This window comes from Amycolatopsis sp. WAC 01375 (assembly GCF_003947325.1).
In the GTDB taxonomy this organism is placed as follows: Bacteria; Actinomycetota; Actinomycetes; order Mycobacteriales; family Pseudonocardiaceae; genus Amycolatopsis.
The window spans coordinates 171,291-221,446 of record NZ_QHHW01000014.1 but is presented as its reverse complement, the minus strand read 5'-3'; the positions used below and the strand labels follow the sequence as shown (position 1 = coordinate 221,446).

Below are 50,156 nucleotides of genomic sequence, written 5' to 3'. Positions count from 1 at the left end.
ACCTCCATCTCGGCGTACTTCTTCTGGTTGTGCTCCTTGGACAGCACGGTGCCGAGCCAGCCGAGGAAGAACGCCACGGGGATCGAGACGATGCCCGGGTTGTCCAGCGGGAACCAGTGGAAGTCGACGCCCTGGATCATCGAAGCGCTCTTCCCGGTTTTCGCATCGACGGGCTTACCCGAAACCGCCGGCGAGAAGACGATCAGGATGACGCACACGCTCAACCCGCCGTAGATGCTCCACACTGCGCCCTGGGTGTTGAATCGCTTCCAGAACAGCGAGTACAGGATCGTCGGCAGGTTCGCCGACGCCGCCACCGCGAACGCGAGCGCCACCAGGAACGCCACGTTCTGGTTCTTCGCGAGGATCCCGCCGACGATCGCGACCGCCCCGATCACCAGCGCGGTGATCCGCGCGACGCGGACTTCGCTGTCCGGGGCGGTCTTGCCCTTCTTGATCACGTTGGCGTAGACGTCGTGCGCGAACGACGCCGACGCCGTGATCGTCAGGCCCGCGACCACCGCCAGGATCGTCGCGAACGCCACCGCCGCGATGAACCCGAGCAGGATCGGGCCGCCCAGTTCGAGTGCCAGCAGCGGGGCCGCCGAGTTGGTCGTGCCCGGCGCCTTCGCGATCACGTCGGGGCCGACGAGCGCGCCCGCACCGTAGCCGAGCACCAGCGTGAACAGGTAGAAGATGCCGATCAGCGCGATCGCCCAGACCACCGAACGGCGCGCGTCCTTCGCCGTCGGCACCGTGTAGAAGCGCATGAGCACGTGCGGCAGGCCCGCGGTGCCGAGGACGAGCGCGATGCCCAGCGACAGGAAGTCGAGCTTCGTCGTGCCGGTCTTCCCGTACTGCTTGCCCGGGCCGAGCAGCGCTTCCCCGGTCTGGCCGCCCTTGTCGACGGCGGCCTGGAACAGGCTGGACAGGTTGAAGCCGTACTTCCCGAGCACCCACAACGTCATCGCGAACGTGCCCGCGATGAGCAGGACGGCCTTGATGATCTGGACCCAGGTGGTGCCCTTCATCCCGCCGATCAGCACGTACAGGATCATGATCACGCCGACGACGGCGATCACCAGGTCCTGGCCGAGGTTCCCTTCGATGCCGAGCAGCAGGTTCACCAGGCCGCCCGCCCCCGCCATCTGCGCGAGCAGGTAGAAGAACGAGACGGCGAGGGTGGAGATCGCGGCCGCGGCGCGGACCGGACGCTGTTTCATCCGGAACGCCAGCACGTCGCCCATGGTGAACTTGCCGGTGTTGCGCAGCAGTTCCGCGACCAGCAGCAACGCCACCAGCCAGGCGACGAGGAAACCGATCGAGTAGAGGAATCCGTCGTAGCCGTTGATCGCGATCGCACCGGCGATACCCAGGAACGACGCCGCGGAAAGATAGTCGCCCGAGATCGCGATCCCGTTCTGCGGTCCGGTGAACGCGCGCCCCGCGGCGTAGTAGTCGGAGGCGGTCTTCGTATTCCGGCTCGCCCGGAAAACGATCACGAGTGTGATCGCGACGAAGATCGCGAAAATGGTGATGTTAAGCGCCGGATTGCTTCCCTGTACGCCCGCTGCCAGCGTATTCACCGATCGGTCCCTTCGACCTCATGCCGGATCTTGTCGGCGAGCGGATCGAGCTTGCGGTTCGCGTAGCGGACGTACAACCCGGTGATCACGAAGGTGGACACGAACTGCAAGAGGCCGAAGACCAGGCCGACGTTGATGTTGCCGAAGAGCTTGGTGCTCATGAACCCGGTCGCGTAGTCGGCGAGGAGCACGTAGAGCAGATACCAGAGAAGGAACAGGGCCGATACCGGGAAAACGAATACCCGGAGCCGTCGTCGCAGCTCGGTGAATTCCGGGCTCGCCTGCACCTTTTCCCAGTCGGATTCCGGATCGGACCCGAGGCCTTGATCGGTATCGCTCACGTCGGACCTCCCACGTGCCGCAACCATTCGGTGATTTCGTTGTCACGGAAGATCATGCCCCTCATAGGGCGCGAGAGGGGCAATCCATTTGAGTGAACGGTACGACTCTGCGTAGAGGTTCGCGACTCGAAAGAGTGAATCTACTTCCGGTGACGGCCTTTACCGGTCTTCTGCGTCTTCGCTGTGTCCTCCCCGGCCTGGCCGAACCGGGCGACCGCGCGATCGCGCATGAAGCCGAGCGGATCGGGCGCGTGCAGCCGCAGCATCACGCCGTGGACGTCGTCCGGCCGCCCGTATCCGGTCGCGCGGCTCACCACATAGGTGGTCAGGAACGCCGCGGGCACGGTGATCAGCGCGGGCTGGTTCGAGAACCACGGCGCCCAGCCGCCGGTGTACTTGCTGACGATGTTGACCACCAGCGCGGTCAGCACCAGTCCGCCGCCGACGAGCATCCCGGCCAGCGCGCCGGGCCAGCTGAGCTTCCGCCACCAGACCCCGAGCAGCAGCAACGGACTGAACGTCGACGCGGCCAGCGCGAACGACATCCCGACCGAAAGCGACAGGTCCTCCGACGGCAGCAGCACCGCCAGCGCGAACGGGATCAGCGCCACGATCGCCGTCGCCACCCGGAAATCGCGGACGCGGCCGGGCAGGACGTCGGTGGACACGACCCCGGCCACGCTCACCAGCAGCCCGGACGAACTCGACAGGAACGCTGCGAACGCGCCGGCCGCGGTCACCGCGCCCAGGATCTGCCCCCAGAGTCCGGGGAGGACCGCGGACGGCAGCAGCAGGACGGCGGCGTCGGTCTTCCCGGTCACCAGCAGTTCCGGGACGTACATCCGGGACAGCGCGCCCAGCAGCGTCGGGAACAGGTAGAACAGCCCGAGCAGCAGCAGAACGTGCACTGTGGTGCGGCGCGCGGCCTTCCCGTCGGGGTTGGTGTAGAAGCGGACCAGGACGTGCGGCAGGCCCATGGTGCCGAGGAAGGTCGCGAGGATCAGCGAATAGACCTGCAGCAGATCGGTGAGACTGCCCGAACCCGGCCGCAGCCAGTCGCCGTTCGACGCGGGCGCGTCGCTGACCACCGGGACCGGCGTGCCCGCGGTGAACTTCAGCGTCGTGCCCTTCGCGACCTTGTGTCCGGCCTCCGGCGTCCATACCGCGAAACCGTTGGCGCGCGCGCCTTCCACCTGCCCGTACGCTTCGAGCACGGTCACCGAGGTGACCTTCAGCGTGACGTCGGCCTGCACCGAGACCGTGGTGTTCTCGAGGAACGTCGGCGGGGCGGGCTGCCCGAGCGGACGCGCGCTGCCCGGCGCGCCCGCGCCGAGGAACACGATGCACAGGATGAACGTCGGCACCGCGATGGCGAACAGTTTCAGCCAGTACTGGAAGGCCTGGACGACGGTGATGGCACGCATCCCGCCCGCGATCACGTTGAAGCCGACCACGCAGGTCACGAGGATCGCGCCCGCCCACGCGGGCACGGGCAGGATCGTCGCCAGCGTCAGCCCGGCACCCTGCAACTGCGGGACCATGTAAAGGATCCCGATGAACACCACGAACGCCGTCGAGACCCGGCGCAGCATCGTCGAACCCAGCCGCATCTCGACGAAGTCCGGCAGCGTGTAGGCGCCGGACCGCCGCAGCGGCGCGGCGACGAACAGCATCAGCGCGAGATAGCCCGCGGTGAACCCGATCGGGAACCACAGCGCGTCGGCGCCGTCCTTGAGCACGATGCCGGCGACACCCATGAACGACGCGGCGGACAGGTACTCGCCGGAGATCGCGGCGGCGTTGCGCCGGGACCGCACGGTGCGCCGCGCGACAAGGAAGTCGTGTGTGCTGACGGCCGACCTCGAGGAGCGATGCCCCAGGTAGAAGGTCAGGACCGCGACCAGCACGATGCCGGCTATGGCCCACGAATTCAGCTGCACGCCAAGGATCCTCGCATGTGCAGCTCCGCAATCAGTTTTCGATCATGTCGACGAAGTCGCGTTCATGTCGTTCGGCGAGCCGGTTGTACCAGAGGCCGATGCCGAACAGGAACGGGAACGGCGCCACCCCGAGGATCAGCCAGGGCAACGGAATGCCCACGACGACCACTCGCCCGAAGGACGGGATCAGGTAGAACAGCACCGGAAGTGAACACAGCGTGACCATTACCAGCAGCGCCAGCAGGGACGCCGTCCGCAGCTGGATCTTCACCAGATCCTTGATCAGGAGCTTGCCCCAGCTGGTCTGTTCTTCGAGTTCGACCCTGGCCCGCAGGGTGCTGGTTGCCTGTCGCGGATCGGCGAGGATCACCCGCTGCCGCTTGGGTTTCGCGTGATGTTCGGGTTTGGCCTGCTCGTGCTTCGCGCCGGAAGGCGCACCCGGCACGGGCTCGACGGCGGCGCCCTCCGGCACCGCCGGTTTCCTGCTCTTGCCCAGCGTCGGGTCCGGCTCGCGGACGCCGTTGACGCGGCGGTAGAAGTCGTCGGTCACGTCGACCGGTTGGCGCCGACCAGCCTGTCCTTGAGCGCGCGTGTGTGACGGCGGCTCACCGGCAGCACCTTCTCCTCGTTACCGATCACGACCTGGTAGCCGCCCTGGCCCATGCGCAGTTCGGTGATCAGCGGCAGGGAGACCAGGAACGACCGGTGGATCCGGACGAAACCCGCCTTCTCCCAGCGTTCCTCGAGCTGCGCGAGCGGGATGCGGACCAGGTGGCTGCCGTCGTTGGTGAACAACCGGGCGTAGTCACCCTGCGCCTCGACCCAGCGGACCGAAGACCGAGGGATCAGCTTCGTGGTGCCCGCGAGCTCGACCGGGATGACCTCGTCGTCGTTCTTGACCTGCCCCGGCCCGCCTTCCTGGCCGAACTTCGGCGCGGCGTTGGCGGCGAGTTTGTCGATCACGCGGGTGATCGCGCGGTCGAGACGATCCTGCTGGTACGGCTTCAGCACGTAGTCGAGCGCGCCGAGGTCGAAGGCGTTGACCGCCTCTTCGGCGTGCCCTGTCACGAACACCAGCGCGGGTGACGGGCGCAGCGCGGCGAACACGCGGGACATCTCCATCCCGGACAGCCCGGGCATGTCGATGTCGGCGAACACCGCGTCCACGATCGGCAGACCCCGCGACTTGCGGTCGGCCAGCCTCGGATCGTCCGCGGACAGCAGGCGCAGCGCCTCCGAAGCGTCGATCGCCGGATAGACCAAGGCGACGTGCGGGCTGTTCCGGAGACAGTGGACGAGTTCGTCTAGCCCTTTGGGCTCATCGTCCACCGCCAGGACAATGAGCTTCCGGGTGTCATCGTGAGCACTCACAGTGAGACGCATCCTGCCCATTGCCGCGTTCCTTGTCCAGCCCGCCGGACAAAAGTCGAACGAAAAGGACGGCACCGGCACCCCCGCGCCTGGGGTGGCCGGTGCCGTCATCTTTTCCGGTGACACGAACCGCCTCGCCGTGCCACACCTATCCCTTCACGGAGTGAAGGTGAACCAGTTGACGCTCACGAAGTCGGCGGGCTGGCCGCTGGTGAAGGTCAGGTAGACGTCGTGCTTCCCGGTGATCCCGCTGATGTTCGCGGGAACGGTCCGCCAGCTCTGCCAGCCGCCGGTGTTCGCGACGGCGAAGCTGCCGACAGGCGGGTTGGACCGGCTGTCGAGCCGGACTTCGACGAGGCCGCTCACCCCGCCCGCCGCCCCGGACGCGACGCGCGCCTGGAACTGTCTGCCCGTCTGCGTCCCGAAATCGATGCCCGGGTACAGCGCCCAGTCCCCGTTGCCCGCGGGGCCGATGTTCTGGCCACCACCGGAATCGGACGTGGCCTGTTTGGCGATCCCGGCCGCCTGGCCGTAGGACTCCGCCTGGATCGTGCCGTAAGCGCTGCCACCGCCGGGACTTCCCGTGGTCGTCGTCGGCGTGGTGGTCGTGGGTGTCGTGCCGCCGCCGCGGGTCAGGACGGTGACGTAGTCGACGAGCATCGGATGCCCCGGCACGATCCCCGGCCCCGGCGTGGTGGTGCCGGAGTTGTTGTTCGGGAACGCGCCGCCGATGGCGACGTTCAGCAGCACGAAGTAGCCCGCGTGGTTCGTCATGTTGGCCCACGTCGTGGCGTCGACCTGGTTCTGGCTGACGGAGTGGAACTGCTGGCCGTCCACCAGCCAGCGGAACACGTTGGGGCTGACGCCGGTGTCCCATTCGAAGGTGTAGGTGTGGAACGCGCTCTGGCAGCTCGCGCCGGGGCAAGTGCGGCTGCCGACGAGGCCGGTCGTCTCGTTGCACGGGCCGCCGGGGTTGACGCCGCAGTGCAGCACGCCCCAGACCGTGTTGATCCCGTTGACGTTCTCCATGATGTCGAACTCGCCGACGGCGGGCCAGTTCCAGTAGTTGCCGCGATACGGCGAGCCCAGCGCCCAGAACGCGGGCCAGTAGCCGAGCGCGGCGGCGCCGGTGACGTTCGGCATCTGGATGCGGCCTTCGATCCGCAGCGCGCCGCCCGCGGGCGGTTTGAAGTTCGTGCGCTGTGTCTCGATCCGCGCCGAGGTCCAGTTGCCCGCGCCGTCACGCTGCGGCGTGATCCGCAGGTTGCCGGAGCCGTCCTGGGCGAGGTTCGCGGGGTTCGCGGTGTAGTTCTGGATCTCGCCGGTGCCCCAATTGCCAGGGCCGCCGGGATAGCCGTGGCCGGTGTCGATGATCCAGTTCGCGCTCGACGGGAGCGAACCGGCGGCGCCGGTGAAGTCGTCGGTGAACACGGTGGTCCAGCCGGACGGCGGGGGCGGGACCGCGGCGGAAGCGGGCAAGGTCAGGGGGACCGTGATCAAAGCCGCGCCGGCTGTCGCGGCGAGCGCGATCTTCCAGCGGCTCGTTCGGGGAGAAGTAACGGACATCGGACCTCCTCGTCAACGCTGTCGAGGTTTGTTGCCGTTCACAACAAAGCGGTATGTCCGATATGAGACCTGGTCTGAACCACTTACGCCTACCACCGTTCGGGTGAATCGCTCCCTACCGCGGACGCAATGAAGGGACCTTTCATCGCAAAATTTGCAATGAAAGGTCCCTTTATTGCACGTGGTCAGAGGCCGAAGCGGCTCCAGGCGGCCTTGGACTGCACTGCGTCCAGCAGCGCGCTCGCCGCGGCGGGAGCGCCGATGCCGAGCCGCGCCAGCAGCGGCTTCTTCGGTTCGGCGATCGCGATCTCGGCGTCCGGGTACCGCTCGGTGATCACCTGGCGGAGGCTGCCGACGCCGTCGATGAGACCGAGTTCGACCGCGCGGGCGCCCAGCCAGACATCCCCGGTGAACAGGTCCTCGGAGCCGGACAGCCGGTCGCCACGGCGTTCGGTGACCCAGTCGACGAACAGTTCGTGGAGCTGGCCGTGCATCTTCTTCAGCCACTCGACGTCTTCCGGCTTCTCCGGGCTGAACGGGTCGAGCCGGGACTTGTTCGCGCCCGCGGTGTGCAGCCGCCGCTCGATGCCGAACCGTTCCAGCAGACCGGTGAACCCGAACCCGCCGCTGATCACGCCGATGGAGCCGACCATCGACGTCCGGTGCGCGTAGATCTCGTCGGCCGCGCAGGCCAGCCAGTACCCGCCGGACGCGGCGACGTCCTCGGCGAAGGCCAGCACAGGCACGTTCTTCTCGTCGGCGAGCTGACGGATCCGCTCGGCGACCAAGCCCGACTGCGTCGGCGCGCCACCCGGCGAGTTGATCTGCAGCGCGACGGCCTTCAACCGCTCGTGCCCGAACGCGCGCGTCAGCGCCGATTCGATGGCGGCGAGGTTGATCGCACCCCTGGCCAGCGGCGACGGGGTCGGCGTGATCACCCCGTGCAGCTTCACCACGGCGACGATGTCCTTGCGTTCACCCCGATCGCCGATCATGGGAAGACGGGAGGTCAGCTTGTCCGCAACGCTCATACAGCCAGGTTACCGACGTTCACGACGGCAGCACGCCGCTGCGGGAACCGCTCACCCCGCTGGACTCGTTCGGGCCGCCCTGGGGCGGGACGGTGGCGCTGTCGGCGGAGAAGTCCGGCAGATTCGGCCGCACCCCGGGCATGAACTTCGGCACCCGCAGGGTCACCTTCATGCCGGCGCCGGGCGCCGTCTCGACCATGAGCGCGTAGTCGCGGCCGAACACCTGCTGCATCCGCTGGTTGATGTTGCCGAGGCCGACGTGCGCACCCGTGCGGTGCTGGCTGCGGAGGTCCGCGAGCTTGGCGGGCTCCATGCCGATGCCGTCGTCCTCGACACTGATCAGCGCCTCGGCGCCGTAGTCCTCGGCGATCACGGTGACGCAGCCGCCGGACGGCTTCGACGCGAGACCGTGTTTGACGGCGTTCTCCACCAGTGGCTGAATGATCAGGAACGGGACGACCACCGAAAGCACCTCGGGCGCGATCTTCATCCGCACTTCGAGCCGTCCGCCGAAACGGGCGTTCTCGATGGTCAGGTACCGGTCGATGTTCCGCAGTTCCTCGGCGAGCGAGGTGAACATGCCCGACGTCCGAAACGAGTAGCGCGTGAAGTCCGCGAAGTCTTGAAGCAGCTCTCGCGCTTCCTCAGGATCCGTCCGGATCAGCGACGAGATGGTGTTGAGCGCGTTGTAGACGAAGTGCGGCGAGATCTGCGCGCGCAGCGCCTTGATCTCCGCCTGCTGGAGCTGGTTCTTCGATTCGTCGAGGCGGGCCAGCTCGAACTGGGTGCAGACGAACTGCGCGACCGCGTCGGCCATCTGCACCAGCCGCCCGCGGGTGCGCCCGACGACCAGCAACGCGGCCTCGGTCTCCCCCTCGACGATCAGCGGCACGATCACCGCGGTCCGCATCCGGCAGGTGCCGCGGTGGTTGCACGGCATCTTGTCGTGCGCGACGACCTCGCGGCGGTGCTTGCGGATCGCGTTGCCGATGGCGTCGACGAGGTCGACGTAGTGATCGTTGGCCTCGCCGTCCCAGGACAGCAGGGTGCCTTCGCTGTCGGTGATGCCGACGGCGACGCAGTCGAGCATCTCCAGCAGCTGGCTGGTGATCTTGTCGGCGACCTGCTCGTCGAGCCCCTCGCGGAGGTCCGGTGTCGCCTTCGACATCCGGTGGACGGCCTGCAGGACGGCGTTCTCCACGATGCTCGCGGGACGCCGCAGCTTGATCAGCAGGACGACGACGAGGATCCCGAGCAGCAGCGCCACGCCCCAAGGGATGATCTGCGCGATTTCGAGCCCGGACACGGCGTCCATGCTCTGCGCTCGACCAACCGGGTGCAAGGCCTGCTCCCCACTTTCCGTTGAGTTGTGACAACCGAGGGTGGGGCCGACCCTACCCAAGACCCGGGCGCGGGCCCCATGGTCACTCCCCGTGGCACGGGAAAGACTGTCCGCAGGCAATCGCTTCCGGGAGAGGAACACAATGCGCGGATCGGGGAAGGTCGCGGCGGGCGTGCTGGCGGGGGTACTGCTGGCGAGCGGGACAGCGGCCGCGGCCGGGGACCCGGTGCGCGTGGCCGTCGGCGATCTGGTCGGCGAAGGGGGTTTCCCGGGCGCGGTCGCCCAGGTCCGGAACGGTGAGGCGGTCTCGCGCTTCGGCGCCGGGTACGCGAACCCGGCCACACGCGAAGCCGCGGGGCCGCACCACCTGTTCCGGATCGCCAGCAACACCAAGTCGTTCGTCGCCGCGGTGGTGCTGCGACTGGCGGGCGAAGGCGTGCTGTCGCTCGACGACCCGGTGGAGCGACGACTGCCCGGTGTCGTACGGGGACCGGACTACGAGCCCGAAAAGATCACGCTGCGCATGCTGCTGAACCACACGAGCGGCGTGCACGACCCGCTCGACCCGCACTTCTTCGACCCGTACCTCGTCCAGGGGAACCGGGCGCACATCATCACGCCGTCGGAGGTGATCCGGCGCTCCCTCGTCGATCGGCCCGCGTTCGCGCCGGGCACGGACGTGAAGTACTCGAACACCGCATATCTGTTGCTGGGCAAGGTGATCGAGGCGGTCACCCACAACGACGTCCGGGAGGAGATCCAGCGGCGGATCCTCGATCCGCTCGGCCTCGGCCACACGTACTTCCCGCTGTGGTCGCCGTTCCTGCGTGGTCCGCATCTGCACGGGTACGACATGAGCGGCGAGGACATGACCGTGTTCAGCCCTTCGTACGACTGGACCGCGGGCGCGATGGTGTCGACTGTCGACGACCTCGCGACGTTCCACCGCGCGTTGCTGGCAGGACGGCTTTTGGAACCCGCCCAACAGGCCGAACTCAAGCGGCTCGTGCCGAACGACGAAGGCGGCGCGTACGGCGCGGGCGTCGAGACGCTCGACCTGCCGTGCGACGGGGGCACGAAGACGGTTTGGGGCAACACCGGTGCCGGGCCGGGGTTCTTCAGCGTCTCGATGAGCACCGCGGACGGCTCGAAGCAGATCGTGCTGGCGCTGAACGTGTACGACCTCGCCGCCGAACTGAACGGCGGGCAGCGGGTGCCGAAGCCCCCGATGCCCGCGGTGATGGCCGCCCTCTGCTGACCTCGTGAGTGGCGATTCGGGTTAGAACCCGAATCGCCACTCACGAGTCACTTGAGCAGGCGCGACATCCGCCGGTCCGCGAGGGGCTTCCCGCCGGTCTGGCAGGTCGGGCAGTACTGGAACGACTTGTCCGCGAACGAGATCTCGCGGATCGTGTCGCCGCAGACCGGACACGGCAGCCCGGTCCGCGCGTGCACCCGCAGCCCGGACCGCTTCTCCCCCTTGAGCCGGGCCGCGGACTGGCCGACCGAACGCGTCACCGCGCTGGTCAGCACTTCACGGATCGCCTCCGAGAGCCCGTCGAGCGCTCCTTCGGACAGCTTTCCGGTTGTGGCGTAAGGCGAAAGCTTCGCCATGTGCATGATCTCGTCGGAGTAGGCGTTGCCGATCCCGGCAATCAGCGACTGATCGGTCAGCGCCGTCTTCAGCCGTTCGGTGCGCCCGGCGAACAACTTCTCGAGCCCCGTGCGGTCCAGCGAAAGCGCGTCCGGCCCGAGCCGCACGATGCTGGCGACCTCTTTCTCCGGATCGCGCACGATCCAGACCGCCAACCCCTTCTTCGTCCCGGCCTCGGTGAGGTCGAATCCCGGCCCAGCGGCCGCGTCGAGGTGGACGCGCAGCGAGATCGGCCCCTTGCCGGGTTTGAGCGGCGTCGGCGACAGCGCGTCGGACCAGCGCAGCCAGCCCGCTCGCGCCAGATGGACGACCAGATGGAGATCCCCGGCGACGAGATCCAGATGCTTGCCGAAGCGGCAGGCCCCGGTGACCTCCCGTCCGTGCAGCTCCGTCCACGGCGGTGTCGCCGTCTTCAGCACACTGAGGGACGACACGTCGACGCGGAAGACCGTCTTGCCCACCGCGTGTTCACGCAGGTGGTGAGCGAGCGCTTCGACCTCGGGTAACTCGGGCATGGCCCCAGTCTCGCGCGTTCAGGCCGCCGCGACTACTCCACCGGGTGCAGCGGGCCGTCGAAGTCCGGCAGCGAATGCTTCTGGATCGTCTTGCTGATCTTCGAAACCTCGCCGCGCACGGTGAACATGCCGCGAATGGTGCCCACCCAGCGCTCGGACGGCCTGTCACCCGCGAGATCGCCCTCGGTCTCGGCGACCACGGTCCACGGGCGGCGCAGGATCCACCGCAGTGGGAAGAACAACGCGACCAGCAGGAGCGCCAGCGGAACCCAGGACGGGATTCTCACGTCGGCGGGTGTCCACATGATGAGCACGATCGCGAGCAGCGCCGTCACGACGACCATCGCGATACCCGGGCCGTAGCTGCCCGCCACATCGTGCTCGAAATCGTCCGCTGTCGCGGGAGCACGCCATTCCATCTGGGCTCGGACCACCCAGTCACGGCCGTCCTCGCCGTGCACCAGCCGGTTCATTCAGTCGCCTCCCGCGCGGCCGCTCGCTCGTCGTGAGCGAGCTCCACCGTACCGTGACGGCGGCCGGATTCGCGAGAGTTCGAAGGCGATAGCCCCGCTCGGGCGTTATGGGCAGGTCGGGTAGTCGACGCCCGGTTCCGGATAGTGGGAAGTCGGTTTCACCGGGCTCTGCTCGTCTTCCGACGGCGTCTCGGTCGCGCTGTCGGGGGTGCCGGTCGTCGGCGAAGAGGACCCTTCCGGGTCGGTCGTCGACTCCGGCGTGTTCGACTCCGAAGGCTGTGGCGGCTCGGTCGTCGAGTCCCGCGGCGTCGTCGTCGTGGTCGGGCTCAGCGACTCCTCGGTCGGATTCGATTCACCCGGCGGGAGGTCGTCCCGCTTCGAAGTGGTCTGGTTCGAGCCGGTTCCCGGGCCCTCGTTCAGCGGCGTGGTCTCCTCCTGCGACGGAGTCTGCCCGGCCGGAGGCCGTACGACGTCACCGCCGCCGAGCTCCTTCCGCGACGTGCCGACGCCGGGCAGGCTCGGCATGTCGGCCACGCCGAGTTCGGCGTTCCGGCCGTTCGGGCCCAACCCGGTCTTGACCGGCTGGGCGCCCTTGCCGTGCATCTGGTCCTGGGCGATCCGCTGCGGCGGGAGCTCCACCGGCTGACCCTGCGCGGGCGGCGCGACCTGTGCGGGCAGCAGCGCCAGCTCGGGCGAGCCGCCTCCGGACAGGCCGACGGTGTGCGTCACGTCCGTGCCGAGAATGGCCGGACCGGCGACGATCCCGACCGCGCCAGCGGCGGCCGTCGACGCCACCGCCAGGCCGACCTTCACCTTCGACCCGAGCAGTAGTCCCTTGACCGACGCGGCGAGCCCGGACAACGCCCCGCTCGCGTGGGCCCCCGCGGCCGCCGGCACCAGCAGGGCCACCACGCCGGCGTGCGCCCGCAGCGACGAACAGACGTCACGCAGCTCGTCGTGTGTCGCCCGGCAGGACTGGCACCCGATCAGGTGGGCCTTGATCCGGCGGGCCTCGGCCCCGGTGACGCTGCCCGCGGTGAACCCGCCCAGCTTCTCCACCACCGACCGGCACGAATCGGGCCCGCGGTTCACCGACAGATGCGCCTGCAGGTACGCGGCCCGCAACCCCTGCCGCGCTCGCCTGGCCAACGCCGCCGTCGCGTTCGCGCTCAACCCGAAATGCGGCGCGACCATGGCAGGCTGCTCGCCCTCGACCTCGGTCTGCCACAGCACCGAACGCCACCGCTCGGGCAAACTCGTGAAAGCCGTCGTGATCAGCGAATGCTCGGCCGTACGGGCGTTCGTGTCCGCCCCCGCCCCGGCCCGGAAACTCAGTTCGTCGTCGCTCACCGGCACGTCACGACGCGCGCCGTGCCATTCCCACGACACCCGGCGAGCCACCGTCAGCAGATAGGCCCGCACGTAGTCCCGCGGCCCGGCACCCCGGCGCAACGCCTGAAGCACCCGGAAGAAGGTCTCGGCCGTGATGTCCTCCGCCTCCGACCGATCGGAGGCAAGACTGCGTGCCAGCCGCCGCACCGCGGCGGCATGACGTTCGAAAAGCTCCCCGAAGGCGGCGTCCTCCCCATCACGGAGACGCTGGAGCAATGCCTGCTCGTCGGATTCCGAGGCCGCCTGAAGCGGCACCGTGCCCTGCTCGGTCATCCGGCCAGGCACCTCCTCCCCGAAGGACTCACCATTCGGTCGAATGGGGACACCATACGGAGGTATGCAGCCGTCGTCACCCCTTGTACGCCAGGTGTGACGCCGAAGCACGTCTAGGGGTGGGTCGAAACAGCTACAGACGGTCGGTGTATGGTTGTTCCACTGCTTCAAACGAGTGTTGAAGCGGTGAGAGACATGCGGATGTAGCGCAGCTGGTAGCGCATCACCTTGCCAAGGTGAGGGTCGCGGGTTCGAATCCCGTCATCCGCTCGCATGCGGGCACCGCGTGCGCAGGTAAAGCCTGCGCCGCAGCGTACTCGCCATAATTCCCCGGGGCTCGAGCCCCCGGACCCCCACGGTTCGTTCACCTCACCTTCCCGGGTGGGTATGGGGCATTTCGATCTTCTTTGTTGGGCTTTTCGGTTACTAAGTGCTACAGGTTCGGTGAGCGGGGTCACACGACCGTAGTAATTCGGATTTGCGCATACGTTCGCCTGCTGACGATGGCCGTCACCTGCGAGTTCGGTACTTTGTGGACCGGATCTTCAAGGGTGGGGAAACACGGATGAGCGAGAACGCGCGCGACGGCGGCCCCGTCGCGACCATGGAAGCCGAGCAGGAGACACCTGGACCCGGCAAGTCCGTGAAGCGAGGTCTGCTCGACAGGCTTCCCTACTGGGCCCTCTGGGCACTGACCGCGGTGCCCATCCTGCTGTCGATCATCGAGGTCGTCCGCGCCCCCAAGATCAACCACGCGGACTACTGGGTCGTCCTCGGCCTGATCGCCGACAAGAACGGCGACCTCGACGTCGCCCAGCTGTTCCACCTCTACCACGAGCACCCGATCGTGCTGGTCGGTCTTGTCTTCTGGCTCGACGCGAAGCTGTTCGCCGGGACCCAGCCCCCGCTCGGCTTCCTCAGCGTCATCCTCGCGGCAGGCATGTTCGCCGCGCTGTGGAGCATGCTGCCCCGCACCCTCACCGGCCTGCGCCGCGCGGGCGTCGTCGCCGGACTCTCCGGCCTGGTGTTCTCCGCGGGCACGGTCGAATACTTCGGCGACGGCATGATGGGCGTCCAGTGGCTCCTCGGGCTCGCTCCCGCCGTCATCGCGATCGCCTTCGCACACCACGGCAAGCTTGTCTCGGCCTTCCTCTTCGCCTTCATCGGCAGCCTCGGACACGGTGTGGCGTTCCCGGTCTGGATCGTTCTCGCGCTCGTTCTCTGGCTCCGCGGCGAGAGCCGGATCAAGGCCGCGCTGCCGCTCGGCCTCGGCTTCGTCGTCTTCGTCCTCTGGCGCGTCGCGCCGTGGCCGCCGAGCTACCAGAAGCCGAACGTCGTCGGCGCCGACACCTACCTCGGCGCGATGACGAGCACGATCGGCCAGTCCTGGTCCACCAAATCCCCCGATCTCGCGTTCCTCGCCGGCGCGCTGACCGTCGGCCTTTTCGGCGTCCTCGCCGCGACAGCCGTGAAGCAGCGGCTCGCGTCCGAGAACTTCACCGGAACGCTCGACGGCCCCGCACCGGTCGCGGCCGTCGCGGGCTGGTTCGGGCTCGCCGCCCAGGTGACGCTGAACGGTGTGATGATCGGCGTGAGCCGTGGTGGTTACAACGCCACCGAAGGCATGTCGTCCCGCTACGTCGGCATCGGGCTCCTCGGTGTCTGCGCAGTACTCGTGCTGCTGGTGACCCGAGGCCCACGCGCGGTGCGTCTCAAGGCGATCCCGCTGGCGCTGGTCATGGCGCTGTGCGTCTACGCGATCGGGAACACCGCCGCGGGCGCGACCCGCTGGCGGTACGCGTATCAGCCCGTCCTCGCGGTGGCGATGCAGGTCGACGCCAAAACGGTGATGAGCAAGATGTACGCCTACCCCGACTTACTCGAGCAGCAACGGGCGATGGGCATCTACCCGTTCACCCCTGACTTCACCCTGGGCTGCGGCGCGGGCGGGCCGGAGCTCGGAACGACCGTCGACCTCGCCAAGGCCGTCGAGCTCAAGGGCCCCGGCTACGGTCCCAAGGACACCGCCGGCGCCGTCGACGCCGTAACCGTGACCGGCGACAAGCAGATCGACGGCTGGGCGCTCATCGGCGGACAGCAGGCCCAGTGCATCCTCGTCACGGACGGCGCGGGCAAGGTCGTCGGCGGCGGCACGGTCGGCCTTCCCCGCGACGACATCACGCAGTTCCTGAAGGGCACCGGCCGCTCCGGCTGGCAGGCCGTCGCGGCCCCCGAGGTCAAGGACGCGGTCGTCCTCGCCTATCGCGACGGCACCTACCACCGCATCACCACGATGAAGGACGCCGGGAAGGGCTAGAGCGCGGGCGTTTTGAAGGGGTCGTGCTCGGCGAGGAGTTTGTCGACGCGGGCCTGGTCGACTCTGCTGACGACGGTGTTCTCGTCCTGCCGGTCACGGATGCACTTGGCGAGGGTGAACGCCGAAGTGGTCAGGAAGAGCATGCCGAGGGCGAGGAAGCCGCGGACCCAGCCGTCGACCGGCAGGTACCAGATGCCGACGACGACCGCGAGCAGCGCCAGGCCGAAGGAGAGGGCGGCCTGGACGAAGAACGCGACGGTGGTGGGAGGCGCTGCGGAGGTTTTCGTCATGCGTACCACGGTCGCGCCGACGGCCCCCGGTGTCTTGAGTACGGCTACTCAAGAAGTGTTGCGATTCGATTCGACAAACGCCGCCATGTCGTCAAAAGCATCTTCGACTTGCCCGCCGAGCACGGGATCTTCCGCCAATTCACGCAACTTCGAAATCAGCTCATCCGACTCATTGAGAGTCGGCAACCTTCGGCTCCCGCCACTGCGACAAATGAGACCACCTATCGATACGGGCCGGGTAACCAGCCGAACAGCCTAATTCGATCATCCACGAAAAGCGTGGGCGGACGGCTCAGATCTCGTAGCCGTCCAGCACGGTCGGCGCGACCGGGGACAGGTGCTCGTCGCCGTGTTCGGTGACCAGGCCGCGGGCCATCCGATACACCTTGAATTCGTTGTCGTGCTCGGGATCCTGGTCGTCCCAGACGTGCAGGAGGCCGTAGGAGCCGGGGGCGAGGTCGCCGACGCGGGTGAACAGGTCCACCAGTTCGGGCGCGATCGCCGTGCCGTGCTTGTCCATCCCGCCCAGATGCAGCACCGGCACCCCGGCGGCCCAGCGCAGGTCGAGCAGATCGGCGTCGCCGAAGTCGCGGACGGCGCGGTGCACCCGCTCGACGATCCGCTCGAGCAGCGCCGCGTCGTCATCGCCGGAAGGGCTCGCTTGGATGGTCACCCACCCGTGGTATTCGAACACCCGCCTGAGTTTAGGCAGGTCCGCCCGCCGGACGGTGGTCAGCCCGCCATCACGGCCGGTGCCCCGTTGCGCCGGAGCTCGTTCTTGAAGACGCGTTCGCCGTGCTTCTCGAAGGCGGGCACCAGCTTCTCGCCGTAGACGCACAACGTCCGTTCCCACGGATGCCCGAGCGTGCCGAAGCGGAAGTCGTTCGCCAGGAAGAGGTGATAGTCCGTGCGCGGGAACACCGGGACCGGCCACGGGTCGAGCGCGGCGTGCCGATGCGGGTAGAAGCGGTACGACTGGTGCTGCCAGTGCAGCACCCATACCCACTCGTCCTCGGCGACGCAGTCCTTCAGCGCCGAGAGGGCGACACGGGCGACGTCGTTCTGCTCGACGGCGTACGGGCCCAGCCGGAATTCGGCCGACGAGCGGTCGAGTCCCCCTGGCGCGAGATCCCACGCGACGGATGGAGCGGGTTCACGGAAACCGGGCCAGGCGTGCGCGTAGGTGCTCGGCCAGAACGCGAGCTTGTCGTAGATCCAGTACCAGGCGGGCTCATCTGCGACCCTGGAGATGGCTTCCCAAGCGTTGTTCACGAGCGACCCTCGGTGGTTCGGCCGATTAAGACTGGGAAAGCTTCGTGTTCAGGGCCCAAGTTGTCCAGCTCGTGGGCGTACTCCGCGAAACTGTCACCTGATCAGGTGTCTTGCGCCGCCGCCGGAACCGTGAGAATGACGGTGCGTGAACGGCGGACCCACGGAAGGCGGGCCCGCCGTCGTTCGCTCACGCGGCGGCCTCCCAAAGGCTCATGAAGGCCGAGGCCTCACTCCGTACCCACGGCCGCACCTTGTCGCGATCGCGCGGCGACAACGCGAACTCCTTCGAACGCCGGACGTCGACCACGAGCGGCCGTCCGCCTGGGCGCAGCTCGTCCATGGTCTGTTCGAGCAGCCACAGCACCATCTGCGCCGCGTCCCGGCTCAACGGCTCCTCCTTGAAGTAGAGCCAGGTGACGTAGACGGGGCCGTCGCCCTTGCGCAGGCCGAGATGCGGGTTGATGCCCACCTCGAGCGACCCGAGCCGCCATCGTGACCGGCCGACCTCGGCCAGCCGCAGGTCACGCCGCCCGACATAGCGCAGCCAGCCGTTGGCGATCTCGCTGTAGTGCGGCCGCGTGCGCTCGTCCGCGTTCTCGACCAGCGCCCGCAGTACCTCGCGATCCCGCCCGGAGATCCGTCCGGCACGGATCGCGTTCGCGGCACGGAGGTAGAAGTTGAACCCGCCCCTGGCCGGGTCCTCGTACTGACGGCGCCAGCGCCGGACGAACGAGGAACGCGAAGGACCCGAGCTCGTGCTGTACCCCACGAAGGTGGGCAGGGTGATGTAGGCCATCCGTGTCTGCCTTTCGCCGCTGTTCCTGCTGTACAACACCCATTTTAGAACACATGTACGACAGAAACCGGGGCTTTACGGGTGACGCGGGGAAGGAGGCCAGGGACCTTCGAGCAGCTCGGCTGATTCCTCGAGGATCGGCACCTCGCAGACGTCCCTCGGGGTGAGGTCGGTCGGGATCCAGTTCTCGAGCATCGCCGACCAGCGCGTGATCCCCCGCAGCGACGGCGGGGACCCGAGCAGCTCGCCGACCTCGCTGATCAGCGCGCCACCGGCCGCGGGAGAGAGGCGGCCGTCGACCATCGCGGTGAGCCAGCCGTGGATCAGCGACCAGCGGGCGGCCGTCGGATCGGCGGGCAGTTCGAGCCCCAGTTCGTCGACGACCTGGCCGAACACCTTGTCGACGGTGGCTTCGGCGGAGGACTCCAGCCCGGCGAGCAAGGCGAGGGACGGGGTGTCGAGTCCGGCGACGATCGCGTCCAGACCGGCCTCGACCAGGTGGGACGTGCGGACGTCACGGCCGGCGAGCCTGCCGATGGCCAGCTCGCGCAGCGCGCCGCGACAGGCGTCGATTTCCGTCATCCGGCACTTCCCACGTCCGCCACCGTACCGGCGGAACCGGCCATCCGCGCCTGACCAGCCGAAAGAGCATCACACCGTGGAAAGACGCGGAGTGATGCGAACGTCGAGATCGGCTTCGAGGGCATGCGCCAGCCGTTCCAGCACCGGAATGGTCGGAACCGTTCCTCCCGCCTCGAATCGCGCGACAGCGGACTGCGTCATCCCCGCCTCGGCGGCGAGCCTCGTCTGGGACCAGCCACGTGCCTCGCGCATTTCACGCACGGTCTTGCCCAGGTCGTAAGCCAGCTTCGCGGCCTCGTACGCGTCAACGGCGCCCGGCTCGGCCATCCGCCGCTCGCGAAGCCGCCGCCAGTCGGTCCGCTCGGCCATCGTTCTCACTCCCCTTCGTGCTCATCGGTCGTATGCCGTCGAGCAACACATCGCCACATCGCCTTCCGCGCCCGCCGCACCTCACGCTCGTCGCGCATGCGGGTTTTCCGAAACTCGGTCAGCAACACGACTCGCCTGCCGGATGCGATCCAGTAAGTGATCCGCACGGCCTCTCCGTCCAGATGGAACCGCAACTCCCGCAGCTTGCCATCGAGCTGTCGCGTGTACGGCTCACCCAACAGCGGGCCTCGCTCCGCGAGCAGATCCACGTAGAAGGCCACTGTCGCGAAGCGCGCCGCGGACAAACTCTCCAGCCAGTCGCGAACCTCCGGTTCCAGTTCCACGGTACCCCATGTCATAGCTTTGATGCTATATATGCAGGTCTAATCACTATCGGACGATACGTTTGCGCTTCTGCAATCGAGATCATCGCCGCGGCACCTTGATCAAGGTTGAGGCTTGATGGTGAACGCGGTCCAGAGATCCACTGCTTGCTCAAGATCAAGAGCAGTGACCTTCTCGGGCGAGACACCCGCCGTACGAATGAGGCGATTCGCGAGCCAGTCAGGCACCGGCTCACCTTGCGGCTCGGCCTCGACGACCACATCGCCTGCCAACCGACCGAGCTTGGCGATCACATCCGCGAGACGCTGAACCTCAGGACTTTCGTCAGCCGCAGCCGCCACTCGCGAGGTTGCCTCCGCATAGACCTCAGCATCAGATCGAGCCCCTGCACGCCAAATCTCGCAGATCTCCACTGAACCGTTCTCGTCCAGGCGATACCCGATCCGCCAGTGATCGCGGCCGACGACCAACTTGCGAAAGCCCGTGAGGTTCCCACCCAATGGGTAGCCTGCCTTCGGGTCATCGAGAAGGAACATGATCTTTTTCAGGACCTCGGGGACGACATCCGGCCCAAGCCGACGCAGATCGTCGAGGGCTGCCTCGGTGAAAGCGACTTGGACCATCGAGCTACTCGTCGTCCTCGATGTCGGCAAGCGATTCCCGGGTGTGACCGAAGGCGGCCATGACCTCGTCCAGCGACGTGCGCCGCCCCTTGTCGGCGACCGGCCGAGGATGACGGGTGACTACCAGCGCGTCACCCTTTCGGCGTCGGCGACCAGTCCGGCAACTCCCCGTTTGGTCGCCTCGGTGACCGTCAGCTCGTGGGCGTCCTTCAAAACCGTGCTGGACCAGGTCGTGAGTGGACGCAAGAATGGGGAAAGACCACATCAACCACCCATAAGGGTGCATGCAACACTGGCTGCCCACACCCGGCGGCAGGGGGCTAAATGAGCTGGCAAGACGAGCTTCGACAGCTGGACGTCGAGCTGGCCGCGGGTCGCATCGGACACGCCGAACACCGACGTAAGCGCGATGAGCTCCTGGCAGAGGCCTCCGGCGGGACGATGCCGTCCCCGGTCCCCTCGCCACTGCGACGTCCGGGCGGAGCGTGGCACAGCACCAATCCCGCCGCGCGGCCCGTCGAGCCGCCCGCCGTCACCGTCCAGCAGACCCAGCCGTACCAGCAGACCCAGCCGGTGTACACGCCTGTCGAGCAGCCGGAGAAGAAGGCGGGCATCCCCCGGATCGCGGACCACAAGACCACCGCGCCCTCACCCGCCGACATCAATCCGACGGTCTATCTGCGTGCCACCCCGCCGCCCGCCAGGAACCAGCCGTCGATTCGCGAGCCGAACCGGCCGCTTCCGCCGCTGACGCCGGAGCCCGGCCCGCGCCACCAAGCGCCGGCCGAGGATTACGCGGTGGTCGGCAAACGCAAGCCGACGTGGCTGTTCATCGGCGCCGGGGTGCTGGTGGTGCTGGCGTTGATCATCGGCGGAACGCTGTGGCTGGGCACTTCCCGGTCCTCGAACGTCGCCGAGCAGCCGCCGGCGCAGAGCGTGGCCCAGCCGCCGAACGGCCTCGCGCCGTCGGGTCAGCCCGACAGTGCCCAGACGCCGTTGGAGGACCGGCTCCCCGCGCTGCCGGGGACACCGTCGAAGGACAACTCGACGATGTCGGTCGCGAAGGGTGTCGAACTCAGCCTTTACTCGAAGGCCGCGGGCGACTACCTCGCTTCGAAGAACGTCGCTTCCGTCACCTACAAGGGTTCGAACGAGGGTACGAACAGTTACCTCGTCCTGGTGATTCCGGCGAACGACGCGAAGGACGCGGCTTCGATCGTGAAGTACTTCCGGGAGAACTCGATCGACGCCGGACTGCGCGAGCAGCGCGTCGGCGATCGGCTCGCCCTCGTCGGCGCGAACCAGAACGGCCAGCTCAGCGGCATCGGTTACGTCTCCGGGACGATGGCCGTCACGACGTGGGTCTCGCAGCCGCTCGGCGGCGACCCGCAGGCGCTCGACACCCGTCTGGAGCAGACACTGACCTCGTTGGACACCGTTCTCCCGGCGGGCTGAGAAACGCAGGTCGCGGGGAGATCACGATTCGACCCGCGGGGGCGCGGCCAGTCCGGGCAGTGCAGAATGTGCGAGGTCACCGCAGTGGTGGTATCGCGACGGCCGGGAGCGTTCCTCCCGGCGGGAATCGGATAAGGGGGCCGGTGGTGTCCTGGCAGGAAGAGCTGCGCAATCTGGACGAAGAGCTCGCATCTGGACGGCTCTCCGCCGATGATTACCGGCTCCGCCGTGACCAGGTGCTGTCCTCGGCTGTCGCGTACGGCGACCCCGCGCAGCAGCAGGTCCAGCAGCCCGGCCAACAGCCGCAGCAGCCGTTCCAGCAGCAGCCGCCCGCGCCGCCTCAGCAGCAGGCGCCGCAGCAACCCGGTCAGCCCAGCGCCGACTCGACGCAGATCATCGCGCCGGTGAACCAGCCGCAGCAGAACGGCGGCGAGGGCGAGCGCACCCAGGTCGTCCCGAACTGGCAGCAACAGCAGTCCGATCCGAACCGCACCCAGGTCGTGCCGCCGGTGGCGTCCCCGCCCGGCGGTTTCCCGCAGCAGGGCCAGCAGGCGTCCCCGGCCGGCGGCTTCCCCCAGCAGGGTCATGCCTCGCCCGCGGGCGGTTTCCCGCAGCAGCAACAACAACAGCCGCAACACGGTTACCAGCAGCCGCAGCAGCAGGGCTGGACCGACAACGACGCCAGCCCGCCGTGGGGTGGTTCGGACTTCCCGCCGATCTCGCCGGTCGGCAGCACGGAGTGGGTCAAGCAGGGCCCGGAGCTGTTCGAAGACAAGCCCAAGGGCAAGGGCGGCAAGATCGCGATCATCGCGATCGTCGCCGTCCTGGTCCTCGCCGGTCTGGGTGTCGGCGGCTACTTCGCCTTCTCCGGTGGTGGCGACACCCCGCCGGATCCGACGGCCGCGCCGCAGTCGTCCCAGCCGCAACCCGCCCCGCCGTCGTCGACCAAGCCGAAAACGCCCGAAGAGCTGCTGTTCGAGAAGATCCCGGAACAGTCCGGTGAAGAGGACCCGAAGAGCGGCGCGATCCCCGTGGCCCAGCTCGCCGAGCTCGCCGGCCTGGAGAAGGCCGAGGCGGATCTGGTGATCGCCGCCGGGGTCAAGCAGGTCGCGTACCGGGGCTCGCAGAAGCAGCCGGACGAGACCGGGCCGCAGCCGGCGAAGATCTCGGTCACGGTCATCCCGCTGACCAGCCCCGGTGCCGCCGCTGACCTGATCAAGCAGCTGCGCCAGTACCAGACGACCAACGGATTCGTGCAGATCACCGAGCCGCTGCCGGGGATGCCGCCGAAGCTGAACTTCCAGAAGAAGATCGACGGCGACAAGGGCTCCTACCGCGGCACCTGGATCAGCGGCAACAACATCGTCCGCGTCGACATCCTGCAGAACCCGCTCGGCGGGGAAGAGGGCGAGAAGGCGTTGAGCGGCACGTACCAGCGTGCGGTGAAGAAGACGCTGGAAAACTACGCCGTCACCAGCTGAGCGATGACCGCCGAGACGGCACGGCTGCTCACCACCCTGCTTTCCCTGGCCGAGGACGCCGGTTCGCTGTCCGACGAGCTGCACTTCGCCGGCCGGGACGCCGCCGAGCGTGTTCCCCTCGACCACGGTGCCGCGAACGTCCTCCGGGCGCTCGTGGTGCCGAAGGCGGCGCGGGTGCTGGAGGTCGGGGCCGGTTTCGGGGGGCTGACGCGATATCTGGGCGAGATCTCGGAGACGGTGCACGCCGTCGAGGCCGACCCGGTCCGCGCGGCCGCGGTGCGGTTCCGCACCCGTGACCTCGGCACCGTGACGGTGCACGACCGGCCGCCCGCCGACGGTTACGACCTCGTCGTCGTCCAGCAGCCGTACGCGACGCGAAGCCTCCTGGACTCGGTTCGCGAACGGCTGTCACCGATGGGCGCCGTCGTGGTGCTGACGGCTTCGCGCGGTGTCGCCAGGACGCTGGCGGCGGCAGGACTCGAAGTCCAGCGTGAGCTGCTCTGTTCGCCCGGGCACGAGGTCGCCCGTGCGGTGCGCGGCCCGCAGATCGACACCGAACTGCCCCGGCTGTCCGCGGCGATCGCCGGCGGTCCCGCCAACGGACTCGCCCTGCTCTGCGGTGCCGGCGCCGCCGCGCTCTGGCCCCCGTACCGGCTCGCGACCTACTTCAACACCGCCGAGCGCGCCGCTTTCGCCTGCACGCGCGCCGACGTCGTGCGCACCGGGGAGGGCGCCGAGGTCCGCCGCACGCCGCTGGTCCCGTCGTCGCCGGTGGCCGGGATCTCGGTCGGACCGTGCGCGGACAAGGTGTACGACGCCCCGACGATGGTCGAAGTCCTGCTCGACGAGCCGGAACGGGTCGCGGAGCTGCTCACCGGATGGCGGGATCTCGTCCGCACGGAGGCCTCGCGCGGGGTCGAGGCGTTGTGGGATCTGGTGCCGCACAACGTGCTTGTCGATGGCGAGACGTTGCGCCCGATAGACCTCGAGTGGCGGAACGAGAGCGCCGGCGTGCCCGAAGTGATCGAACGCGGAGTGCTCGTACTGGCCGACAAACTCGCCGACGCGGGCTGGCCCGGGGCGGCGGCGGGCGGGTCGATGCGCGACCTGGCGGGCTGGCTCGGCGTGCTGATCGGACTCCATCCCTCCTTTGTGGACAGTGCGGTGGCGCGTGAGGTCGCCTTCTCGACGATCGCCTCGTGCGGCACCGCGCACGGCACGGACGAGGTGCGGGTGGCGATCGACGGGATTTGGCGAACGCGCCTGGCGAGAACCGTCCACGAGTACCGTTCACCCAAGGTCGGCGCCGGTGTGGCGGCGAACGAAGACGAGGTAGCCAAGCGATGACGAGCCTGCATACCGCCGGCATCCTGACCCCGGCCCGGCCGGTCGGGCACATGTTCGAGCTCCGGGGCTGGACGACCGGGATCAGCCGGATCGGCGAGATGTCCGTGACCATCGCGGACGTCGAGGCGAACCTGTTCCCCGAGCCGTGCCCGGGCGCACCCGAAGGCACCTTCGGCTGGCGCGCGGTCCCGGGATCTTGGGTCCCCGCGGGCACGCAGGACATCGTCGTCACCGGTCCGGACGAGCGCGTGCTGAACCAGGCGACCGTCCACGTCGGAACGTTGCCGGGCGAAGAACCGCTGTGGCTGGGCGAACTCGAAGCGCCGAAGCAGGGCAAGGTCAGCGAAGGACACGTCGTCTACGTGACGGGGTGGGCGTTGCTACAGGGCCGCGCGCCGAGCCTGATCGAGGTCATGGTCGAGGGCGGCGGCACGGTCAGCGCGCGCACCCGCCTGCCGCGCAAGGACGTTCCCAAGGAATTCCCCGGATTCGACGACGCCGCGGTGAGCGGCTTCGAGGCCTGGGTACCTGTCGATCTCCCGTACGGCGAGGAGCGGACGCTGTCGCTTCGCGTCCGGTACCGCACCGAAGGCGTCGGCGAGGTCGTGTCGGCGAAGCGCAGTTTCACGCTTCGCAACCCCGTCGCGGACTTGGACGACGCCGAACTCGCCGACGAGCTGGCCGGGGACACCGCCCGCGCGATGGCGCGCGTGAACATCCCGACCGACCCGAAGCATGTGCTGGTGTTCACGCACAGCCTCGGCGTCGGCGGCGGGCAGCTGTGGCTGCAGGAACTGCTGAGCCGGATGGTGACCGATCACGGCTGGCAGGTCAGCCTGGTCAGCGAGACCGACGGCCCGCTGCGCGCGGACTGCCACGAACTCGGCATCCCCGTGCACGTCACGACGCACTACCGGAACCAGACGGTGCCCGCCTACGAAGGCCACGTCGCCGAGCTGGCGCGCTTCGCGAAGTGCTCCGGAGCGGGAGTCGCGCTCGTCAACACTCTCGGTGGCTTCGTCGGCGCGGACGCGGCGAAGCGCGCCGGGATGCCGACGGCGTGGGTCATCCACGAAAGCTTCTCGCTGCCCGCGTTCGCCTACCAGAACTGGGGCCCGGTGAAGCCGCCCGCCGCGGTGTGGCGGCGCTGGGAAAGCGCCCTCGCCGAGGTCGACAAGCTGCTGTTCGTCGCGGACGCGACGCGCGAGATGTTCCTCCCGTACAGCAAGCCGGAGCGGTGCCGGACGGTCCGCTACGGCACGCCGATGCACAAGTTCGGCGGCCGGACGCGGTCGGAGACGCGGCGGCAGGCGCGCAACATGCTCGGCTACTCGCCCGACGACATCGTGCTGGTCAACATCGGCATCGCGGAAGCCCGCAAGGGACAGGCGCCGCTGATCTCGGCGATGGAGCGGATCCACAAGGTCCACCCCGAGGCGAAGCTGTCGATCGTCGGCCTGCACCCCTCGCCGTACGGGCTGGCGATGGAGGAGTCCGTCGAGCGCGCCGGGCTGGAGAAATCGGTCAGTCTCGTGCCGATCCAGCCGGATCCGCTGCGCTGGCTCCAGGCCGCGGACATCTTCGTGAACAGCTCCGACATCGAGTCACTCCCGCGGTCGATCCTCGAAGCCGTCTGCTGTGGCGTCCCGGTCGCGGCGACCGACGTGTTCGGCGCGCGGGAGATGATCGTCGACGGCGAGACCGGCTGGCTGTTCGAGACCAACGACGTCGACGCGCTGACGGCGGCGTTGCTGCGCGCGCTCGGCACGTCGGCCACGCGCCGCCGCGAGATGGCGAAGGCCGCGCACGAGAAACTGCTGCCGTGGCTGGACCCGGCGGGCTACGCGCGCGAGTACTCCGAAATCCTGACCGAACTGAGTGGGGGCGTTCATGTCTGACACCGACATTCCCGGCCGTGTCCAGGCCGAGCTGACCCGGCTCCGTGCCGAGCGGCAGGTGTTCACCGCCGAGCAGGACCGGCTGAAGGCGAAGCTGGCCGACACCGAACACGAGTTGCGCGAGGCCACCGCCGCCGCGCCGGACGAAGGCGAGTCCGCCGAGGTGAACCAGAGGCTGGCCGCACAGCGGGAAGAACTCGATGTCGCGAAGGCGCGGTTGCAGGCGCTGGAGGCCGAGGTCCTGCTCGCCCACCAGCAGCGTGACTCGCTGCGCGCGGAACTGAAGACCTGCCGCGAGGAGCGGGACAAGCTGCGGCTCGCGCTGCTCGACGCCGAACTCGTGGTGTCGGCGGGCGTCGTCGACGCGGACGTCCTGCCCGGTGGCGAGCCGTCGGCCGACCGGCAGCGGCTGCTCAACGCCGAACGTCTCGCCGCCGAGATGGCCAGGGAACTCGACGCCACGCGCCGCACCGTCAGCTGGCGGGTCACCGCGCCGCTGCGGGTCGTACGGAAGAAGATGGACCGGTCGTGACCGAACTCTGCTTCGTCTCCGCCGAGGGCGGTTCCGCCTTCATGGAGGAACTGCTGGAGGTGGTCGCCGACGCCGTGCGCACCGCGGGCGGCAAGGCAAGTACCGCGATCGGCAGGTACCCCGATGCCGGGAACGACACGGTGTACGTCGTCGTCCCCCACGAGTATTTCGTGACCGTCCCGGACGCCGACTTCCCGACCGCCGCGCAGTGCCGCCGCACCATCGGGTTCTGCGTGGAGCATCCGGGGACGGCGACCTTCGAGCGCAACGCCGAACTGCTGTCGATCCTGGGCGGCGCCGTCGACATCAACACCGATTCGACCGCCGAACTGCGGCGTCGCGGGATCGCCGTCGAGCATTTCCAGCTCGGCTACAGCCCGCTGTGGGATCTGTGGGGCGGAGAGCTCGACAGCCCGCGCGACCTCGACGTCACCTACCTCGGCACGGCCGAGCGGCGGCGTTCGGTGCTGCTCGGCTCGTACGCGCGGGACCTCGCCGGGCTGCGGACGCGGCTGCTGACCCCGCCGCACGAGCCGATGACCGCCGCCCGCGTCGACTTCCTGCCGGGCAAGGCGAAGTTCGAGCACCTCGCGCGGTCGCGGTTCCTGCTGAACCTGCACCGCGAGCAGAAGCAGACCCTGGAATGGGTGCGCACGCTCGAAGCCATGACCAACGGCTGCGTGGTGGTCAGCGAGACCTCGGCGGACGTCGAACCGCTGGTCCCCGGCGAGCATCTGGTCCTCGCGCGGCCGGAGGCGCTGGGCTCGGTCGCCGCCGCGCTCGCCGACGAGCCGGAACGGGAACGGCACCTGCGTTCGGCCGCCTACGGTTTCGTGAAGTCGCTGGACATGACGGCGTCCGCGCGGCACCTGATCGACCTGGCGGCTTCGCTGGGTTCGGCGCCGGCCGCGGACATCGCGCCGGCGCGTGCGCTGGCGACGAGCCTGCGGAATCCGGAAAACGCGCTGGCCGTCGACACCCCGTCGTTCGACGCGCGGTTCGCGGGCGACCGGTCCGCCGCCGGCCCGGCTTCGGCACGCGGGACGGCGTTGTCGGCGCGGATCGCGCAGCGCGCGGCAGGTGCGCGGCGGGTCGCCACGCGACGCTGGGAGCCCGCGGCGGCTTCGCCGGCGGGCACCGCCGACGTCGACGTGCTGATCGTGCGCCGGACCGGCGAAGTCGATCCGGACGAACTCGCGAACGACCTGCTCACCGGCAGTGTGGTGCCGCGGAAGGTGCTCGTCGGCGAGGACGGCGTGCACCCGTGGCCGCGTCCGCGCCCGTACGACGTCCTGCTGCACGACACCCCACTCGGCCGCGGACTCACGCGGAACTCCCTGCTGGAGCGTTCGACGGCGTCGTGGCTGCTGGTTCTCGACGGCGGGATGCGTGCTTCGGAGTTCCTGCTGGAGCGCCTGCTGGCCGCTTCGGAAGGCGCGGACGTCGTGCACTGCCCGGTCGCGGACCCGGTCGACGGCCTGGTCGGCGCGCTGCCGCCGGAGGAACGGCGCCTGCGGACGCTGCCGTATCTGGGCAGCGGCTATCTGGTGCGGCGCTCGCTGATCGACGAATTCGGCGGGTGGAACACCGAGGTGCTGTTCGAGGGCCTGGAGGATCACCTGTTCTGGCGGCGGGTGTCCGCGGGCGCCCGGCCGACGACGCTGGTGCAGCAGGTGCTGCTGCGGCGGCTGCGGCCGGATCCGGACTCGCGGCCGATGGACCTCGACCCGCATCGGGTGTGGGCCGCGGTCGGCAGCGCGCTGTAGCTCCCTCGCGTGCAATGAAAGGCCCCTTCATTGCAAATTTTGCAATGAAGGGGCCTTTCATTGCACTTGCGGTGGGCGTGGCGTTAGTCCGAAAGTGTGAGTCAGGCCGTGTCGGTGAACGTCCTCCCCCGGTGATGCGCCTTATGGGCAGAGCATCGGAGCGTTCGGTGCCGGACGAGGAGGAGCCGCCATGGCCTGGGAAATCGCCCTGGTCGCCGCGCTGGCCGTCGTGTTCGTCATACGGCTCGCGCTGCAATTGAAGCGCGGCTGACCTCGTCCGGTCACCCCATCGCCACCCGCCTGCCCAGCCGCATCTGCGGAATTCGCCGCGGCCGGGCAGGGAGCGGAAAGAGCGGCGGGCCGTCCTCTCGCAGGCGCTTTTTCACGTGGATCGTCTTGTATCCCGTGGTCAGATAGCCCTCTTTCTTCAGTTTCGTTATTTCGGCGTTCACCGACGCGGGGGAAGCGCCGATCGCGGACGCGATGTCCGCGTGATTCAGTCCCACGTCGATGACGATCCCCTCCGCGTGGGGAATTCCGTAAAGCGCCTGCAACCGGGCCAGGAACGCGGTCAACCTGCTCCGCACCTTGGCCGTCGCGAAACCCAGCGCGATGTCCCGCCGCCGCAGCCGGAGGGCCGAGTCGGCGGCGATCCACGCCATGGCCTGCTTGTCTTCGCCGAGAAAGCCGTGGAAGGCGTCCTGTGGGATCTCCAGCACGCGTACCGGTTTCGTGGCCACGAACGAAAGGTGACTCGGGCGGCACGCCAGGCAGGCTTCGACGCCGAGGACGTCGCCCGCGCTGAGCAGGTCCACGATCATCGGCACCGTGTCGCCCTGAGCCGTCCGCAGCGCTTTCACGAAACCGGAGCGCACGATCAGCACCGGTGGCGACGGCTCCCCCTGGTTGAGCAGGGTGGCGCCTGCCGGGTGGTCGACATGTCTGCCGAGTTCGAGCAGCCGCTGCCGTTGGCGTTCGGTGGCCGCCGCCAGGAAGTCCGCGCCCATCAGCCGATCACCGCCGCGAACGCGTAGAGGATCGCCGGAAGCCCGGCCACGAGAGCCGCGACCGACCCGATGACCTTCGCCGGTTGAGCGACCTTTCCGGCGAGCAAGAGCCGGGTGAGTATCGCGGCGAAAACGATGTAGGCGAGAACGACGACGCCCGCGGTGATCACCAGAAGGGGATCAGGAGTATTTGTCGTCAATAGTGACTCCCAGTGAGAAGTGAAAGCGATCAAGCCCCTGCCCGGCCGGGTGAGAATCACGTCCTGTAGGTGACGTGCCCTGCGGCCGTTCTTCCGAAGAGTACTGCTCAGCGCCATTGCGAGGAAGCAACCCGACGCTCGCGACACTCATACAGGGTGCCCCTATTCGGCCATTTCACGACGGAAAGTAACAATTGCTTCGACGTCCACCGAAGAAGAAAGTCACGGACCGTGCCCGAAAAGGCCGCCAGTTTTCGCGGATCACCGGTGAAAACACCGGAAAATCCGGATTGGCCGTACGGGCATATCGGTTGGACGCCTCGACCGGAAATCGGCTGCCACTTCGCCGAGCCCGACATTTCCCCTGGTCGAAGCGAAGGTCTATCGACCGTGACGATGCACGTGCAGATGCACGACCCGGCCGGCACTGCCCGCAGCAGGGTTGGATCGAGGGCGATTTAACGGAGGGTCAGCGATCCAGCGCGCTCGATCACGACCCGTGATCTGCGACGAACTTCGGCAATCTCAGCTTTTTGGGGGAATCTCACTCACCCCCGGCGAGGACTGACCAGACCGGATTCGTAGGCCAGCACCACCAGCTGCGCTCGGTCGCGGGCGCCGATCTTGGTCATGATGCGGCTGACGTGCGTCCGCGCGGTGGCCGTCGAAATCACCAGATGCGCGGCGATCTCGTCGTTCGACATGCCACCGGCGACCAGGCCGAGCACCTCGCGTTCGCGGTCGGTGACCTCGCGGACGGCGCTCACGTCGATGCGGCGGTTCTCCGGCCGGTCGACGAACTCCGCGATCAGCCGCCGGGTCACGGTCGGCGCGAGCAGCGCCTCGCCCGCGGCGACCACCTTCAGCGCCCGCAGCAACTCCACCGGGTCGGTGTCCTTCAGCAGGAACCCGCTCGCGCCGGCACGCAACGCCTCGTAGACGTACTCGTCGACGTCGAAGGTGGTGAGAACCAGGACCTTCACCCCGGCCAGCTCCGGGTTCGCGGTGATCCGCCGCGTCGCTTCCAGCCCGTCGACGCCGGGCATCCGGACGTCCATCACGACGATGTCCGGCCGGTGTTCGACGGCGGCCGCGACGGCCTGCTCACCATCGCCTGCCTCGGCACAGACCTCGAAACCGTCTTCGGTCTCCAGCAACACCCGGAAACCGGCGCGCACCAGCACCTGGTCGTCGGCGAGGACCACCCGGATCGTCATTGTTCCCCCTTGATGGGCAAATCCACGCGAACCTCGAATCCGCCGTCCACCACGGACGTCGTGAGCGCGCCGCCCAGCGCGGCCGCCCGTTCGGACATCCCGCGCAGCCCGTGGCCGGGCGCGGGTTCGACGGCGTCACGACCATCGTCGCGGACGAGCAACGTCAGCGCACCGGTTTTCCGCTCGAACCTGACGTCGACCCCGCTCGCCTGCTTCGCGTGGCGGACCACGTTGGTCAGCGATTCCTGGAGGATCCGGTACGCGGCGCCGTCGACGGGCGCGGGCAGCTCACCCGGCTCGCCGTCGACGCGGACCTCCAGCCCGGCGGCTCGCGCGTGCTCGAAAAGCTCTTCGGCCTGGGAAAGGCTCGGCGCGGGCGCCTTGTCTTCACCCGAACGCAGCACGGCCAGCGTCGCGCGGAGGTCCTTCAGCGCCGAAGCGCTCGCCTCCTTGATGTTCAGCAACGCTTCTTTCGCCTGCTCGGGACGCCTGTCGGCGACGTGCGCGGCGACCCCGGCCTGCACGTTGATCATCGCGAGGCTGTGCGCGACGACGTCGTGCACCTCGCGGGCGATGGTGAGCCGCTCCTGCTCGGCCATCCGGTGCCGGTGCTCGTCGGCCTGCTCGCGGCGGGCCCGCGCGGCGGCCATCCCGTTGCGCACCGCCGTCCCGACCCCGACGACCGCGACCACCCAGACCAGGCCCAGCCCGGCTCGCAGATCGAAGCCGTCGAACCCGTGCCGGACGAACAACGCGATCCCGGTGGCCAGCAGCAGCGATCCGCCGGTGATCCCGGCGACGATCGGCCCGCGGATCTTCGTGAGCACGAACAACGCGATCGTCGGCAGCACGATCACCGGCCCGCCGGGGTTGTCCGACGCGTAGTAGCCGAGCGTCAGCGCGGAGGTGAGCAGGAAGACCGTCATCGGGAAGCGGTGCACGATCAGCAGCGGCACCGCGGTGGCGACCAGCCACAACACGCCGGACTGGGTCAGCGGCGGCGCGTCAGGCTGCCAGCGGGAAGCGCCGCTCGTGGCACCGAGGACGAACCCCAGCGGCAGCACCACGCGCAGCACGCGGCCCACCCAGGGGCTCCACGGAAACCGTTCTTTCAGCAGCACAGGACGAAAGCTACCCGTGGTGGGGGCGAGCTGCGTCCGTTGAAAAGCGGCTTCTCGGCTACGCCGCGTGCGGTAGCCGCCGCAGGACCGACGTCATCAGCAGCACGCCGCCGATCGCCTGGACGGCCAGCACCGGCACCTGGCCGCCGGATCCCATGGTGAACGCGCCGAACAGCCCCCACGCTCCCGAGCCCGCCATCGCCCCGGCGCCGGTCCACACCAGCACCAGCCGCGGCCAGAACCGTCCTCGTGCCACGGTCGCCAGCGCGATCGCGGCGACGACGCTGAGCACCGCGATCACCACGTCCTGGCCGCGGGCCGACATGCCGCCGGAGCCGAACGCCCAGATCGAGTGGCCGATCGCGGAGACGAGTGCGGCGGTGATGCCGAGCAGGCCGGCCACGCCGATCGTCCCCGCCCGCACGGTGCCGGTGACGACGAACCACCAGCGGTCGCGGGCGTAGAGCACGAACGCGGTCAGCAGCATGATGCCCTGCCAGGCGAATCCGCCGTAGACCACGGCCCAGACCCAGTTCTCCAGTGGCAGTTCGGCCAGTTGCGGTTTCATCAGGTCGGCGACGATCACCGGGAGGTTCAGCACGATCGGGGCGAGCAGGCCGGTGCCGATCCAGATCGGGAAGAGCACGAGCGGCGCGGGGATCCGGCGGCCCCAGGAGTAGGTGAACGCCAGCGCGAGGATCACCGCGACGACGTCCATCCCGCCGGTGAGCAGATTCGCGAAGAGCATGAGCTGAGAGTCCACAAAGGACGGATCGCGGAGGCCGAGGCTGCCGCCGGTGACCCAGGAGGCCTTGAGGGTCAGGTACGGCAGGGTGCCAAGGATCGCGGCATAGCAGACGATCAAGCGGGAACTGGAGATCTTGGGGGCGGAGACTGCTGCGGTCATGCTCTCAGCGTCGGCGTTCCCGCCGCGGAAAGACTCCCTCGCGAGCCTGGTCCGCCTCCCCCTTCAGAAGGAGCTGGGCAGTTTCGCCGCGGTTTCCTCGTCGGCCGGGGTGAGCGTCGCCAGCGAGATCTCGGAACGCCGCCCGAGGTAGAGGTACGAGAACTCGAATCGCAGCAGGCCGACGTCCGGGTGCAGGTACCGCTTGAGGACGATCCGCTCGCTGGAGACGTCGTGCTCCTTCCACATCCGCTCGAAGAGCTCCGATTCCTGCCGCAGCCGCTTGACCAGGTTCTTCCACGCCGGCTCGGCGAGGTGCCCGGCCATCGCCGCGCGGAAACCGGCGATCACGCGGGGCAGGTTGAGCTCCCAGTCCGGGAGCCTGCGGCGCCACTCGGGGTTGGTCAGGCATTGGATCAGGGTGTTGCGCTCCCCGAACGGGATCGCGTCGATGCCGCCCATCAACCAGTCGTAGGCCCGGTTGTAGGCGAGGATGTCGCACCGCGCGTTGCGCACGCAGACCGGGAACGGCTCCAGTTTGTCCATCATCCGGTAAACGTTCTGGCTGAGGAGCTTGCAGTCCTTTTCCAGCGGCGGCTCCGGCGCGCCGGCGAGGGTGAACAGGTGCTTGTGCTCGTGCGGGTCGAGCCGCAGCGTGCGGGAGATCGCGTCCAGCACCTGGTCGGACGCGTTGATGTCGCGTCCTTGTTCGAGCCACGTGTACCAGGTGATCCCGACGCCGGCCAGCTGCGCGACCTCTTCGCGGCGCAGCCCCGGTGTGCGGCGCCTGCCGCTGATCGGCAGGCCGACCTGGTCCGGGGTGATGCGCTCGCGGCGGCTGCGCAGGAACGCGGCCAGTTCGTGCCGCCGCACCTCGGCCACTCGCGAATCGACGGTCATGGTCACCTCATCAGGTTCGCAAAGCTCGAAGCCGGTTACCAGGTAGTGGTGGTACCAGGATAAACACACTCCTGGTACCAGGTTCCCGATCGGCTGATCGTGGTACTCATGACTTCGACGCAAGTTCCGGCGACGCCTGCCCGCGTCGCCGCCGGACCGGCCCTGACTTCGGCGGGCCTGGTCACCGTGCTGCTGGGGGCGGCACTTCCCCTCATCGACTTCTTCATCGTGAACATCGCCCTGCCCGCCATCGGGTCGGATCTCCGCACCTCGTCGGCCACCTTGGAACTGGTGGTCGCGGCCTACGGGATCGCCTACGCCGTCCTGCTCGTCGTCGGCGGCAGGCTCGGCGACGCCTTCGGCCGCCGCAAGCTGTTCCTGATCGGGCTGGCCGCGTTCACCGTCACTTCCCTGCTCTGCGGGATCGCGCCGACGGCGTTGACGCTGGTGCTGGCGCGGGCCGCGCAGGGGGCGGCGGCCGCGCTGATGCTGCCGCAGGTGCTGTCGATCATCCAGGCGACGACGACCGGCGAGCGCCGGTCCAAGGCGCTCGGTCTCTACGGCGCGACAGCGGGCCTTTCGATGGTGCTCGGCCAGTTCCTCGGCGGGGCGCTGGTGGCCGCCGATCTGTGGGGCACGGGATGGCGGCCGATCTTCCTGGTCAACGTGCCCGTCGGGATCGCAGGCCTGGTGGTCGCGCGGCGGCTGATCCCGGAGAGCCGCTCGCGGAATCCGCTCGGCATCGACCGTCCAGGCACGATCTTCCTGGCGATCGCCCTGGTGTCCTTGCTGCTCCCGCTGGCGGAAGGGCCCGTGCTGGGCTGGCCACTGTGGACGGTCGTGCTGCTCGTCGTGTTCCCGTTCGCCGCGGCCGCGTTCGTCCACGTCGAACGGCGGATGGAGCGCGCACGCGGTGTCCCGCTGCTGCCGCCCTCGGTGATGCGGATGCCGAGTGTGCGGCAGGGGTTGCTGGTCGGGGTGCCGTTCTTCATCGGGTTCAGCGCGTTCATGTTCGTGTTCGCGGTGACGCTGCAGGACGGCCTGCACCTCGGCCCGCTGGATTCCGGTCTGGTGACGGCGCCGCTTTCGCTCGCCTTCTTCGCGATGTGCCTGGTCAGCAGCCGACTGGTGACGCGGTTCGGGCAGCGGGTGGTGACCGTCGGGCTTTCGGTGCAGTTGCTCGGGCTGCTGACGCTGATCGGCACCGTGTTGCTGGGATGGCCGACGCTGGGTGTGCTCGATTTCGTGCCGGGGATGCTGCTGTGCGGTCTCGGCCAGGGGCTCGCGATGACGACGGTGTTCCGGATCGTGTTGTCGAAGGTGCCGCCGGAGATCGCCGGGGTCGGCAGCGGGATGCTGACGACGTCGCAGCAGGCCGCGATGGCGCTGGGGGTGGCGACGCTGGGGACTTTGTTCGCTTCCGCCGGCGCGGGCCCGCTCGGGATGAAGGGCGCGTTCGTGCTGGTCATCGGGATTCAGTCGGTGCTGACGGTCGGCGTGATCACGGTGGCGCGGCGGCTGCCGGATCCGCGGAACTGAGAAAGTTCGATTTCACCCGTCGGAGTTCGGGCTCCCCGAGCGACGATGGGGATGTGACGGAACCACGGGTGCACCGGGACCCGGCCTTCGCGCTGCTGTCGCTGTACGAGACGGCGTTGCCGGAGGTCTACGGGTACCTGCTGTCCCGGTGCGGTGATCGCACCCTCGCCGAGGAGCTGACGTCCGAGACGTTCCTCGGCGCGGTGAGGTCCTGTCGCAAGGAATACGCGCCTGCAGTGAGCACCGGGTGGCTGATCGGCGTCGCCCGGCACAAGCTCGCCGATCACTGGCGGCGCAAGGAACGCGAGGAACGCGGGCTGCGACTCGTCCACGAGGAGGAGTACAGCGATCCGTGGGACGAGCGGCTGGACGCGCTTCTGGCGCGCGATGTGCTCGCGTCGCTCGGGGCACATCACCAGGCCGCGTTGACGCTTCGCTACGTCGACGGCCTCCCGGTACCGGAGGTCGCCGACCATCTGGAGCGCACGGTGCATGCCACGGAGGCGTTGCTCGTGCGGGCCCGTGCCGCGTTCCGGCGTGCTTATCAGGAGAAGGAGGGTTGCGATGACTGATCCGTTCGACGCGCTTCGCGCACCTTCGCGGCCTCTCGATCCTGACCCGCTCTTCGCCGCCGAACTGCGCGACAACCTGCGTCGCGCCGTCCTGAACGGAGCCGATATGACTCAGACAGATACAGCCGAAGTACGTTCCTTGACGCCCTATCTCGTGGTCACCGACGCGCGTGCCGCGCTCGACTTCTATGTCGAGGTGTTCGGGGCGCGGCGGCGGTCCGATCCGATCGTGATGGAGGACGGCCGGGTCGGGCACGCGGAACTGGCCATCGGGAACAGCGTGCTGATGTTCGCGGATGAATTCCCCGAACTGGGCAATGTGGTGGCGCCCGAAGGCGGCACACTGATCCGGATCGAAGTCCCGGATGCCCACGCGTCCGCGCGGCGGGCCGCGGAACTGGGCGGCGTGCTGGAGCGGCCCGTCGCTGACGAAGGCCATGGGCTGAGCGGGACGATCAAGGACCCGTACGGCCAACGGTGGCTGGTGTCGCAAGCCGCTCCTTCCGGGACCTCGGGAGCGCGGCCGATCCGGCACGGCGAAGCCGGCTACTTCACCTTCCAGGTCCCGGACGACGAACGCGCGAAGGCGTTCTACGGCGCCGTTCTCGGCTGGCAGTTCTCGCCCGGGCGCGTCGAAGGCGGTTGGGGCGTCGAAGGTTCCGGCCTGCAAGGCGGACTTTGGGGTGGCCCGGGGCGCCAAGTCGGCTGGAAGGTCATGTACGCCGTCGACGACCTCGCCGCCGCGCTCGACCGTGTCCGAGCCCAAGGCGGCCAGGTCGGCGAAACCGAACAGCAGCCCTACGGCCTGAGCGCCGACTGCGTGGACGACCAGGGCATCGAATTCTGGCTCTGGGAACAGCCGCGCTCTTGAGTCACTACCCCAACCCCCCGCCCTTCCCAGGGGGGCGACCCCGAAGCCAGTCTATCGCCGATGGGGGCGGGGAAACGGACGTGAGCCGAGTTGTCCACAGCTGGGAGGCATTGTGGACAACTTAGGGCCTGGGGTCACGTAGTGAGGGCCTCCTTCCCTACTTTGAGGGTAGGGAAGGAGGCCCTCACGGCATGGGGAGCGTCAGCGGCCCGCGGCGTAGCCCTGCATTCCGCGCGCGTTCGCGGCGGCACGCAAGAGACCGCCGGAACGCGAAACGGCCGAAAGCCGTCCGAGCGCCCAAGGTCCGGCATCGACGACGGCGTGTCCGCGTGCGGCCAGCGCGTCCACTGTGGACTGGCCGAGCCGTGACTCGACCACGAGTTCCCGCGGCGTCCACGAGCGCGGGTAGAACGAACTCGGGAACGCGGTCGTATGCCACGCGGGCGAGTCGATCGACTCCTGCAGGTTCAGCCCGCCGAGCGTGTGCGCCAGCCAGAAACACAGTTGCCACTGGTCCTGCTGGTCACCACCGGGAGTCCCGAACGCCAGCACCGGCTCGCCATCGCGCAGGCCCATCGACGGCGAAAGCGTGATTCGCGGCCGCTTCCGCGGCGCCAGCGAGTTCGGCAGGCCTTGCTCCAGCCAGAACATCTGCCCGCGAGAGTCGAGGCAGAAACCGAGGTCCGGGATCGTCGGGCTCGATTGCAGCCAGCCACCCGACGGCGTCACCGAGATCATGTTCCCTGCCGCGTCGACGACGTCGATGTGCACGGTGTCGCCCCGGGTCTCACCCAGCGGCCCGACGGTCGGCTCCCCCGTCGCGCCGGAGCCGGATTCCAGTCCGCGCAGCTTCTCGAGAATCGCGGGCAGCCTCGGCGAGGGACCACCGGGCCGGAGTTCGGCGGACGCTTCTTCGGTGATCAACGCCCGGCGGGTTTCCGCGTATTCACGGGAGATCAGCAACTCGATCGGCACGTCGGGGGAATCCCCGTACCAAGCCTCGCGGTCGGCGAACGCCAGCTTTGTCGCCTCGACTGCCAAGTGCACGGTGCGTTCGGTCGGAATTCCGTCCACATAGGACAATTCGCCGCGAAGGCCGTCCAGCAGCCGCGCCTGCTGCAGCAACGCCGGGCCTTGCGTCCAGGCGCCCATCTTCACCAGGCCCCAGTCGCCGAAGTCGACCTGCAACGCGTCCTCGTACGTCGCTCCCCAGCCCGCGATGTCCTCACCGGTGAGCAGACCGGCGTGATCGCGACCGGAGTCGTCGCGGAACGCCTTGCGGCTGAACGAATCGATGGCCTCGGCGACGAAGCCCTGCGACCACGCGCGGCGTCCGGCGTCGATCTGCGCCTCGCGTCCGCTGACCGACTCGGCCTCGGTGACCAGCCGCTCCCACGTGTCCGCGAGCGCCGGATTGCGATGCAGCCCCTCGGCGGGTTTGCCGTCCGGCAGCCAGAGCGCCGCCGACGTCGGCCAGTGCTCGGTGAAGAGGTCCTGTACCGCGCGGATCGTGTCACCGACCCGGCTGACCAGAGGAATCCCGTTGCGCGCGTAGGAAATCGCGTAACCGAGGACCTCGCGCAACGACTTCGTGCCGTGATCCCGCAGGAGCAGGAGCCAGCCGTCCCACGCCCCCGGCACGGTCGCGGGGAGCAGACCGCTGCCGGGGATCAAGTCGAGCCCGAGATCCGCGAAGTACTCGGGCGTGGCCGCCGCGGGCGAGACCCCCTGACCCGCGAGGACGCGCGGCGTTCGATCGTCGGCGGTGACGAAGATGCCGGGAACCTGCCCCGCCGGGCCGCACAGATGCGGCTCGGCGACCTGCAGGACGAACCCGGCCGCTACCGCCGCGTCGAAGGCGTTGCCGCCGTTTTCGAGCACCGCCATGCCGGTGGCCGAAGCCAGCCAGTGCGTCGATGCCACCATGCCGTGGGTGCCGGCCAGTTCCGGCCTGGTCGTGAACACGCCGCTGATACTACGCTTTGCTAACTACTTTTTCAGTCCCAGAAGTTGAAGAGGGCGTCGCCGAGGGTCGCGGGCCTCCAGCACTTCATGTCGTACGCGGAGATTCCCCAGGCTTCGGCGTCGGGCGGGCCGAGCAGTTCGGCTCGCGTCAGCACCCGGAATCCCGGCTGCTCGGCCAGCACGCCGACCAGCTCGGGCTCGTCGAGGTAGGTCAGTGGATTACCGTCGACCCATCCTTCGGAGAAATCGATGGTCCGCGGTTCGGTGATGGCCAGCACCCCGTCGCGGTTGCACATGATCGCGACGGTCCGGTCGCGGTAGACGATGACGCACTCGTCGAAATCCGAGTACTGGAAGTCGGTGACCCGGCCATGCGTTCGCCGAGCCGCCTCGTAGCAAGCCTTCCGGAACGCCTTCTCATCCCTCACCCGCCGAAGCTATCCCCGCGCGGCGACCGGAGCGTCATAGTTTTCCAGCGTCGCCGCGTTGGCCGCGCGGGAAGTCAGCCACGTGAACACCCCCGTCATCGGCTTCGACCCCAGCACCCGGTACAGGAAGTTCCGGTAGCCGACCATGAACCGGGTCTTCGGCGCGAGGAACGTGCCGATCCCGGCCGCCTGCTTCTGCGAAACCTTGATGGGGCCACGCATTTTCTCTTCGTAACGCGCGAAAGCGACTTCGTGGTCACCGTGAGCGGCGGCGAGCTCGCCCGCCAGGACGTATGCGCCCATCATCGCGAGTCCGGTGCCCGAACCGCCCGGACCCGCGCACCAGGCGGCGTCGCCGAGCAGCACGACCCGGCCCCGTGACCACTTGTCGAGGTGGATCTGGCTGAGCGAATCGAAGTACAGCGTGTCGGCGTCTCCGAGGCCTTCCAGCAGTGCCGGAGCTTCCCAGCCGAAGTCGGCGTAGCGCTCGGCGAGGGCCTTCTTCTGCGCTTCGACATCGCGGCGGTCGACCTCCAGCGGCCCGGACGCGAAGACGAAAATGACGTTGAGCGCCGAGCGGTCGCGGCCGCTGGCGACCATCACCGTCCGGCCGGGGACGCTGCAGATCTGGCCGAGGTGGTCGAGGTCGAGGTGGTTGGGCGCGCTGAAGCCCGCGGTGTGGAAGCCGAGGTCGGTGCGGAACCGCTCTTCCTCGCCGAAGGCCAGCCGCCGCACTCCGGAGTGCAGGCCGTCCGCGCCGACGACCAGGTCGAATCTGCGCGCTTCACCGTGGGCGAAGGTGACATCGACACCGTCCGACAGCTCGTCCAGGCCGGTGATCCAGTCGCCGAAGACGTACTCGACGTCGGCTTTCGTGTGGTCGTAGAGGATGCGCGTCAGGTCTCCGCGCTCGATCTCGACTTCGCCGCTGAAGAACACCGACGGCATCTGGGCGACCTTCTTGCCTCGCGTGTCGATGATGACCTGCGCGCCCATCGCGGTCTCCTTCGCGCGGATGTCTTCGAGGATTCCCATGCGTTCGAGCAGGGTCATCTGCTCGCCGCGGAAATCGACCGCGCTGCCGCCTTCGCGCAGGGCCGGGGCGCGCTCGACGACGGTCGGCGCGAAACCGCGCTTGTGGAGCCAGAAGGCGAGAGCCGGGCCCGCGATGCCGGCGCCGGAGATCAGAACGGTGGTCGTCATGGCTGCTCCCTGGGGGTTCTTGGTGATGGGACCGACCGTACGGCAGATTTGCACGCTTGGTCAAGCCATCTGGTTAAACCGGATGGATAAACCGTGTGGTCTAGGATCTCGGGCATGGGTAATCGCGAAGACCTGATGGCGGGCGCCATCCAGTGTTTGAAGGAAAAAGGCTGGTCACGCACGACAGTGCGGGATATCGCGACGGCCGCCGGGGTCAGCCACGCGGCGATCGGCTACCACTTCGGATCGCGCGAAGCCCTGCTGCTGACGGCGTTCTCCCAGGCGATGGACGACTGGGGCAAAGAAATCCAGGTCGAGATGATGAGCGCCGTCGACCCCGACGCGTCACCCTCGGAGCAGTACGCGGCGTCCTGGCGCGCGATGATCGACTCCTACGGGCGCAACCGGCAGCTGTGGATCGCCTCGATCGAGGCGTTCGTGCAGTCGGAGCACCACCCTGAGCTGCGAAAACAGCTCGCCGCCGCGCAGCGCGAGGGCCGCCGGGGAATGGCGGCGGGCATCCTCGGGATCGACGAGGACACCCTCACCGAGGCGGACGAGCGGCGGATCGGCGCGGTGGCCACGGCCCTGAACTCGGGCGTGATGCTGCAGCACATGCTCGACCCGGAGAACGGCCCGACGGCTGAAGAGGTCGTGGATGGGCTGTTGAAGCTCGTCTCCCTGGTGTCATGAAAGGTCCTTTCCTTGCAAAATTTGCAAGAAAAGGACCTTTCATCGCACCCGCGGGAGGCGAGTGGGTCAGGAGACGGCGACCTTCCGCCGCAGCGCCGCCCGCGGCCGCCCGACGCCCTGCCACGACAGCCCGGCGTCCAGGATCCGTTGCGGGTCCAGGAGGTTGCGCGTGTCGACGACCGCGTCGCCGTCCATCTGCTCGGCCATGTACGTCCAGTCGAGCCGCTTGAACTCGTCCCATTCCGTCAGCACGACGACGGCGTCGGCCGCCTTCGCGACCTGGTACGGGTCGTCGACCACGGTCATGCCGTCGATGTGGCCGCCGACGGCGGGGTCGTAGGCGGTCAGTTCCGCGCCGAGCGCGCCCAGCACGGAAGCGACCGCGAGGGCGGGCGAGTCTCGCAGGTCGTTCGTCCCGGCCTTGAACGCCAGCCCGAGGATGCCGATCCGCGAACCGGCCAGCGTGCCGCCGACGGCGCCGGCGATCTTCGCGACGATCCGGTCCCGCTGCGCGATGTTCTCCTCGATCGCCGAGGTGAGCAGTGTGAAGTCGTACTGCACCGACTCGGCGACGCGGACCAGCGCACTGGTGTCCTTCGGCAGGCACGAGCCGCCCCAGCCGGGGCCGGGCTTGAGGAACGAGCGGCCGATGCGCCGGTCGTAACCCATGCCTTCGGTGACCAGGTCGATGTCCGCGCCGAGACGTTCGCACAGTTCGGCGATCGAGTTCACATAGGACAGTTTCATCGCGAGGAAGCAGTTCGCCGCGTACTTCACCAGTTCCGCGCTGGCCGCGTCGGCGACGACGACGGGAGCGGCGAGGTCGGCGTAGAGATCGCCGACCCAGCGGGCGGCCGCGACGTCGTCCGAACCGACGACGATCCGGTCGGGACCGAGGAAGTCCTCCACCGCCGTGCCCTCACGCAAGAACTCCGGATTCGACACGACCGGCACGTCCGTTCGGCCGAGCATCGCCTGGATGCGCTTCGACGTTCCCACCGGGACGGTCGATTTGGTGATCAGCGCACAACCCGAAGGGATGACGTCGCCGATCTCGGTGGTCACGGCCTCGACCGCCCGCAGGTCCGCCGAGCCGCCCGCGCCCATCGGCGTTGGCACACAAAGGAAAACGGCCTCCGCGTCCCGGACGGCGTCGCGCGCGCCGACCACGAACTCGAGTCTTCCGCTGGTCAGCCCCCTCGACACCAGCTCGGACAATCCCGGCTCCAGGATGTCCACCCGTCCGGCAGAGAGCCTTGCGACCTTCGCCTGGTCGACATCGACGCAAGTGACTCGATGCCCCAGGCCCGCCAAGCAGGCTCCCGTGGTCAATCCGACGTAACCGGTCCCCACCACGACGATCCGAGCAGCGCTCATGCTGCTGAAGGTGACAGCCGGAGTTGACCTGGAAGCGAACGGAACGCTTCAGGTCCGAATACTCCTCACGACATGCTGCGCACCCGAGTGAGCCATCCCACCTGGGCCCGATGCGAACGAGCGTTAACCTATGAACGGTTGCCGACGAAAGGGAGAACATGCAGATCACCGATACCGCGGCGCTCGTCACGGGTGGCGCGTCCGGGCTCGGCGGCGCGACCGTGAAGGCGCTCGCCGCGAAGGGCGCGCGGGTCTTCGCGCTGGACCTCGCCGGTGCCATCGCGAACGCCGAGCAGATCGAGAACGTCACCTACGTCGAGGCCGACGTCACCGACCCGGAGCAGGTGCGGGCCGCGGTCGCGACCGCGGCCGAATCCGGGGTGCCGCTGCGGACCGTGGTGAACTGCGCCGGGATCGGACCGTCCGCGCGGATCCTTTCGAAGAAGGGCCCGCACGACCTCGCCCTGTACGCGAAGGTCGTCCAGATCAACCTGATCGGCTCCTTCAACGTGCTGACGCTGGCCGCCGAGGCCATCGCCAAGACCGAGCCGCTGGCCGACAACGCGCGTGGCGTCATCATCAACACCGCGTCGGTCGCCGCCTTCGACGGCCAGATCGGACAGGTCGCGTACTCGTCGTCCAAGAGCGGCATCGTCGGGATGACCCTGCCCGCCGCGCGCGACCTCGCGTCGCACGGGATCCGGGTGCTGACCATCGCGCCGGGCATCGTCGACACCCCGATGCTGGCGACGGTGAGCGAGGAGTTCCGCGCTTCGCTGGCCGAAGGCGTCCCGTTCCCGAAGCGGCTCGCGCGGCCGGACGAGTACGCGCAGCTCGCGCTGTCGCTGATCGACCACGACTACCTGAACGGCGAGGTCATCCGGATGGACGGCTCGCTGCGCATGGCGCCTCGCTGAGCCTCCCCCGCGTGCAATGAAGGACTCCTTCATCGCAAATTTTGCGATGAAGGAGTCCTTCATGTCAGGTCAGGGGCGGGTAAGACGGACGTCCAGGCCGATCCCGGCGACGGTGACCGCGCACGTCCGGAACGCGGTTTCCGCGACCAGCCCACTGAAGTCGACAGGCGTGTACGCGCGCCGCCGCAGTTGGCCGAGCGTCTGCCGGGTCGTCAGAGCGGCCAGTTTGCCGAGCTTCATGCTCTCGACTTCACGCACGATGTCGCCGTCGGTCGCGTCCCGGTTCATGTCCTGCACCACGGCCGTGCCACCCGGACGCAGCACGCGATACATCTCGTCGAGCGACTTCACCGGCCACACGAAGTTCTTGAACGCGGCCTGGCAGACGACGAAGTCGAACGACTCGTCGTCGAACGGCATCGCCGCGACGTCGCCCTCGTAAAAGGAGACCTCGACGTCTTCAGCCCGTGCGTACGCGCTCGCGATCTCGACGAAGGCCGGCGCGACGTCCAGTCCGGTGACGGAGAACCCGAGCCGCGCCAGTTCGACGGCGAAGTAGCCGGGGCCGAAGGCGACCTCGAGGATCTTCGCACCTTCCGCCAGGTCGGCGGTGAGTTCGCGGGCCTGCTTCCGCCAGTGTTCGATCTGCGGTTCGGTGCCGCGCTGCCGCGCGTAGTTCCGCGCCAGCGCGCCGCCCATCTCCGGGATGAGCTTGAACCGCTTCCTGTCCTTGATGTTCGTCATGGTCACTCCAGGTTGGTTTCCCGGAGCCCGGTTATCCTCGAAGTGCCGTCTCGTGGCCGGGTTCCGGTTGCGGGATCGTCACCCCGGCGGGGTGCTGCAACACCTCGCCGGGGTTCTTTCAACGGCCGGTGCTCCCCCTTTCGGCCAACAGGGCCCGCCATTCGGCGAGACCGGGCATGGAACCGGAAGTCAGTTCCCCGAGGATCGAGCGGACCCACTCGGCTTCCGCCGCTCGGATCGCCAGGTGGTATTCGAGTTCGAGCAGCACCAGCCGCGGGATCTCCTCGATGAGCCTTGCCAGTTCGGCCCGGGTCGAGGCGATGTCTTCGTCCAGCGCCGCCAGCCGAGTGCGGAAGAGGGCGATGACCTCGTCCGGACCGAGCCACCCCAGCACCGACAACCCGGCGACGAACTTCGGCTCCTCCGGCGCGAGTTCGCCGAGCAGTTCGCGCAGCCAGTCGAGCATTTCGTCACGGCCGGCGTCGGTGATCCGGTACACCGTGCGTTCGGGACGGGCACCCTCGCGGCCGCTCTCGACGGCCTCGATGAAGCCGTGTTTACGCAGGTTGCCGACGACCGTGTAGAACGAGCCCCATTTGATCCCCATGTCGCGGTCCTTGCCGCGGCTCTTCAGGATCGAGGCCATTTCGTACGGATGCATCGGGCGCTCGTTCAGCGTCGACAGGATCGCCAACGCCAGCAGGTTCCCGACCTTCCGCCGCTTCACAACGCCTCCTCGTTCACGAGTACTCGTCCACGAGTATCCGCAGGAGCACACCTGATCGCAAGTCGCTCGGCGACCGGGAGGTCAGAGGTCGTTCATGTACGGCACGGACGTCTGCGCGTGGTCGGTCATCCAGTTCCGCAGCGCGTGCGTCGCCAGGACGTCGTCCTCGTTGTAGCGCAGCAGACGTTCCCGCTGGACGGCGTCCGGGATTCCGCCGTCCATGCCGACGGCGTCGCGGTACCACCTCATCGACGCCTCACCGCCCGCTTCCGGATCGCGCCAGGCGAATCCGGCGACCGGCGCGATCACCTTGAGCCCCTTGCCCTGCGAGCACAGGAACTGGTCGGTGACGCTGCGGAAGAGGTCGATCCACTCCTCGGAGTCCACAAAGGACGCTATCTCGGCCTTCTTGGGGACGCCGGGGTATTCGCCGAACCGGTCGGCGGAACCGAAGAGCCAGCGGTTCTCGGCGAGCGCGTTGTAGCAGTAGGCGCGGAACGTCAGCCCCGCGGCGAGCGTGCGCTCGCGGACTTCGGTGAACCAGGCCCAGAACTCCGCGAACGAGCGAGCCTCGTCCGCGGTCGGCAGCGGCTCCCACGTCGCGAACGCCCGGTAGCCCTGCTCCATCCCGATGTCGGCGCCGGTCAGCAGCGAACCCCACAGGTACGCGCCGGAATCGCCGAAGCTCTCCATGTCGACGTCGACCTCGACGTCACCGCGCGAGACCTCGATGCGGTCGACCTTGCGCACCATCGTGAGGTCGGCGAGCCAGGCCCGCGCGAGGATGATCGCGTCGGCGAAGGTGCCGCCGGTCCAGTTCATCGGCGGGGGTTCGTCGGCCGGATCGAGCGCGGCCAGTTTGTCCACTGTGGACACCCCGGCGCGGCGGAGTTCCATCGCGTCCTCGCCGCGGACGACGAGGCTGACATCGCGGGTTTCGGTGAGCACGGCCTCACAGGTCGGCCACCAGGGGCAACGCCGGCATTCGAGGACGCGGGACGGTTCGGCGAGCGGTTCTTCGCCTTCGGCGGCCGCGCTCGCGATGGCGAGCCTGTCGGCGAAGCGGCTCTGATACTCCGTCAGCGCGCTCCGGCCGCCCGGCCAGGTGCCCGCGGCCAGGTCGTGCCAGACGACGACGTCCGCGTCGAGTCCGATGACGCCGCCGATGGCACGGTGTCCTTCGTGCTTCCCGAGCGCTTCGAGCATCCGATAGAGGTGCGCGAGCCGCATCTGGTCCCGCGGCTGCGAGCGGACCTTTCGCGCCGGGTCGGGCAACCGGTTCGCCGGGTCGAGGTCGGTCATCACCGTGGTCGGCGCACCCGAGCCGCGATCGGTGATGCGGTGGCGCACGACCAGCACCGGCACGTAGCCGGCGCCGGTGTGCACGAGGAGCTCGGAACCGCCACGCCGGTGACCGGCGCGATCCACCGGGAGCAGCGCGCCCCAGATGTAGTGCGCTTCGGCGGCGAAGGCGTCTTCGGTGAGCTGCACGCGCTCGGCGGCAGGGAGGTCGCGAGGGATCTTCACCCAGGTCGCGTCGGGTCCCGTCGCGTCCATGAGCTGCCGCACGATCGTCTCGCGATGCGCCGACGCGTCGGCGATCCGCTGCTGCGCGGCGGGGTCGGGCGGGGCGAGCGGGACCTCGCGCATCGCCGGATCGTGTTCGAGGTGCACGCGACGCCGGCAGCGGCTCACCGCTCCCGCGTCCAGTAGCACCTCGTTACTCACGGACAACACTCTAGAAGGCGACCGGCAAGCCGACATGCCCGCCACTTCGGGGACCAGTAAGTTCGTCAGTGACACAGCGTGGGAGGTGCCATGGCGCGCAAGGCCAAAGCCATCGAGGGCGAAGGCAGGTTCACCCCGAAGAAGGCGAAAAACGCCGTCGCGGTGGCCAAAGTGCTCGGTCCGGCCGTACTGCCGGTGATCGCGCCGTACGCCGTTCGAGCGGCGGGTGCCGCACGGGAGCTGTACGACCGTTATCAAGCGAAGAAGCTCGGCGTCGCCATCGACCAGCTCGGCGAGTACAGCGGGCGCGGTGCCGCGCTGCACGCGCGCATCGCGGGGCTGACGCAGGGCCTCGCGGAGCTGAAGAGGTCCGCGAAGGCGACAGACGCCGACGCGGCCTTCGCGAAGGACACTCAGGGGACGCTGGAGCAACTTTCGGCGACCGTTCGCGCTTCGGAGCGAATGCCCGCCGCGCGGCGGAAGGCGGCGCACCGGGCCGTGGCCGGGGAGCTGGACCAGCTGGAGGGAAAGCTCCTCCACCGGCTGGGGATCTAGCCGCCCTTCGCGCCCCTCAAGCGCAATGAAAGCGTCCTTCATAGCAAATTTTGCTATGAAGGACGCTTTCATCTCACGCGCGAGACGGGAGCGGGCACGGGACGGGAGCGGACACGGCCCGAAGCGGACAGGGACGGCGGCGAACCCAGAAGCGGACAGGGACGCAGGCGAAACTCAGCCGAGAGGTCTCCCCAAGGGCGCCCCGCGCCCGACGGAGACTTCACCGTCGAGCGCCCTCTCCTGGGCCGAAGGCCCACGGAAACGTGATGAAGGGGCGCCTCCACGCTCACCGCGAGGTGGAAGCGGAACGACGCCCCTTCGGCACGTTTACGTCAGCGCTCGACAGATTTAACCGATAAAGCCCTTTTTCTTCATCCATTCGTAGGCGACTTCGCCCTGGTCACGGCCGTCGACGTCGACCTGTTTGCACAGTTCGATCATCTGCTCGTTGTCGATGGCCGCGCTCACGGCTTCCAGCGGTCCACGGATTTCCGGGTGCTGGTTGAGGAACTCGGTCCTCAATGTCGCCACGGCGTTGTACTGCGGGAACGCCTTCTTGTCGTCTTCGAGGACACGCAGGTTCAGTCCGGCGATCCGGCCGTCGGTGGTGAAGATCTCGCCGATCGGGCAGGTGCCGCTCGCGACCGCCGAGTAGATCGTGCCGATGCCGAAGTTCTTGATCACCGGGTTCTGGAAGCCGTACGCCCGCACGGCGGCGGGGAAACCGTCCTGGCGGCTGGTGAATTCGGTCTCCAGGCAGAAGACGCTCTGGTCGGGCTTCTGTTTGAGGAACGCCGCCAGGTCCGACGTCGTCTTCAGGTTGTTCGCCGCTCCGTAGGCCTCGGTGACCGCGAAGCCGTACTGGTCGTTCAGCGGCGAATAGTTCAGCCAGGAGATGCCGAACTTCGCTTCGTCGGCCGCCTTCGTGGCTTCGTACTGCGCCTGTTCCCCGCCGGGGACGGGGAGTTCGTTGCCCTGGTAGTTGATCCAGCCGGTGCCGGTGTACTCCCACGCGACGTCGGTCTGGCCGGTGAGCAACGCCTGCCGCGACGAGTTCGAGCCCTTGATGTCGGTCAGGTCGACGACGTCCGCGCCCGCCGCGGAAAGCGCCATCTCGGCCATGTAGCCGAGGATGATGTTCTCGGTGAAGTCCTTGGACCCCACCGTCACCTCGACGCCCTTGAGCGACTCGATGGGTTTGATCGAACCTGGTTCGATCTTGTACGGCAGCGCGGTGTTGACCTCGAGTCCGCACGCGGAAAGCGTGCCGCACAACAGGACCGCGCCGAGGATCGCCTTGAGCCGCATGTCAGCGCAGTCCCTTCGGTCCGAGGAGCTGTTCCGCCACCGCGCCGAGCCAGTCGACCAGCAGCGCCAGCGCGACGGCGAGCACCGAGCCGGTGATCAGCACCTTCGTCAGGTTGAGCTTGTAGCCGGTGTCGATGAGCAGGCCGAAACCGCCGGCGTTCACGAACATGCCGAAGGTCGCCGTGCCGACGGCCAGCACCAGCGAGGTCCGCAGACCGGCGAGGACCAGCGGGACGGCCAGCGGGAACTCGACCCGCCACAACACGCCGGTGGCCGACATGCCGATACCGCGGCCCGCGTCGATCAGGGCGGGGTCGATCTGTTGCAGGCCGACCATCGTGTTCCGCAGCACCGGAAGCAGCGAGTAGAACGCCAGCGGCAGCGCCGCGACCCACAGCCCGCCGGTCGCGCCGGTGACGATGAACCACAGCACCAGCACGCCGAGCGCGGGCGCGGCCTGGCCGATGTTCGCGACGGCCAGGAAGACCGGCGCCGCCCATTTCGCCCAGGGTCGCGTCACGAGCACGCCGAGCGGCACCGCCACGGCGACCACGATCGCGGTGACCACGATGGTCATCGCCAGGTGGTCGCGCAGCGCGGCAAGCAGTCCGGCCGCGTTGAGGGTCGCCTTCTCCGTCGCGGTGAGGTCGCTGGTGAACACCCAGATCAGCACCCCGGCGACGATCAGCAGCACCACGGCCGGCTGGGCGAACAGCCGGACCCGTTCGGCGCTTCTCGACGAGGACTCGGTGGAGAACCCGGTATCGACGGCCGTCATGCGGTCACACCTTCCGCCGGGCTGTCGTCGGAGTGCTCCTCGCGCAACTGCTGGATCGTCGAGATGACGGTGTCGAGCTCGATCGTCCCGGCGTATTCGCCGCGGGCGCCGGTCACCGGGACGCTGCCGCCCTCGGCGAGCATGGCTTCGAGCGCGTCCTGCAGGGTCGACTGGAGGCTGACGTAGTCGCGCAGCGGTTTGCCCGCGGTGGCCAGCGACGTCGCCGTGGTCAGCTCGCGGACGTGCACCCACCGCATGGGACGGCGGCGCTGGTCGAGCACCAGCACGAAATGCTTGCGCTGCTTGGTCAGCTTCTCGCGGACGTCCGACGGCGATTCGCTCACCGTCGCCGTCAGCGCGTCCTGCTTCAGCTCGACGTCGCGGACCCGCAGCAGCGTCAGCTGCTTCAGCGACGCGCCGGCGCCGACGAAACCGGCGACCGTGTCGTCGGCGGGGTTCGCGAGGATCGCGTCCGGGGTGTCGTACTGGAGGATCTTCGACTGGTCGCCGAGCACCGCGATCTTGTCGCCGAGCTTCACGGCCTCGTCGAAGTCGTGGGTGACGAAGACGATCGTCTTCTTCAGTTCGGTCTGGAGCCGCAGCAGTTCGTCCTGCAGGTTGCCGCGGGTGATCGGGTCGACCGCGCCGAACGGTTCGTCCATCAGCAGCACCGGCGGATCGGCCGCGAGCGCCCGCGCGACGCCGACGCGCTGCTGCTGCCCGCCGGACAGCTGACGCGGGAACCGGTCGCGGAAATCGGCCGGGTCCAGCCCGACCAGGTCCATCATCTCCTCGACCCGGTCGTTGACCTTCTTCTTGTCCCAGCCGAGCAGCCCCGGCACCAC

Annotated in this window: 50 protein-coding genes and 1 tRNA gene (1 of these 51 only partly in view); 15 read left to right on the top strand and 36 right to left on the bottom strand. The window is 68.4% G+C overall.

The window, feature by feature from the left end; translation table 11 throughout:
* From DL991_RS06080 to DL991_RS06045, 8 genes are all read right to left on the bottom strand, one after another.
* Nucleotides 1-1,586 (bottom strand): cation acetate symporter (locus DL991_RS06080; protein ID WP_148106356.1); only part of this gene is annotated, 1,586 nt, incomplete at its 3' end.
* Nucleotides 1,583-1,927 carry a DUF485 domain-containing protein gene (locus tag DL991_RS06075; RefSeq protein ID WP_125781794.1) on the bottom strand — a complete coding sequence of 115 codons (345 nt, stop codon included), beginning with the start codon at nt 1,925-1,927 and terminating at the stop codon, nt 1,583-1,585. The genes DL991_RS06075 and DL991_RS06080, both read right to left, overlap by 4 nt.
* 140 nt (nt 1,928-2,067) lie before the next feature.
* Nucleotides 2,068-3,867 carry a cation acetate symporter gene (locus tag DL991_RS06070; RefSeq protein WP_125781792.1) on the bottom strand — a complete coding sequence of 600 codons (1,800 nt, stop codon included), beginning with the start codon at nt 3,865-3,867 and terminating at the stop codon, nt 2,068-2,070.
* A gap of 31 nt (nt 3,868-3,898) precedes the next feature.
* Nucleotides 3,899-4,417 (bottom strand): hypothetical protein, encoded by a 519-nt coding sequence (locus DL991_RS06065; protein ID WP_125781789.1) that lies wholly within the window; start codon nt 4,415-4,417, stop codon nt 3,899-3,901.
* Nucleotides 4,414-5,250 carry a LytTR family DNA-binding domain-containing protein gene (locus tag DL991_RS06060; RefSeq protein WP_199746213.1) on the bottom strand — a complete coding sequence of 279 codons (837 nt, stop codon included), beginning with the start codon at nt 5,248-5,250 and terminating at the stop codon, nt 4,414-4,416. The genes DL991_RS06065 and DL991_RS06060 overlap by 4 nt, the downstream gene beginning before the upstream one ends.
* 144 nt (nt 5,251-5,394) lie before the next feature.
* Nucleotides 5,395-6,804 (bottom strand): carbohydrate-binding protein, encoded by a 1,410-nt coding sequence (locus tag DL991_RS06055; RefSeq protein ID WP_125781787.1) that lies wholly within the window; start codon nt 6,802-6,804, stop codon nt 5,395-5,397.
* A gap of 185 nt (nt 6,805-6,989) precedes the next feature.
* Nucleotides 6,990-7,835: a S49 family peptidase gene (locus tag DL991_RS06050; protein WP_125781785.1), complete on the bottom strand. Its 846-nt coding sequence runs from the start codon at nt 7,833-7,835 to the stop codon at nt 6,990-6,992.
* A 19-nt stretch (nt 7,836-7,854) separates the two neighbouring features.
* Nucleotides 7,855-9,150: a histidine kinase gene (locus DL991_RS06045; RefSeq protein WP_125781783.1), complete on the bottom strand. Its 1,296-nt coding sequence runs from the start codon at nt 9,148-9,150 to the stop codon at nt 7,855-7,857.
* Nucleotides 9,151-9,319: 169 nt separating this feature from the next.
* On the opposite strand from DL991_RS06045, the gene DL991_RS06040 reads away from it, so the two are divergent.
* Complete coding sequence (locus tag DL991_RS06040; RefSeq protein ID WP_125781781.1) at nt 9,320-10,435, top strand: serine hydrolase; 1,116 nt, start codon at nt 9,320-9,322, stop codon at nt 10,433-10,435.
* A 47-nt stretch (nt 10,436-10,482) separates the two neighbouring features.
* Here the strand turns inward: DL991_RS06040 and DL991_RS06035 are convergent, their stop codons facing one another.
* The 3 genes from DL991_RS06035 to DL991_RS06025 all read right to left on the bottom strand — a co-directional run bounded on the left by DL991_RS06035 (nt 10,483) and on the right by DL991_RS06025 (nt 13,484).
* Nucleotides 10,483-11,346 (bottom strand): Fpg/Nei family DNA glycosylase, encoded by an 864-nt coding sequence (locus DL991_RS06035; RefSeq protein WP_125781779.1) that lies wholly within the window; start codon nt 11,344-11,346, stop codon nt 10,483-10,485.
* Between the two features lie 32 nt (nt 11,347-11,378).
* Complete coding sequence (locus tag DL991_RS06030; RefSeq protein WP_125781777.1) at nt 11,379-11,819, bottom strand: DUF983 domain-containing protein; 441 nt, start codon at nt 11,817-11,819, stop codon at nt 11,379-11,381.
* A gap of 105 nt (nt 11,820-11,924) precedes the next feature.
* The gene (locus DL991_RS06025; protein WP_125781776.1) at nt 11,925-13,484 is read right to left on the bottom strand and encodes a sigma-70 family RNA polymerase sigma factor; all 1,560 of its coding nucleotides are present in this window, start codon (nt 13,482-13,484) and stop codon (nt 11,925-11,927) included.
* A 197-nt stretch (nt 13,485-13,681) separates the two neighbouring features.
* On the opposite strand from DL991_RS06025, the gene DL991_RS06020 reads away from it, so the two are divergent.
* Nucleotides 13,682-13,754 (top strand) — tRNA-Gly (locus DL991_RS06020).
* 295 nt (nt 13,755-14,049) lie between these two features.
* A complete protein-coding gene (locus tag DL991_RS06015) occupies nt 14,050-15,801 on the top strand; it encodes a hypothetical protein (RefSeq protein ID WP_125781775.1) in 1,752 nt (583 codons plus the stop codon).
* Here the strand turns inward: DL991_RS06015 and DL991_RS06010 are convergent.
* From DL991_RS06010 to DL991_RS05975, 9 genes are all read right to left on the bottom strand, one after another.
* Nucleotides 15,798-16,091 carry a YiaA/YiaB family inner membrane protein gene (locus tag DL991_RS06010; RefSeq protein ID WP_125781774.1) on the bottom strand — a complete coding sequence of 98 codons (294 nt, stop codon included), beginning with the start codon at nt 16,089-16,091 and terminating at the stop codon, nt 15,798-15,800. The genes DL991_RS06015 and DL991_RS06010 overlap by 4 nt on opposite strands.
* 48 nt (nt 16,092-16,139) lie before the next feature.
* On the bottom strand, nt 16,140-16,277 hold the full coding sequence (locus DL991_RS42565) for a hypothetical protein (protein ID WP_158634390.1): 138 nt from the start codon (nt 16,275-16,277) through the stop codon (nt 16,140-16,142).
* Nucleotides 16,278-16,383: 106 nt separating this feature from the next.
* On the bottom strand, nt 16,384-16,785 hold the full coding sequence (locus DL991_RS06005) for an immunity 7 family protein (protein WP_125781773.1): 402 nt from the start codon (nt 16,783-16,785) through the stop codon (nt 16,384-16,386).
* 38 nt (nt 16,786-16,823) lie between these two features.
* Nucleotides 16,824-17,363 (bottom strand): DUF2716 domain-containing protein, encoded by a 540-nt coding sequence (locus tag DL991_RS06000; protein ID WP_125781771.1) that lies wholly within the window; start codon nt 17,361-17,363, stop codon nt 16,824-16,826.
* A gap of 187 nt (nt 17,364-17,550) precedes the next feature.
* Nucleotides 17,551-18,159, bottom strand: coding sequence for a hypothetical protein (locus DL991_RS05995; RefSeq protein WP_125781769.1), 609 nt, complete (start codon nt 18,157-18,159; stop codon nt 17,551-17,553).
* Between the two features lie 75 nt (nt 18,160-18,234).
* Entirely contained in the window at nt 18,235-18,741 is a 507-nt protein-coding gene (locus DL991_RS05990; RefSeq protein WP_125781766.1) for a hypothetical protein, read from the bottom strand.
* A gap of 69 nt (nt 18,742-18,810) precedes the next feature.
* Complete coding sequence (locus DL991_RS05985; RefSeq protein ID WP_125781764.1) at nt 18,811-19,110, bottom strand: helix-turn-helix transcriptional regulator; 300 nt, start codon at nt 19,108-19,110, stop codon at nt 18,811-18,813.
* 5 nt (nt 19,111-19,115) lie between these two features.
* Nucleotides 19,116-19,469: a type II toxin-antitoxin system RelE/ParE family toxin gene (locus tag DL991_RS05980; protein ID WP_125781762.1), complete on the bottom strand. Its 354-nt coding sequence runs from the start codon at nt 19,467-19,469 to the stop codon at nt 19,116-19,118.
* Nucleotides 19,470-19,556: 87 nt separating this feature from the next.
* Entirely contained in the window at nt 19,557-20,078 is a 522-nt protein-coding gene (locus DL991_RS05975; RefSeq protein ID WP_125781760.1) for a type II toxin-antitoxin system RelE/ParE family toxin, read from the bottom strand.
* A gap of 324 nt (nt 20,079-20,402) precedes the next feature.
* On the opposite strand from DL991_RS05975, the gene DL991_RS05965 reads away from it, so the two are divergent.
* The 6 genes from DL991_RS05965 (at nt 20,403) to DL991_RS05940 (ending at nt 28,557) form a co-directional block, all read left to right on the top strand.
* A complete protein-coding gene (locus DL991_RS05965) occupies nt 20,403-21,533 on the top strand; it encodes a hypothetical protein (RefSeq protein WP_125781758.1) in 1,131 nt (376 codons plus the stop codon).
* A gap of 143 nt (nt 21,534-21,676) precedes the next feature.
* Nucleotides 21,677-23,014 carry a flagellar basal body-associated protein FliL gene (gene fliL / locus DL991_RS05960; protein ID WP_125781756.1) on the top strand — a complete coding sequence of 446 codons (1,338 nt, stop codon included), beginning with the start codon at nt 21,677-21,679 and terminating at the stop codon, nt 23,012-23,014.
* A 3-nt stretch (nt 23,015-23,017) separates the two neighbouring features.
* Nucleotides 23,018-24,361: a methyltransferase gene (locus tag DL991_RS05955; protein WP_125781754.1), complete on the top strand. Its 1,344-nt coding sequence runs from the start codon at nt 23,018-23,020 to the stop codon at nt 24,359-24,361.
* Nucleotides 24,358-26,259 carry a glycosyltransferase family 4 protein gene (locus DL991_RS05950; RefSeq protein WP_125781752.1) on the top strand — a complete coding sequence of 634 codons (1,902 nt, stop codon included), beginning with the start codon at nt 24,358-24,360 and terminating at the stop codon, nt 26,257-26,259. The genes DL991_RS05955 and DL991_RS05950 overlap by 4 nt, the downstream gene beginning before the upstream one ends.
* Entirely contained in the window at nt 26,252-26,791 is a 540-nt protein-coding gene (locus tag DL991_RS05945) for a hypothetical protein (RefSeq protein WP_233598684.1), read from the top strand. The genes DL991_RS05950 and DL991_RS05945 overlap by 8 nt, the downstream gene beginning before the upstream one ends.
* Entirely contained in the window at nt 26,788-28,557 is a 1,770-nt protein-coding gene (locus DL991_RS05940) for a glycosyltransferase (RefSeq protein ID WP_125781748.1), read from the top strand. The genes DL991_RS05945 and DL991_RS05940 overlap by 4 nt, the downstream gene beginning before the upstream one ends.
* Before the next feature lie 281 nt (nt 28,558-28,838).
* Here the strand turns inward: DL991_RS05940 and DL991_RS05935 are convergent, their stop codons facing one another.
* From DL991_RS05935 to DL991_RS05915, 6 genes are all read right to left on the bottom strand, one after another.
* On the bottom strand, nt 28,839-29,564 hold the full coding sequence (locus tag DL991_RS05935) for a Crp/Fnr family transcriptional regulator (RefSeq protein WP_125781745.1): 726 nt from the start codon (nt 29,562-29,564) through the stop codon (nt 28,839-28,841).
* Entirely contained in the window at nt 29,564-29,734 is a 171-nt protein-coding gene (locus DL991_RS42560) for a hypothetical protein (protein ID WP_158632582.1), read from the bottom strand. The genes DL991_RS05935 and DL991_RS42560 overlap by 1 nt, the downstream gene beginning before the upstream one ends.
* A 578-nt stretch (nt 29,735-30,312) precedes the next feature.
* Nucleotides 30,313-30,981, bottom strand: coding sequence for a response regulator transcription factor (locus DL991_RS05930; RefSeq protein WP_125781743.1), 669 nt, complete (start codon nt 30,979-30,981; stop codon nt 30,313-30,315).
* Nucleotides 30,978-32,102, bottom strand: coding sequence for a sensor histidine kinase (locus DL991_RS05925; RefSeq protein ID WP_125781741.1), 1,125 nt, complete (start codon nt 32,100-32,102; stop codon nt 30,978-30,980). The genes DL991_RS05930 and DL991_RS05925 overlap by 4 nt, the downstream gene beginning before the upstream one ends.
* A gap of 58 nt (nt 32,103-32,160) precedes the next feature.
* The gene (locus tag DL991_RS05920; RefSeq protein ID WP_125781739.1) at nt 32,161-33,009 is read right to left on the bottom strand and encodes a hypothetical protein; all 849 of its coding nucleotides are present in this window, start codon (nt 33,007-33,009) and stop codon (nt 32,161-32,163) included.
* A 63-nt stretch (nt 33,010-33,072) separates the two neighbouring features.
* Nucleotides 33,073-33,906 carry a helix-turn-helix transcriptional regulator gene (locus tag DL991_RS05915; protein ID WP_125781737.1) on the bottom strand — a complete coding sequence of 278 codons (834 nt, stop codon included), beginning with the start codon at nt 33,904-33,906 and terminating at the stop codon, nt 33,073-33,075.
* A 108-nt stretch (nt 33,907-34,014) separates the two neighbouring features.
* Between DL991_RS05915 and DL991_RS05910 the strand changes: the two genes are divergently transcribed.
* The 3 genes from DL991_RS05910 to DL991_RS05900 are packed head-to-tail and all read left to right on the top strand — an operon-like array spanning nt 34,015 to nt 36,888.
* Complete coding sequence (locus DL991_RS05910; protein ID WP_125781735.1) at nt 34,015-35,445, top strand: MFS transporter; 1,431 nt, start codon at nt 34,015-34,017, stop codon at nt 35,443-35,445.
* Nucleotides 35,446-35,498: 53 nt separating this feature from the next.
* Nucleotides 35,499-36,017: an RNA polymerase sigma factor gene (locus DL991_RS05905; protein ID WP_125781733.1), complete on the top strand. Its 519-nt coding sequence runs from the start codon at nt 35,499-35,501 to the stop codon at nt 36,015-36,017.
* The gene (locus tag DL991_RS05900) at nt 36,010-36,888 is read left to right on the top strand and encodes a VOC family protein (protein ID WP_125781731.1); all 879 of its coding nucleotides are present in this window, start codon (nt 36,010-36,012) and stop codon (nt 36,886-36,888) included. The genes DL991_RS05905 and DL991_RS05900 overlap by 8 nt, the downstream gene beginning before the upstream one ends.
* A gap of 201 nt (nt 36,889-37,089) precedes the next feature.
* On the opposite strand, the gene DL991_RS05895 is transcribed toward DL991_RS05900, so the two are convergent.
* Genes DL991_RS05895 through DL991_RS05885 form a run of 3 tightly spaced genes read right to left on the bottom strand, consistent with a single transcriptional unit; the run spans nt 37,090 to nt 40,484 of the window.
* Nucleotides 37,090-38,853, bottom strand: a complete 1,764-nt coding sequence (locus tag DL991_RS05895; RefSeq protein WP_125781729.1) for a gamma-glutamyltransferase family protein — start codon at nt 38,851-38,853, stop codon at nt 37,090-37,092.
* A gap of 32 nt (nt 38,854-38,885) precedes the next feature.
* Nucleotides 38,886-39,281 (bottom strand): hypothetical protein, encoded by a 396-nt coding sequence (locus DL991_RS05890; RefSeq protein WP_125781727.1) that lies wholly within the window; start codon nt 39,279-39,281, stop codon nt 38,886-38,888.
* Nucleotides 39,282-39,290: 9 nt separating this feature from the next.
* A complete protein-coding gene (locus DL991_RS05885) occupies nt 39,291-40,484 on the bottom strand; it encodes an FAD-dependent monooxygenase (protein WP_125781725.1) in 1,194 nt (397 codons plus the stop codon).
* A gap of 114 nt (nt 40,485-40,598) precedes the next feature.
* Here DL991_RS05885 and DL991_RS05880 point away from each other — a divergent pair, with 114 nt between their 5' ends.
* Complete coding sequence (locus DL991_RS05880) at nt 40,599-41,177, top strand: TetR/AcrR family transcriptional regulator (protein WP_125781723.1); 579 nt, start codon at nt 40,599-40,601, stop codon at nt 41,175-41,177.
* A 66-nt stretch (nt 41,178-41,243) separates the two neighbouring features.
* Here DL991_RS05880 and DL991_RS05875 read toward each other — a convergent pair whose 3' ends face one another.
* On the bottom strand, nt 41,244-42,554 hold the full coding sequence (locus DL991_RS05875; protein ID WP_125781721.1) for a UDP-glucose/GDP-mannose dehydrogenase family protein: 1,311 nt from the start codon (nt 42,552-42,554) through the stop codon (nt 41,244-41,246).
* Nucleotides 42,555-42,712: 158 nt separating this feature from the next.
* Between DL991_RS05875 and DL991_RS05870 the strand changes: the two genes are divergently transcribed.
* On the top strand, nt 42,713-43,471 hold the full coding sequence (locus DL991_RS05870) for an SDR family NAD(P)-dependent oxidoreductase (RefSeq protein WP_125781719.1): 759 nt from the start codon (nt 42,713-42,715) through the stop codon (nt 43,469-43,471).
* Nucleotides 43,472-43,540: 69 nt separating this feature from the next.
* Here DL991_RS05870 and DL991_RS05865 read toward each other — a convergent pair whose 3' ends face one another.
* The 3 genes from DL991_RS05865 to DL991_RS05855 all read right to left on the bottom strand — a co-directional run bounded on the left by DL991_RS05865 (nt 43,541) and on the right by DL991_RS05855 (nt 46,706).
* Complete coding sequence (locus tag DL991_RS05865; RefSeq protein WP_125781717.1) at nt 43,541-44,215, bottom strand: class I SAM-dependent methyltransferase; 675 nt, start codon at nt 44,213-44,215, stop codon at nt 43,541-43,543.
* A gap of 118 nt (nt 44,216-44,333) precedes the next feature.
* On the bottom strand, nt 44,334-44,942 hold the full coding sequence (locus DL991_RS05860; RefSeq protein ID WP_125781715.1) for a PadR family transcriptional regulator: 609 nt from the start codon (nt 44,940-44,942) through the stop codon (nt 44,334-44,336).
* Nucleotides 44,943-45,023: 81 nt separating this feature from the next.
* On the bottom strand, nt 45,024-46,706 hold the full coding sequence (locus tag DL991_RS05855) for a TM0106 family RecB-like putative nuclease (protein WP_370305696.1): 1,683 nt from the start codon (nt 46,704-46,706) through the stop codon (nt 45,024-45,026).
* Nucleotides 46,707-46,760: 54 nt separating this feature from the next.
* On the opposite strand from DL991_RS05855, the gene DL991_RS05850 reads away from it, so the two are divergent.
* Nucleotides 46,761-47,225 (top strand): DUF6474 family protein, encoded by a 465-nt coding sequence (locus DL991_RS05850; RefSeq protein ID WP_125781711.1) that lies wholly within the window; start codon nt 46,761-46,763, stop codon nt 47,223-47,225.
* Nucleotides 47,226-47,573: 348 nt separating this feature from the next.
* On the opposite strand, the gene DL991_RS05845 is transcribed toward DL991_RS05850, so the two are convergent.
* The 3 genes in view from DL991_RS05845 to DL991_RS05835 are tightly spaced (at most 1 nt apart) and all read right to left on the bottom strand, a layout consistent with a single transcriptional unit that may run on beyond the window.
* Nucleotides 47,574-48,533 (bottom strand): glycine betaine ABC transporter substrate-binding protein, encoded by a 960-nt coding sequence (locus DL991_RS05845; RefSeq protein ID WP_125781709.1) that lies wholly within the window; start codon nt 48,531-48,533, stop codon nt 47,574-47,576.
* A 1-nt stretch (nt 48,534) separates the two neighbouring features.
* Nucleotides 48,535-49,311, bottom strand: a complete 777-nt coding sequence (locus DL991_RS05840) for an ABC transporter permease (RefSeq protein ID WP_125781707.1) — start codon at nt 49,309-49,311, stop codon at nt 48,535-48,537.
* A protein-coding gene (locus DL991_RS05835; protein ID WP_370305673.1) for an ABC transporter ATP-binding protein crosses the window boundary here: on the bottom strand, nt 49,308-50,156 show its 3' portion. It continues 336 nt past the right edge of the window; 849 of the gene's 1,185 nt are visible here — the last part of the coding sequence; its start codon lies off the right edge, out of view; the stop codon is at nt 49,308-49,310. The genes DL991_RS05840 and DL991_RS05835 overlap by 4 nt, the downstream gene beginning before the upstream one ends.

Coding starts and splice junctions, on each gene's coding strand:
- DL991_RS06060 (WP_199746213.1), bottom strand. CDS start 5,250: ATGCGTCTCACTGTGAGTGCTCACGATGACACCCGGAAGCTCATTGTC.
- DL991_RS06055 (WP_125781787.1), bottom strand. CDS start 6,804: ATGTCCGTTACTTCTCCCCGAACGAGCCGCTGGAAGATCGCGCTCGCC.
- DL991_RS06050 (WP_125781785.1), bottom strand. CDS start 7,835: ATGAGCGTTGCGGACAAGCTGACCTCCCGTCTTCCCATGATCGGCGAT.
- DL991_RS06045 (WP_125781783.1), bottom strand. CDS start 9,150: ATGGACGCCGTGTCCGGGCTCGAAATCGCGCAGATCATCCCTTGGGGC.
- DL991_RS06040 (WP_125781781.1), top strand. CDS start 9,320: ATGCGCGGATCGGGGAAGGTCGCGGCGGGCGTGCTGGCGGGGGTACTG.
- DL991_RS06035 (WP_125781779.1), bottom strand. CDS start 11,346: ATGCCCGAGTTACCCGAGGTCGAAGCGCTCGCTCACCACCTGCGTGAA.
- DL991_RS06030 (WP_125781777.1), bottom strand. CDS start 11,819: ATGAACCGGCTGGTGCACGGCGAGGACGGCCGTGACTGGGTGGTCCGA.
- DL991_RS06025 (WP_125781776.1), bottom strand. CDS start 13,484: ATGACCGAGCAGGGCACGGTGCCGCTTCAGGCGGCCTCGGAATCCGAC.
- DL991_RS06015 (WP_125781775.1), top strand. CDS start 14,050: ATGAGCGAGAACGCGCGCGACGGCGGCCCCGTCGCGACCATGGAAGCC.
- DL991_RS06010 (WP_125781774.1), bottom strand. CDS start 16,091: ATGACGAAAACCTCCGCAGCGCCTCCCACCACCGTCGCGTTCTTCGTC.
- DL991_RS05995 (WP_125781769.1), bottom strand. CDS start 18,159: ATGGCCTACATCACCCTGCCCACCTTCGTGGGGTACAGCACGAGCTCG.
- DL991_RS05990 (WP_125781766.1), bottom strand. CDS start 18,741: ATGACGGAAATCGACGCCTGTCGCGGCGCGCTGCGCGAGCTGGCCATC.
- DL991_RS05985 (WP_125781764.1), bottom strand. CDS start 19,110: ATGGCCGAGCGGACCGACTGGCGGCGGCTTCGCGAGCGGCGGATGGCC.
- DL991_RS05980 (WP_125781762.1), bottom strand. CDS start 19,469: ATGACATGGGGTACCGTGGAACTGGAACCGGAGGTTCGCGACTGGCTG.
- DL991_RS05975 (WP_125781760.1), bottom strand. CDS start 20,078: ATGGTCCAAGTCGCTTTCACCGAGGCAGCCCTCGACGATCTGCGTCGG.
- DL991_RS05965 (WP_125781758.1), top strand. CDS start 20,403: ATGAGCTGGCAAGACGAGCTTCGACAGCTGGACGTCGAGCTGGCCGCG.
- DL991_RS05955 (WP_125781754.1), top strand. CDS start 23,018: ATGACCGCCGAGACGGCACGGCTGCTCACCACCCTGCTTTCCCTGGCC.
- DL991_RS05950 (WP_125781752.1), top strand. CDS start 24,358: ATGACGAGCCTGCATACCGCCGGCATCCTGACCCCGGCCCGGCCGGTC.
- DL991_RS05945 (WP_233598684.1), top strand. CDS start 26,252: ATGTCTGACACCGACATTCCCGGCCGTGTCCAGGCCGAGCTGACCCGG.
- DL991_RS05935 (WP_125781745.1), bottom strand. CDS start 29,564: ATGGGCGCGGACTTCCTGGCGGCGGCCACCGAACGCCAACGGCAGCGG.
- DL991_RS05930 (WP_125781743.1), bottom strand. CDS start 30,981: ATGACGATCCGGGTGGTCCTCGCCGACGACCAGGTGCTGGTGCGCGCC.
- DL991_RS05920 (WP_125781739.1), bottom strand. CDS start 33,009: ATGACCGCAGCAGTCTCCGCCCCCAAGATCTCCAGTTCCCGCTTGATC.
- DL991_RS05915 (WP_125781737.1), bottom strand. CDS start 33,906: ATGACCGTCGATTCGCGAGTGGCCGAGGTGCGGCGGCACGAACTGGCC.
- DL991_RS05910 (WP_125781735.1), top strand. CDS start 34,015: ATGACTTCGACGCAAGTTCCGGCGACGCCTGCCCGCGTCGCCGCCGGA.
- DL991_RS05900 (WP_125781731.1), top strand. CDS start 36,010: ATGACTGATCCGTTCGACGCGCTTCGCGCACCTTCGCGGCCTCTCGAT.
- DL991_RS05885 (WP_125781725.1), bottom strand. CDS start 40,484: ATGACGACCACCGTTCTGATCTCCGGCGCCGGCATCGCGGGCCCGGCT.
- DL991_RS05880 (WP_125781723.1), top strand. CDS start 40,599: ATGGGTAATCGCGAAGACCTGATGGCGGGCGCCATCCAGTGTTTGAAG.
- DL991_RS05875 (WP_125781721.1), bottom strand. CDS start 42,554: ATGAGCGCTGCTCGGATCGTCGTGGTGGGGACCGGTTACGTCGGATTG.
- DL991_RS05870 (WP_125781719.1), top strand. CDS start 42,713: ATGCAGATCACCGATACCGCGGCGCTCGTCACGGGTGGCGCGTCCGGG.
- DL991_RS05865 (WP_125781717.1), bottom strand. CDS start 44,215: ATGACGAACATCAAGGACAGGAAGCGGTTCAAGCTCATCCCGGAGATG.
- DL991_RS05855 (WP_370305696.1), bottom strand. CDS start 46,706: ATGTCGGCTTGCCGGTCGCCTTCTAGAGTGTTGTCCGTGAGTAACGAG.
- DL991_RS05850 (WP_125781711.1), top strand. CDS start 46,761: ATGGCGCGCAAGGCCAAAGCCATCGAGGGCGAAGGCAGGTTCACCCCG.
- DL991_RS05845 (WP_125781709.1), bottom strand. CDS start 48,533: ATGCGGCTCAAGGCGATCCTCGGCGCGGTCCTGTTGTGCGGCACGCTT.
- DL991_RS05840 (WP_125781707.1), bottom strand. CDS start 49,311: ATGACGGCCGTCGATACCGGGTTCTCCACCGAGTCCTCGTCGAGAAGC.